Source organism: Candidatus Woesearchaeota archaeon (genome assembly GCA_018675335.1).
In the GTDB taxonomy this organism is placed as follows: domain Archaea; phylum Nanobdellota; class Nanobdellia; order Woesearchaeales; family UBA11576; genus JABJCP01.
Genome location: JABGYH010000003.1, coordinates 1 through 57,671, shown reverse-complemented (window position 1 = coordinate 57,671; position 57,671 = coordinate 1). Strand labels below are relative to the sequence as shown.

Genomic DNA, 57,671 nt, shown 5'->3' with positions numbered 1-57,671 from the left:
CAGTGCTTTTATGCCTGTTTGCAGTGAGCTTGTTAATTGTCGTGTGAGCATAATTAAGCTAAATGTGAGAAGTCCCTTTCGCTTATATTCTGAGGCCATTTTTTTTAATTCTTCTTCCGATAGATTAGCTACTGATTCAATATCATCATCTTGGCCTATTTCTTTTTCAAGTTTTGTTAAATCTTGATATTGTTTTTTAATGAAGTTTATCGCTTCTTGATAAAATTTCATTTCTTGTGAAGAATATTCAAGTAAGTGTGTTTTCACAGATCTTTTAGCAAATTTAATTCCAACGTCTTTTCGTAAGTTTCGAATCATAATTTTACTTAATTTTTGTTGTAGTTCTTGATCGTTAATTATTTTCATTCCATCTTTGTCAGATACAAATTTTTCTGTGAATTTTGCTTTTGTTTCTAAAAATCCAGGATGTAATAAATCTAGCAGAGTCCATAATTCAAAAATATTATTTTGTAATGGTGTTGCAGTAAGCATTAAACATCTTTTTTTTCTTAAGGATTTAATTAGTTTATAATTTAGTGTTGCGCTGTTTTTTAATTTATGCGCTTCATCGATGATGATTAAATCCCAATCGATTGTTTCAAGTACTTTTTTATGTCGAGGAGTTTTGGCAGTATCAATTGATGCAATTACTTTTTTGTTATGGTAATCTTCAGGGGTGTTTGCAATTTCAAATTCTTCTTCAAATTTAGATCTCATTTCTTCTTGCCATTGATACTTTAGTGTTGCAGGAGTTAAAATAAGAATTTTGCTAGCAAGTTTTCGAACAATGTACTCTTTAATTATTATTCCTGCTTCAATTGTTTTTCCAAGTCCAACTTCATCTGCGAGTAATGCTCTGTGAGAAAAATTGTTTAGAACATGCAGTGCAGTTTTTGTTTGATGTTCTAATATGTCTATTTTTGTGTCATATGTGGGTTTAGCAATTAGACTATCTACAATTTCAAAATTAGTTATTTTTTGAGCTAATATATTTAGTTTGAATTGATTAGCACTCACTAATTCTTTTGCGTGTATGAGCCTTTCAGGTATTTGTTCTAGATTTATTTTGACCAATTTGAATACTTAATGAATTTTAATTAATGATTTAGTTTATTTAATTTATTATCTATTTTTAATTTATGTTGAGGTGTGGGATACTTATCTATTTAAATTCAGTATGTGCTATTATTTTTAAAACAGAAAAATAAATATGAATTTAGATAAATAATTATTAACTTAAGCTAGTTCTCTTTTTAGAATTTTATGTGCGCGATTTAGTGATTTAAATCTTTCAGTATCGCCAGTTGGCATATCTGGATGTGCTTCTTTTGCAAGTTGTTTATAATTTTTACTCATGAGATCAAAATCTAGTGAATCTTCTTCTACTCCTAAAATTTTTCTTGCAGATTTTCGTTCTTCTTCTACGTCCGATGATTCTGAGAAATCAAAAATAAATTGTTCTACTGTTTTTTTATCATTTATTATTTCGTTTACTTCAAAATCAATAATTTTTGAAACAATAAATAAATTATCAACAAATCTTTTACAAGTAGTGTAGCTATAGTGTAGTCTGCAGTCTTGAACATACCAAGTAACGCTTGCAGGGGCAGATTTTAGTGCCATTGGTTCAAATTCAATTTCAATATCTTCTTCAGGAATTCCAATGGATTTTAGTTTTCGCATGATGTTATTATAAAATTGCTGGGCACGCCTATTAAATGAGTCTTTAACTGGATTTACATTAAATTCGTGTCCTTTTATTCTAACTTGTGCCATTTTTTAAACTTATAAGTAATTAATTGTTATTTTTTTCTCAGGTCTCATATATAAGGCTATCGGATAGCTTAGTTACTAATCAGGGAGATAACTAAATATTAACCAAAATTAGAAGAAATATCCTTGCAATGCAAGGTACTTTCTAAATGTAATAAAAAGAAGAATTAAAAATTTTATTTAACCAATTTTTCAAGTTCTGCAATCATTTCTTTTATGACATCAAAGCCACCTTGCCAGAATTCTTTTTGGTTAATGTCAAATCCTGCGGTTGCAACAACTTCTTCAGGACTCATTGATCCGCCAAGTTCTAACATTTTTTTAATTTTAGGAACAAATGAGTCTCCTTCTTCTTTGTACTTTTTGTATAGTGCTAAAACGAGTAAGTTTCCAAAGCTATATGCGTAGCAGTAAAATGGCGTGTGAAATATGTGGGGGATATAGAGCCATTCCCATTTGAAATCATCGGTGAGTTCCACTGAGTCTCCAAAATGTTCTTTTAATGTTCCATAATAAATTTCACTCATTTCATCAACCGTTGCACCTTCAGCGTATGCTTTGTGTGCTAGTTCTTCAAATATTACGAAATATATTTGTCTCATGATTGAGCCATACATTCCATCTATTTGTTGAGCTAGAATATCTATTTTAACATCATCTTCAACTTCTGATAATACTTTTTCTGCAAGTAATTGTTCTCCAAATATTGATGCGGTTTCACAAACTGGTAGTTCTGCGTGAACTGTAAAATTATTATTTGTTTTTGCGGCAAGCATGTGATGAATTGCGTGTCCAATTTCGTGTGCGAGCGTTGAGATATCTTTCCATTTATCTACAAAACTAAGTAGTACGTAGGGTTTATAATCAATTGGCCCAGACATACAAAATGCTCCACTTCGTTTTCCTTCGCAAACATCAGAATCAACTAAATTTTCATCAAACATTGATTTTGCAAGTTCTCCCATTTCAGTATCAAATTCAGAATATGTATCAATTACTTTTTGTACGGCGTCACCATATTCAAAATGTTCATCAATTTCTTTTAGTGGTGCGTATATATCGAATCTTTTTAATTTTTCAACGCCAATAAGTTTTGCTTTCAAAAGAAAATATTTTTGAAATAATTTAACATTTTCGCGACAAACATCCATTAGTAACTTAACTGTTTCTTCTCGTAAGTTTTGTGAAAAGCTTCTAATAAATAGTGGGCTTTTGTAGCCTCGTAGATCAACTCCTTCTGTTTTCCAGTCAAGAACAATGTGTTTGTAAATTTCATTTATGACTAGTTTGTTATCAGTATATTTTCCAAGTAATGTTTGGTATGCTTTTTTTCGAACTTCAGGTTTTGATGATCTAACTTTGGATATTAATTCTTCTTGGGTTATTTTTTTTCCTTCCCATTCAAACATAAAACTATTAGTAAATATTGAATAAACTGATTCGAGTGCGCCAACGCCATGTGTTGAAAGTAGGTTGATTATTTTTTCTTCTTTTTCAGATAAAATGTATGGTTTGCTTCGTCTTATGTCTTTTAGATAATATTCATATCCTGGCATTGAGTCGATAAATTTTTGAGCTGAGTCATCACTTAATTCTTTAAACCATAACGCAAAAAATAATATTTTATTTCCTAATCGAGATAATTCTGATTCGAGTTGTGATAGTAGTGCTCCTGCTTCTTGATCTTTAGTATTAGCATGGAATCTTAAACTTAAGTACATGTAAACAATTTCTTTGTCATGTTTTATTTGTTCAAGAACTTTTATTATTTGTGTGAACTCAGTGGGAGTTATAGAATCTAATTTATCTTTATATTTTTCAATTTGTTCAACTTTTTGTTTTATTTCTTCTACTTTTTCTAAAACTTCTTCTTTAGTTCCTTTTTTAAGTAGCTTTGTCAAATCCCATTTGCCTTTTGTGTATGTCATGAAAACTCCAATTTCTTCTTTATTTTTAAAGTTTTACATTTAATATAAACTAGTTTTAAATATTTGCTAGACCAAACTAAAAAAATGAATAATAATCTAAAAATAAACTCTGACCAAAAAATTAACTATAAAGTATTAGAATCAGTTGATGGGACTATTTTAATTAAATTTAAAGAAGGATATTCAACAGTTGTAATTCCAACTATTAATAATAAAACTGCAGTTTGTGTTTCTTCTCAAATTGGTTGTCCTTTAGGTTGTACTTTTTGTCATACTAAACATTTCAAACGAAATCTCTTAGCAGAAGAAATAATTAATCAAGTTAAAATTGCATTAACTGTTGTATTAGATAATCATAATTCAAAAACAAACTTTTCATCAGATATTAATCAAATCAACTTCCCAAATTCAGCGCCTGACCGAAGTCTCACCTCAGTTATATTCATGGGTATGGGAGAGCCCATGTTAAACTTTGAAGAAGTAAACAAAGCAATTAATATTTTTAATAAAGATTTTAATTTAGCGTTTAAAAAAATAACTTTATCGACAATTGGACTTAATCTTGACAAATTAATCTCTGCTAAATTTAATATTGCAATTTCACTTCACAGTCCGCTTGATGAAACCAGAACCAAATTAATTCCTAAATCAAATTTATCAGTTGAACAAATAGTTAATTTTACAAAACAGTTTTCAAATAAAAAATCAGGTGTTATGATTAGTTATGCATTAATTAAAAATATTAATGATTCGAAAAATGATTTATTAAACCTGCTAAGTCTTGACTGGCCAAAAAATATTAATTTTAATTTGCTTGAATTTAATGAAACAAATAAGTTTAAACCTTCTTCAAAACGCGAAATAGAATTTTTTAAAAAAGAAATAATAAAAGCAGGATTTAAATGTTTTATTAGGCAGTCGCGTGGAAAAGATATTGGTGCAGCATGCGGGATGTTAACTCTAATTTAACCAAAATGTTTATATAGTATAATTTTATTTAATTTATATAAGTTGTTGTTAGGGGTAACGATTACGTATTAAAAGGGGATATATTTGAAAAGAGGTTTTAAGATACGTTCAAAAAAAAGAGTAAGTAGTTCTAGCTCTTTTATTAATAGCAATGAATTTATTGTTGCAATTTTTATAATTTCTTTATCAGTTTTAGCATATTATCCGTTAGTTGATAGTGGTGCGGTGACTTACATTTCAAACCACTTATCTGGATTTGCATCAACTGATAATACTGAAGGAGACGGTCAAGTAGCTCTTGGAATTCGTCCACTAGCTTATAATGCAACAGGTTATAAAAATCGTATTTTTTATGAAGATGGTTCTTTAATTAATATAACTCTTGTGGGTGATGGAGTTATAAAAAATGTTTCTGCTGATTTTTCTTGTATTGATTCCAATTTCGAAGCAGGTGATGAAATTGTTTCAATGCTTAGTGATTCATTTGCGCAACAAAATTTTTCTATATCTTATCAAATTAGTGAATCAAATTCTCTTACTAATTGGGTGAATGCAGATGATTCAACATGTCCTGTTGGTGAAGAATGTCATCGAATTTGTAATATTACTTTAACATCTTCTCTTGGGCCTGAATATATTATTCCGTTGCCTTTTTATGAGGGAAATCCTTCAAATCAAGAAGCTTGGTATGCAGGTTATGTAACTAGAGCATCAAATTGTGCTGCGGGAGTTGAAAACTCAAAATACTTTTTAGAATACGATACTTGCTCTAGTGTTTTTTATAATGTTGCTGATCTATCTTATTATTATGGTGCAAAGGATGTTGATTTTGCAATTAAGAAAAAAAACACTCCTGATGTTGTTGAACGTCATTGTACTAATGGGATTGATGATGATGGTGATACAAAAACGGATTGTGAAGATTCTGATTGTGCATCTGTAGTTTATGGTGAGTATTATATTGTTGGTGGATCTAATGCAAATAAAGGTGAAAATCCTGGTTGGGTTTGTAATAAAACTGAGGCAGGATGGAGAGATGATCCGCCTTACGGTGCAGGAGATCTAGCAACAGTTACTTGTGTTGGTGGAGGGGCATGTGATGATGATTGTGCATCTAATATTTGTACGGGTTCAGCAGAAGACACAACAGTAACTTTTACAAGACGTATTGCGCCTGATGCTAATCTAAGTATTCGTCTAGAACAAAACTCAGGTATTTCTACAACTGAAATTTATTTTAAAGTTTGGCAGTTTAATTCTTCTCTTTGGCAAAATGGAGGTTCTGATTTTTCAATTTTAAATGAATCTGGAAGTTCTGGTTTTTCACCTGAGCAGGGTAAAGGTCAAACATCAACATCAGTTATTGCGCAGTCAGGTGATTTTGAAAATGATCCTATTGATTCTACTAACTCTCAATTAGATGTGGTTTTAAAAGCAATAATGGATACGACTAATAGTTATAATGGATTATTTGGTTTAGTTCTTAATAGAATTTTTGATGGTGATTCTTCAAATTTCAAATTTAATATTAATATTACTGATGATGGAATGACTGATGAACATGATATTTCTTGTGCTGATTCTTATGATAATGATTTAGATTACACAACTGATTGTTTGGATGTTGATTGTGATAATTATCCCGGTTCAAATTCTGCAAATCCTGACGGTACTTACCCAATTTGCGAATATGGTTTTGAAAGTACTTATGCTGCAACCAATAATACTTGCATGGATAATTTTGATAATGATGTGAATGGGGATAAAGATTGTCATTATTCTGCAGGCACTTGGGATTCTAATTGTGATGATGTAAATATTATTAATGCATCGTGGGATACGATAACTAACATTGGGGGAATTTCAGGTATTTGTCAATTAGGTACTGAAACTACTTGTGATGATGGGTTCGATAATGATCGTGATCGCGCATATGATTGTGTTACAGAACAAGTAGAAAGTTATGCAAATATTCAATATTCAACTTCTCCTGCATACCCTAAACAATCGTATACTGGTGGGGATGCTTCAAATTCTGCTAATCGTCCAGATGCAGAATATAATTGTAGAGTTTATTGTAATTCAAATGGTTATCCTAATGAAACTGGTAATGAATGTTATGATGGGAAAGATAATGATCTTGATTATAGCATTGGTGGTGGAATGGATTGTAGGATGATTAATTATGATTCTGATTGTAATCAATCAAATAATGGTTCATTCACTTGCGAGTTAGTGCATGAAACTTCTTGCGAGGATGGTTTTGATAATGATCGTGACGGAGAATACGATTGCATAGTTGCGTCAACTGGTGATTCAGAAACAAATCCTGTTTATCAATTTGGAACTAGTGGATCAAATCTTGCACATGGAGAATATGATTGTCAAGCTACTTGTAATATTTCTGATAATTTTGAAAATACGGGCGTTAAATGTTATGATAATAAAGATAATGATCTAGATTATTGGACTATTACTAGCTGGTCGGGAACTGCATATGTTGCAACAAATAATAATTATAGTGGAGGAATGGATTGTCGTTTTAATTATGATGGCACTCATTATCCTGACGCTAATTGTGATGGTGTTGATATGACTGGTGAAGGTCAACTTTGTGAATTAGGGTATGAAAGAAATTGTACTGATGGGTATGATAATGATCGTGATAATTCTTATAATTATGGTGGTAATCGTTTAACTACTAATGGATCTGATTGTGATGATTATGATTGTGCAGCGTATTGTCAAACAACTTTTGGTCAAGAGCAAGGACTTGAATGTCTTGATGGAATTGATAATGAGTTAGATAGATACGACTATAACATTACTGATTATTTAAGAGACACTGCTCGAACAGTAAATGTTTCAGGCGGTGTTGATTGTGTTTATTATTATAATAATAGTGGGACGATAATGCGTCCAAGTGCACTTGCATATGCTGCGAATTATAATACTGTAAATATTGGCAGGTATCAATATGATCCTAGTTGTAATAACACGGTTGTTAGTGGAGAAAATGAATGTCAATTAGTTAATGAAATAAATTGTTCTGATGGTTTTGATAATGATCAAGATTATTATATGCGTCCTGCTGCAAGTCCTGTTGGAGGAAATATTTATACTGCTGGTTGGAATCAAACAGTTTATGAAGCTTATTTTGGTGAGAGTTATTCTGAGTCTGCAGATTGTGATGATTATAGTTGTTCAGGTGACAATGCATGTCCGATAGATGAAGCTAATGATCAATGTCAATTAACAGATTGTCCGAATACAAAGAATTGGTGTCTTGATGGGTTTGATAATGATTTAGATGTTTATTTATCGGATGGTTTCACGGCGAATTCTGCTGATGGTGCAGGTATTGATTGTGCTTGGAATGATTATGATTCAGATTGTAATAATACGTTCATTAATGATTCAAATTATACTGGTATGTGTACTTTAAGGTGGGAGTTTAATTGTAGTGATAATGTTGATAATGATCAAGATTTAGGAACTTATGAAATAGATTCCGGTTTAAACACGGGTGTTGATTGTGATGACTACAATTGTTTTGGCGTTCAAGAAAGCGGAAATTATGTGTGTACTGAAGATGAAACAGGAGATACTATTTTAGAAACTACTTGTAATGATTCTATTGATAATGATTTAGATGCGTATTCTTGGAATGGAACTGCATATGAACTTAATTCATCAACTGGTGTGGATTGTAGTGATCCAGATTGTAATATGTTGCCAGGACCAGATGGTTCATTATGTGCGCTTTCAGAAGAGATGGGTTTTGATCCGTTTACTGATGCAGTTTGTGGTGACTATAATAGTAGTGGTACAACTGCATATTCTAGTGATAATGATGGGGATTTAATGGCTAACTGTTATGATACTGGTTGTTATCATCAAGGTTTATGTAGAGTTTGTCCTGATGAAGAAAATGTAACTCTTGATTCTTGCATGGATGGTTTAAATAATGAGTATGAATACCAAAATGCAGTAATTTCAAATTTATTATATGCTGATGAAAATAAAAATCTTAGTTTATTTGATAACGCACTTGATTGTGGGGATTCAGATTGTGATGGTTTAGTTGGAAAATATGGTTCCAATTATGGGGTTTGTAATTATTCTGCGGCAGGAAAAATAGCAACAGAAAGTATTTGTGATGATGGTTATGATAATGACTTTGACGGTTTAGTTGATTGTGAAGATAGTAATTGTGCAGGTGATTCTTATTGTATATACACTTATACTAATTCAATTACGTCATGTGCTCAAAGATGTAGTGTTGCATCAACTGTAGTTGCAAGATCGAGTCAGCCTCCAAAATCTTCTGTTAATTCTGATTGGGGTGGTGGATCTCGAGATCTAACTTATACTCAGTATCAATTAAGAGGTCAAAATTTAACATTCCATTTTACTGATGCTGCATCAAATGTTAATGGAAAAACTTTAGCAATTTATTTGGGTAGTGCGAGTGCTACATATATTCCGCTCGAGTATAAACTAACTCAAGCAAATAGTGGTATTTATGGGGACAATTCAGAAAGTTTTAATCTTCAATATAGTGCTCAGTCTGGAAGTTATTATCAAGCAATATTAATTGAGTATGATGGTGCATATCCTAACGAAGATTTAGATCTAACTTTTTGGGTGGAACTTCCTGATGAGCAAGGGATTGTTGATAATTCTAGTTATTCATTTTATATCTCAACTGCACTTGCAGGATCAGAAAAATCAAGTGATGTAACTCAGTATATTATTGAAACTGAACTTCCTCAAGCACCAACATTTGTTAAAACTGTTGCAAATGATAATTATACAACTAGTGGTTTAAGAAAAATTAAATCAGATAATACTGTGGCGAGAACTACTCAATCAGATACTATTTTAATTAAAGTTAATGCATCTGATGATTCTGGTACGTGGAATTCAGGTATTGAATATTGTGAATTTAATAATGGTAGTGGATGGGTTACAGATGGTGATTCTGATTGTAGTTATTATATGACTTTATCTGAGGGTGTTTCAACAATTTATGCAAGAGCAGTTGATGAAGTTGGAAATGTAGGTCCTAATTCGAGTGTTGATGTTAATGTGACAACTCTTCCAATCCCAACTTCAGTATTTTATTGCGATACCGAATTTGCACCGGGATGTAGTGTTGCATATCCGACCAAAGATTATTATGCAGATAATGAAACAATGAATGTTGCTATTGATTTTAGCAGTCCTAATGGTTTTACTCAAAGCGGTACTGGTTGTACAGTATATGCTGAAACTCAAAATGCTGCAAGTAGAATTAGTTTAGGGACAATAGCTCTTGATTCAGATGGAACCTGTTCAGGTAATGTAAGTTTATCTGTTCTTTCAGATCAATATTATGCTATTAAAGTGGAGACATCAGATACTCTTGGTTCGACAATTAGATCTGGAGAAAAGCCGTGGGATTCAACTCCTTCAAAAGAAAATATTTGGGTTTGTGATTATATGCAAACGTTTGATGGTTATACTTGTAAAGATCAGTGTGAATCAATTTCAGGTGATACTCCCGATCAAGTGATTCTTAAATCTCCTTCTGATGGAAATACTACTAATAATAGAACTCCAGGTTTTGAATGGTACAATGCGGATGCAGGTCAAACCCCATTATATGAAATTCAAATTGATGATTCAAACATATTCGCATCTATTGATTATGCTGTTAATGGGATTGCTGAACAAACAACAATTACAACTCATAACATAAGTCAAACTTTGGATGTTGACACAACTTATTTTTGGAGAGTTCGTGCGTACTCAGGGTTTGTAACTGGGGTATGGAGTGAACCTTGGAATTTTACTGTTGAGTCTTTAATTAGTATTACTTTTTTGAATAGCAGTGTTGATTTTGGCGCAAATCTTTACGCACCGATGTCTGTAAGTACGCCTATTAATGGTACGCCATTCTTACTTGAAAACACAGGAAATCTTCCAGTAAATCTTTCAGTTAATGCAACTAATTTATGGGATACTCATGCTAATCCGTCTGATTATTATCAATTTAAGATTAGAGTTAATGAATCAGAAGCATTTGATGTTGGTGAATCCGTACTGACTTTTACTAACATGCCACTAACTGGGTTATTTAGTGTTTGGAATTTTGAATGGGTTGATGCAAATGATGCATTGTATATTGATATAAATTTAACAGTTCCTTATGGTGAACATGCAGGTCAAAAAAATTCAACAGTTTTGGTGAGTACTATATGATATCAAACAAAAAAAATAGGACTTTGAAAAATTCAATAAACTTAATTTTAAGTTTATTTTTAATAATTATTTTGTCCGGATTTGTTTGTGCTCTAGGAGTAACTCCTGCAAAAACTAATTTTTATCAAGGACAAAAACCCTATGTTGGCGAGTTTAAAGTAATTCCTAGTTCAGATAAATCAGTTATTGTATCATTCTCTGTTGATGATGAATTAGGTGAATATGTAACTTTATTTGAAACAGAAAAATTAATTGATGGTCCTACTAAATTTAAGTTTGAATTATCAGATCCACAAAACCTAAAAACGCCAGGTAATCATTTGGCAAAAATTAGAATTACTGAAAAATCAGAAGGTGAAGGAATGACCTCAGTTAATCCATCAATTCATCACACTGTTAACTTTTTTGTTCCGTATCCTTCAAAATATTTAGAAACTGATTTGTTAGTTTTTAATGATCATCCTCATTTAGTAAAGTTTACAACAGTTATGGAAAATAAAGGTTCTGAACCAATTACGCACGTTCAAAATTTTGTTGATGTTGTGAGTTACAAACATAAAGTTGCATCGTTGTATAAGGCTAATTTAATTAATGGTAATTTTGATGTTGTTGTTGGTTATTCTATTGTTAGTACGTCTGAACCAAAAATTTTAAGCACAGGTAAAAAAGAATTTGAAATTTTACCGGGTGAAAAATTTGAAAATCAGTTAAGTCTAAAAAAAGTTCTTATGTCTGATGGTGAATACCAAGCAGTATCTTATGTTATTTTTAATGATGAAGAAGTAGAACTTGTTGATGAATTTAGACTTGGTGAAGAGAATATTTTGATTGTTCCTCAAACAAGAACTGTTGGTGCGAATGATACAAGTAAAATTTCTATCTTATTATCTTCTAATTGGAATGTTCCGTTAAATGATGTTTATTTATCTGGTAAAATGTTTAAAGGTGATTCTTTGTTAGATGAACTTGTTGAATCATCTCGTTTTGAAGTATTACCAAACAAAACTGTTGGAAGTAAACTTTATTGGGATACTAAAGGTTATGACTTGGGAGAATACACATTAAATGTTGTTGCACATTATGGTGAAAAAACTTTTGAAAAATCAATTCCAATACTTGTCGTTCCAAAAGATCAGGTAGTTGAGGTAGAAGATCGCGAACCTACATCCTTTTCGGGTTTGATAATGTTTCAAATACTTTTAGTTATTATAATTTTAATAACTACGTTAGTTATTGTTTTAATGAAGCGTAAAGGTTTTTAATTATGAAGTTAAATATTTTTTTCATTATTCTTTTGATTATATTTGCATTTGTAGTAATTAAAGGAAGTAGTTTTAACCCTAGTTCTCTTGATGATATTGGGTATGTGCTTTCTAATAATTTAACTTTTTTTGAAGATCGGGTAGTTAATGTTTCAGGAGTGGTTGAAATTGTTAAATTTGAATCAGGAGAACATAATAAAAATTGGGTTTTATTAAAAAATAATAAATATAAAATATTTGTCAAAAAAGAAATTGTTCTTCAAGCATTTGAATTGGGTGAGTCATATACTGTTGCAGGTAATTTAAGATTTGATGTGGGTGAATATCCGTTTGAACCATACTTGGAAGCAGATGAATTAATTATTAAGAATTCTAATTTAAATTAATTATTATATATGTTATATGCTAAAATTTATAAATTTAATATCATTTTTTTTATAAATGGCACATAAAACATCAAAAAATTATATTAATTTACAAGAAAGGCTTGATATGTCTCCTCAAGGAGCTCCGGCATCTGATTCATTATTTAAAATTCTTGAAATTCTTTTTACAGAAAAAGAAGCAAAGCTTGTATCTGTTTTGCCTATAAATTTATTCCAAGCTAAAAAAGCTGCAAAAATTTGGAAAACAACAGAAGAGGAAGCAGTTAAAGTTTTAAATGGTTTGGCAGATAAAGGAATTTTATTTGATTTAAAGCGAGGTGAAGAAAATCATTATATTCTCGTGCCTACGATGGCAGGTTTTTTTGAGTTTTCGCTAATGCGTACTGATGGCAAGTTTGATAGAAAAATTTTATCTGAATTATTTCATCAATATATTAATGTTGAAGAAGATTTTTTAATAAGAGTTCTTGGAAGTAATCCTAATATTGCGCGTACATTAGTTCATGAGGATAAAATTCAAGAGAAAGATTTTTCTGAAGTTCTAGATTATGAAAAAGCGTCAAATGTTATTGATACTGCCTCATGCATTACTGTTGGTACTTGTTATTGTCGTCATAAAATGGAACACATGGGTAAAGCCTGTGACAAACCTCAAAATGTTTGTTTGACGTTTAATCATGCTGCGACTAGTTTATCAAAGCATGGTGTTGCAAAAGAAATTTCTAAAAAAGAAGCGCATAAAATTTTAGACAAATGTGTTAAATTAGGATTAGTTCAAATTGGGGATAATGTTCAAAATAAAGTTGGGTGGATTTGTAATTGTTGTGGTTGTTGTTGTGAAGCACTTCTAGCTTACAAACATCTCGGGTATAATATGAAGATTCATAGTAATTTTGTATCTGTAGTTAATGCACCTGATTGTATTGGTTGTGGTATTTGTGTAAAAAAATGTCCTGTCGATGCAATGAAAATGGACAAAAAGAAAAAAGTCGTAGTAATTGATGAAAAATCTTGCATTGGTTGTGGCGTTTGCACACGTTTTTGTCCTAAGACTTGTTTGAAAATGGATCGTCGTAAAGAATTAAATTTTACTCCTGTGGATAGTTTTGATCGTTTTGTTAGAACTGCGATGAATCAGGGAAGACTTCAGAATTTAATTTTTGATAATAGATCTTTATGGACTCATAATATGTTAAGAAGATTTTTAAAATTTATTTTTGAGTTAGGACCTGCAAAAAGAGCTATTGCAAATCACCAACTTCAATCTAGATTTATTGGTTTAATAACTAAACTCAAATATAATAAATAGAAAAAAATTTGAAAAGAATTATTTTCTTCCAGGAATTATTCTTCTGGGAGTGTATGGTGTATTTGCTGGTACTCCTTGATTATATTTTGGATCGAATTGTTGGCTTGGACGAGTGTATGTGTCTCGGGGCATTAATGTCGATCTTGAAGGTTGTTGTACTCTTCCAGGTATTCTTGAACTAGCTTGTGTTAAATATTTTGCAAATAGAATTGTTATTAAATCAACTGCGGTTACTTTTGTCATAATATCTTCTCCTAACTATGTTATTTTAAATCTCAAAACAGAATAAAAGCTGATGGTTAATTTAAAAGTTTTTCTATTGAGTAATTTGGATATTTTAGAAGTAGAATAAAATAGAAAAAATAATTTTACATTCGTCTTCCATCATATTGGCGAGGAACGCCTCTAGATTCATATTGATCTTTAGGCGTATATTGTTCTCTTGGTAATGTTCCAATCTGTACTGGTTTTGGAATCACTCCTGGAATTGGTTGTGCTACTTTGTGAAGATATTCTGTCGCTTTTGTAATTACGTAATCTTTTGCTGTTTTTAGCATATCTGTTAATGTCATTTTTATCCCTCCTTGAGATATATTTCTCATTATATGTTGGTAAGATAATTTCACTTAAGAATCTTTTAATGAGAATTTGCGCACTAACCGTAATTTTTTCCGGTTGTTTCTGCTGAAAGTATTTATTTGAGGTGAATTTATTTTGTTTTTAGGTTTTGAGAACAAAACATTTAAATATTTATTATTATATAAGTTCATATAAGATGGCTAATGGATTAATTCTGCATAACCCTCGTTTGGATACTGTAAAAATGGTTGAAGAAACAATTAAACAATATAGTCAAGAGTTTGGAAAATATCAGCTTTGGAAAAAATTACCTAAAAAAATGATGTATCAAACATATCAGGTGATTTTAGGTTATTTAGAAGACTCTGGGAAAATAATTGTAGACTCTGAAGGTATTGTTATTTGGGTATTTAATCCTGCTAGAATAAAAAATATGATTTCTCAAAACTTGAGAATAAGATGAAGGAAGTTTGTGTTAGTTTTATTTCTAAACAAGTTCAGAAAAAATTTCTAAGTTTGAGCTCTGGTAAGTATGAGGAGATAAAACTATTAAATCAGCTTAACAAAGCTTTTGATGTACTTAAAATAAATCATTTATCAGGTGTGAAAATTCCTAAAACTAATTGGCCTGATGCATATGTTATTAAGTATGAAGTAACTAATTTGTATAAAATTAATCTTCCTAATGCATTCAGATTAATATTTACAATTGAAACTGATGAAGATAATTTGTTTGTAATTATTCTTGATTGGTTTAATCATAAAGACTATTGTAAAAAGTTTAAATACTGTGTGAATTGAGAGTTTATATATAAATAAGCAAAAGCTTTTTAAATAGATCAATTTTTCATTACCTCATTAAAACAACCCCGTCTAGCTCAATTGGTAGAGCGCGCGGCTGTAGAAGTTGTCTGACGTGGTCATTAATTTTTATGACTAAGGATGAAAGGCAATCAGCCGTAACCGCGAGGTTCCTGGTTCAAGTCCGGGGACGGGGATACATCTTTATTGGCCTAAGCCCTAACCAGTTTGTTTATAAACAACTATTTCTTACGGTTTTTTTACCTCATTGGTTAATTGCTTTTTTAATTTCTTTTTTTAATGTGTGGATAATATTTTGCGTTTCTTTTTTATTTATTTCTGGTAAGTCTAAGTGTTTTATTAAATAATATAGTAAAAATGAAAAAAAAGCTAGTTCTTTGCATTTAACTTCGTTAATTTCTTTATTGAAAAATAATGTTGTTATGTATTTTGTTATTTCCTCTATGTCTTCTTTTTTAATTTGCAAACCTAGTTTTATAATTGCTAACGGGTTTTTCATTAGTAAATTTTTATTTTTATCTATTACTGAAGGTATATATAATTCTCCCAATTGTTTTTCTTGGCTAAGTAAATGTCCGAAGTTATTTTCTAAAACTTTTTCAAAACGAGTATTTATCTTTCGTTTTTTATCAAATTCCGTAACTGGTTCTGTGGTTAAGCCAAATACGAGCCCTTTTATATAGTCGGTTTGTATTAATTTAGGCATTAATTTTTTTTTATAGAAGCGGTCGGTTAATTTAATGAGTGTTTGAGCGTCTCTTTTTATTCCCCATAGTTTTTCTTGTTTAAAGACTAATTTTTTTTGTTCCAGGTCGTTAAGTAATTTGTGAACTGTTGTTCCTGGTATTTTTAATGAAGATGTTATTATGTTCGCAGGAGTTAAATATGGGTGTGAGAATGTTTTGAATAATTTTTTGAAGTCATTAAGTAGTTTTTTTTCATAATTAGTTTTAGTTTTTTTTTGAAATAAACTTTTTCTTTGTGCATTATTTAATTTTAGTTTTTCTTCACATTTTTGAAAATATTTATGTTTTTCTTCATTCCCGCAAATAAATAGTAGTATTTGTTCACTTTTATCTATTGGGGTATTTACCATAATAAATACTGTAACAAAACTTCTATATAAACTTTTCTTTTTTTTATACCTCTGGTATAAATGGTATAAGTCATAATTTATAGTTCAATAAATTCAATAACTGTATGGTAATTAAGCTAAAAAATAGGAAAATAGTCAATATGAATTATTCACTTCTAATTACGCTACCCAAAGTTTTCATCAATGCAAATGAACTTAAAAAACACGATGAGGTAGAATTACATTTAGAAGAAGTTGGTGAAAAAGTAAAACTCACAATTGAACCTGTTAAAAAAAAGGTGGTGTTTGATGGAGTTTGAAAACCGAATTTTTAAACAGTTGCCGCAAGAATTGCAAATGCTAAACAAATATTTAGAATTTAAACGAAAAAATGAAGAACGAACAAATGTGCAAAAAACTCAAGTATAAAACCTCATCAGCTGAGCCTGCTAAAATTTTATTTGGTTTATTGGTATCAGAAGATAGTTTCTTTTTAAAATTTCGAACTAATAAACACACATACACTATAGCTAAAAGATGTGTTATAAGTTTAGAACCTACAAACAGAATTTTTAAAGAGGACTTACAATGAGTTCTAGTTCTTCAGAAAAAAGTATGTGTGGGTTAAATAACTTAACTACTACTAGTAAAATACGCGAAGTAGTAGTAGTGTTAATAAAATACTTAGATACTAATTTTTCAAAACTAAAAAGTTTAGAATATTTATCTAAACTAGCAGGTCTTTGCAATATATTGGTTAAACCTTTAAATATTAAAGTTTTAGCGTGTTTGCAAGAACTACGCGTGTTAAGTGTCGCGCAGTTATTAGAATTTATTCATTCTGCTAAACATAGGTTTGATGTATCTCATTCGCTCCGCGTACTAAAAGACGCGGGGTTAGTTGAAGAAACAAATAAAAATTCTGAAGAGTTCAAAACTTATGCTAAATTTTCAAAAAAAATTAAGCCCAACCTTTCTATTCGAACTTTAAGTGGGTGGAGTTCAAAAATAAACTTACCTCGCGAAGAAATGTACTCACAATTATCTGAGTCTGAACAAATAAATATTCGAAATTTCAAAAAAAAATTTGAAAAATTCCAACAATTGAAAGAAAATAAATTAATTCAAGAAAAAAAATATAGAGAACAAATTGTTGGAACTTGCTGCATATGCAAGGAACACATTTTAACCCACCAAAATATGCGGGAGGAATATGGTCTTTTATCTCATTCTAGTTGCAAACCAGATACACAATATAATAAAAAATTAGTTGAAAGGTGTTTAACAAAATGAAAACGTCCGATGTTGTAAGTTGTTGGGAAAATTTTATCGAAAACAATTGTTTAGAAGCATTAGAGAACCAGATACGGTTAAAAAATTTTTGGATGAATATTAATTTTAATAAAATTATGAAATTTGAACCAGAATTTGCTAATTATATTTTAGATAATTTTCAAACAAGTTTGGAAATTGGCGAGCTAATAATTTTAAAAAAATATAATTTATTAGAATTTGAGGTTAGGTTAGTTAATTTGCCCAAAAGCTGTGAAATAAATATTTCAGAATTACGAAGTGAGAATTTAGATAAATTAATTGTTTTGGAAGGTATAATTAAACAGAAAAGTAATGTTCGCCCAAAATTAGTTGCGAGCAAAAAGGAATGTAGTCTTTGTAGGAATATTATAGTGTTTGAATATTTTGGTGAAAAATTGAAATTTTTTAAAAAATGTAGTTGCGGGAATAACGGTTTTTTACGTGAAATTAGTTCAAAATTAATAGATGAACAACTATTGTTATTGGAGGAAAGTTTGGAGACTTTCAAAGGTTTTGCTCCAAAACAAATAAAATTAATTTTGGAAAAAGACTTAACAAGTCACTTGCTTGATATGAATAGCCCTCCAGGAAGCAAAATAAAGGTTGTAGGTGAAGTTAGGAAAGTTCCTATTATTTCCAGAGATAGAGAGAAATTAGCGCATTTTGATACTTTAATTAAAGTAAATTCTTTTGAAATTTTAACTGAAAATTTTTTTGATGTCTTGAAACCTGAAGAACGTGAGCTTTTTATAAAAAAAAGTAAAGAATTAAATTTTGAAAAAAAACTTATTGAAAGTTTCGCACCAGGAATTTACGGCCACGAAAATGTGAAAAAAGCTTTAATGTTGTGTTTAGTTGGGGGAAGTAAAGATAAGTTTTCTAGGAATGACTTGAATTTGTTAGTTTCTGGAGAACCAGGCATTGGGAAAAGTTGTTTGGCTAAGTTTTTTAAAAAAATTAGCCCTAAATGTCGTATTGCAAGTGGTGAGTCAAGTTCGGGAGTTGGTTTAACTGCTACTGTATTGCGTGATGAGCTAACAGGTGGTTGGACTATCCAAGCAGGGTTGTTACCGTTATGCAATAATGGCCATGTAGTTTTAGACGAAATAGATAAATTGAGGCCAGAAGAATTGCAGAGTTTGCAAAGTGCACTTGCGTCACAAGAAATTCACATATCGAAGGCAACTGTTTCAGGAACGTTACCGTGTAAAGTGGGTGTTTTTGCTATTTGCAACCCTAAAGAAGGATATTTTGATAAAGATAATTCTTTATTTGAACAGCTCAACATAAATTCAACGCTGTTAGATAGGTTTGACTTAATTTTCTTTTTGAAAGATATTCCAAGTTCTAATGATAAAAAAATTGCTGAAACAATTATTTCTAGAGAAAAAAGTACGCCTTGTTTTGATGAACTTTTTTTAAAAAAATATTTGTTGTTTTGCACTTCACATAAAATTAAATGGACTGATGAACTTAATGAATTTTCAAAAAAATTATATCAAAAAATTAGAAATGCGAGTTATCAAAAAAGTAATTTGAGAGCGAACCCAAGAACGTTTGAGTCTTTACGGCGTTTGAGCACAGCTAATGCAAAGCTCAGGTTAGCAGAATTTGTTTCTAAAGATGATGTTATGACTGCATTTTATTTATTGAACTCTTGTTTTAATTTCATTGACGAAGCAAATTCTAACAACATTGTTGAAGAGGAAGAGGTTCTATGATGGGGGACAAAAGTTTAGCTGAGTGTTACGCTTGCGGAGACTTACCTTGCTATTACGAATTTGATGGTGTGGCTTTCTGTTCAATACGTTGTATGAATAACTATTTGAGGGGTGTAAAGAAATGAATGAGTATGAAGAATTGGAGTTGTTACTTGGACAAGGTTGGGTGCAAAGCGCAATATCTAGGTGTGGCGTTTCAAAACAGAATTTTATTTTAACTGCTGTTAAAAACCACGCGCTAAATGTTTTAGAGAGTGGGAAATAGCAGAAGTAATGCTGGTGAAAACGGGTTTAACCCCCCATCAACGGACATTATAAATTACTTATCTGTGCTGTTTGCGTTTAACGTAACGAAAGAAAGTATTAATGAGTCGGTTAAAATGGGTGAAAACGGGTGGGTTTCGGCGTTATAATTATACTAATGTACGAGTGGAGATATTTTTTATAAAAAGAATGTGAGTTGATGATGAAACGAATTGTTATTATGGATGTGCAAACGGAACAGGAGTTTGAAGTATGGTGAAAGAAAATGAATGTAGCAATATATGCGAGAGTAAGCACTGAAGAACAAACACTTGAACAACAAATAGAACCTTTAGTTAATAGATGTAAGGCTAAGGGTTGGGCGTACTCAGTATATAGTGAAAAAATTTCAGGAACAAAAACTAATAGGCAACAACTAGATGTGTTAATGCAAGCAGTTAGAGCTGGAGAATATAATGCAATTATGGTTTACAAATTGGATAGGCTTGGCAGAAGTTTAAAGCATTTAATACAATTGGTTGAGGAGTTCAATAAGAAAGGAGTGCAGTTCATTTGCTTAAGTCCTGAAGTAGATACTCGCACAGCGCAAGGAATGTTCTTTATTCAAATTATTGGTGCAGTTGCAGAATTGGAACGTGAATTAATTAGTGAACGTATAATTACTAAGCTACAACATTTGAAAGCTAAGGGGAAAATATTGGGTAGGCCTAAAGGTAGTAAGGATAAAAAAGTAAGAAGGAAGTCAGGTTATTGGTTGCGTTGGAATAATGAAAAAAAGAAGAAAAAAGAACTGGTTAAAGAATGATAACAACTGATACCATATTATTAACTGTTACGTTTGCAGGTAGTTCTGTGATGTTTGCGTGGTTCTTTTTTGTTAGGGAGAAAGGTTGGAAGGAATTGTTTAAGCGCCACACGCAAGAACCTATTAAGTATTCTGTACCTTTTAGTAAACCTAAAGTAATGGAGAGTATGTTAAAAGAACTTCCTTGTTTGAGTATTGCAGAAAAGAAAGTTATTATCCAACAATGTTTTGGTAGGCCTGTAAGAATAATAGAAGCATTAGATAAAGATGGCCAAAGCTGGTTAGAAACAATTACATTTTATGATGCGCCATCTGATGGTGAGTTTAATATGTTATTTGATAAAACAAAAAAGAATTACGTAGGTTAATAATTTTATATTTTATATAAATTTTATTTATTTGTTATTTTTTAAATACATATCTTAAAAATTTAATTAAATATTTTTTTTTCAATTCTAGCTTTCCAAACTAAGTGTCCGATAATAGTTATAATTAAACCCACAAAAATTGAATTAAAAATTGGAACATATTTTATTTCTTTTATTATACTTATAATAAAGCTTGAAGGTATTTTTGAAAGTATTGTTGAACCTATCAAAAAAGAAATACTCTGAACAAAAACCCAAAAAGCAAACCGTCTATTAACAATAAAACGTTGGTCAAAAACAAAAATTTGCATTAATTTACTTACGACTTCAATTATTAAACCAGATAATAAAACAATAACTAATATGCTTTTTAGTTTAAAAAATTCCAGCGAGAATATTGCAATATAAATTCCAACTGAAAATGTAGCAAACCAAATAAAAAAGTTTTTTATTGAGTTTTTGTTTATTTTTTTAGCTAACTTATGTTTGTGATGAGAATGTGTTTTATTAGATGAATTATGTTTATTTGATAAGTTATTACTAAGTTTATCAAAAAGACTAGAGTCAAAGTGTTTATTTCCTTTCCAATTAATAATTATTGTAGTGAGAGGTATTCCTATAACTAAAACTAAAAAAACCCACATTACGCCAATATTAGGCGAGTTTAGGCCTTGTATTAAAAAATTTAATTCAGTCATCATAACAAAAATTGACATAATTGCCATCCAAACCCAGTTAATAGCTCCTAATTTGAATGAGTCTTTCCAATTAGTTCCTATTATGTATTTGAATAATATTGCTAAAGGAATAATAGTAATTGGGGCTGCAAGCACTCTTGGAAAAAAAAATGCGAATACGCTAAATAAAAAAAAAGATATGAACACGTAGAATAATAAACTTTTTCTAGCCATTTTATACCCCATTATAACTTTCGTTTTTCATTTTTTAAGAACATTAAGAAGTCTTTCCATAAATTTTCGGTTTAGAGTGTCATATGTTGCTAGGTTATCAGGATAAAGTTCAACTAATTTTATACCTTCTTCCTCATATAATTTCCTTTTATGGTTACAAGCTTTTTTATATTCAAAATTTGAATTAAATAAACCCCAATATTCAACATACACATCATATTCAGGCAAATAAAAGTCTGGTTTTAATTTTTGAGAACCTATTTTTAATGGTTTTTCATAAATGTACTTTATTTTTTTAATTTTAAAAAACCCTGCAATAAACGCTTCTTTCTTTGACTTAAAATTGTAAGTTTTATTTGAAATTTGAATATAATATTTCTGTTTAATATTGTTTATTAACCAACTTAATGAACATATGATGAACACTACACTTAATTGTTTTCTGCTTAAATACATTTCAGGCGAAATTAATATCATAATTCCAAACAAAACAAATAGAACAGGAGCTATAATTTTAAATTCACACCACTGTTTAATATAAATTAAGTCCAATTTATACTTAGTTATGGAGTTGTGTTATTTAAAGTTTTTGAGTAAACAAACAGGTGTTTGTTTAATAGGTAAAAATAGGGGGGGTATTCACCAGTTTATTTATAAAAGCTAGCGAAGCCTAATTATTTACGGGAGGTTTATTTACTTTTTTTGAATAACTCGAACAAGTCTCGTTCTTTACTATCTCCCATTACTTCAACCCATTTCTTCATTAACATTTCAGTAGCTTCTTTGACTTTTTGCTGTTCAGTTAATGCAACTTGCACATCTCTCGGTCTTCCGCAATTGCTACAATATTTAATTTTGGGTTGGATATAATATCCACAACTACATTTTTTTGACTTCTCAACTTCTTCTTCAGATGTCAAACCTTTTTGTAGTCTTATAGCGTCATTAACAGGTTTATTATTTAGGTGGGAGTATGTTGCTATCTGTTTGCTTCCTATTACCCAACCCATTTTTTTACACGTTATTGAGTCAGTATATTTTGAGATGTCTAAGCTAGTTCTGCTATGTCTGAACCAATGAGCATTACACTTTTTATTTATTCCTGCGCGCTTGAAAATTTTTTGTAAAATTTTTCTAACTGCTGGATAGCTCATATGGTCTGGAACTCCATTTGTAGTTTTTTTTAAACTGTACCAGAATAATGCGCGAGGGTCTTCTTTGTTGATGTGAAAGTCTAAATATCTTCTTAAATAAGGTACGCAGTCAACAAATAAGAATGGACCTCGTTCGCCAGTTTTACCATCTGGAATGAAAATGCTTGCAGTCCCATCAGAATTGAAAACAATATTTTTTATTCTTATGCGTAATAGTTCTCCAACCCGCATTCCGCTTTCGTGTAATAAAGAAAATAATGCTCTTTCTCTGTTGTTGCTGCAACCGTTTTCAAGAATTTGAGAAACATCGTCATCATTAATGACTTCTGAAGGGTCTATTTTTGGTTTTTTGTAGGAAGAACTCACATCTTTTTTAAAAAATTTGTAAATTCTTATTACTTCTGTTCTTTGTTGTATGTCACTAGTTATCAGTCTGTTGTCATAGTCTTCATACCAATTAAAGAATTGTTTTAAGTAACGCCTATGTATTGCTTTTGAGGCTTCAGATAGTTCCAAACTATTAATTTGTGCGATGGTTGCTCTCCAGTCAAATATGTTTGCTTCTAAAAATGACTGTTGTAACATTTGGTCAATAAGAATTAAAGTTCTCCAACGCTTAGCTATTGTATACTTTATGTTGCCTATGCTTAACAAATGGTTTCCAAAGTCAAATAATAATTTTTTGTTGGTTTCATTACATTTGTTTTCTATTTCTTTGCGTTTGGCTTCAAATTCTTTTTTCCTTTGTGGATAAAGGTCTATTTCTTGTTCGGTTTTCATTTTGTTTTCTAAACCTATAAAAGAATTAGATGTTTAAATACTTAAACTGGCTTACACCATTTATAAAAAAAGTGTAAAAAATGGTGCGGGCTTAGAACGATAGTTATCGTGTCCGGGGACGGGGATACATCTTCATTTCAAGTCCGGTTTTATTATTGGATTTTTTTCTGTTTTTTTTATGGCTTATTATTAACTACTTGTTTGTAGTGTTTAAACGTAAAATTTATAAATGGTGATTCAACAAATAGTGTATGGCTCAAGAATTAGCTGATTTGGTTGAAGACATTATTGGAACTAATATGCAGTTTTATGGTGGTGGTTCTGTAACTCCACTTACTGCTGAAAAAAAAGCTAGTGCATTTAAAAAACCTCGAGATGCAGATTTTAAAAAAGAAATTTATGATTCTTTACAAGTTGTTTTAGATTGCATAAGAACTGAGGGTGGAATTTCTAGATCTACTTATGAAGCTAATCGTTTTGCTATTAATTCTGTTGTGCGTATTGTTTCGGATCTTTATATTTCTTCTACTGCTGGCGGCAGTCATTCTTGTTATGGTTGGGATCGTGAAAGTAGGAATGCTGCTGAAGCACAAGCAACTAAATTTTCTGACGGTAATTATGGTGAAACTGTAACTGGAAGTCATGTTAATATTTTTGATACTTGGAAAGATAAATCTAAATTTGAGGGAACTCTTTTCCATTTAGATTATCAAGATCATATGTTGCAGTCAATGCGAATTCTACATCAAGGTCATAGAAACTCACTTTATGTGAGAACTGTGAGCGAAGATGATTCAATTAAAGGAATTGTATCTTTTGTTGAAACGTATGATCCTGATCCTGAATTACCTTGGACTTTAACTTTATCCAAAGAAGACTATCTTGCAAAAATTAGTGAGTTTAATTCTAAGGCTAAAGGAAAAGCTGAAATTGTTTTATTGGGTGAAGAAGGATCTAAATTTCCAGTTGTAAAACTTTATGATTCTCCTGAGAATATTAGGGATGCTTTTTTTGCACATGATTTAAGTATTGATTTTAAATCTAATGAATGTCCTTGGGGATTATCAATTGTGCCTGATGATTGGGAACTAAAAACTGGTTGTAGGCTTTATGTTAGTGATGCGATGGAAGATCCGAATTATTATCCTCATCTTGCGATTGAAGGATTTGAATTTGAAGGTAATACTATTATCATGCCTCACGAACGTGTAGGTGCAGAAGTATCTTTTGTTAAGCATTATGTTGCAAACTTGCCTAATTCTGATTAAATTTTTTATAACTAATTTCTTTGCGGGGATCTGTGCTGTGCTTGTTAGTGAGGGATTATATTTATAAATATTCAACGAATTCTATTCTTTTATGATAATATTGTGCTCGCAAGACATAGAAGTGTTTGATACTTTGAAAGATGTTAATAGAGTTGCATTTATAGGTAATGCGAAAGATATGTATGAAGATAAATCTGGTTTAGAGAAATGGCGTGATTTTTTTCGTTCTAGGGGAAAAGAATTAGATGATGTTGATCTTCGTGATTTTAATGCGGAAAGTATTTTGGAAAAATTGACTCAATATGATTTGATGTATTTTGCGGGAGGTAATGCATTTGTATTATTGGAAGCAATAAAAGAGTCTGGGTTGGATGCTGTATTGGGTAAAATATTGGCTGCGGGAGTTATTTATTTGGGTCAAAGTGCGGGATCGGTAGTTATGGGAAAAAGTATTTATTATTTGACTGAAATGGATGATCCTTCATTTGCAAAAAAATTAACTGATTATTCTGGACTTGGGTATGTTGATTGTGTTATTGTTCCTCATGCAGATAATCCTAAGTATGCTGGAGCTGTAGAAGCTATAAGAAGAATGCATTCTGGTAAAGTAAACTTAAAATTCTTAGATGAAAAAGAGTATATTGTGATTGAGTGATATTTTTGATTTCATTACTTTAATCTCTTTTTCTTTATTTTATTATGAAACAATTTCGTTTACAAAGTTTTAAATACTTTTATATGATTACTATTTTTATTAAATTTAAAAATGAATCCGAAAATTTTGAAAAGAAACCTGGATTTTTTAGTTCTAATTAGTGTTACTACAACTACAACAACTGTTGCATAATTGTGCTCAGTTCAACCGAATTTCTATTTGCACAAAAATGTTAACTTTTTTTGTTTGAGCCTGGTAAGCTTATAGGCAGATTAATGTGATGTTTTTGTTGAAATAAAAGTTGAATTCTAAATTGATGACTACGCTCAAAATAAGTTGAGTTAGTGTTAACTTTGCAATGGAGTAGTTTAACGAATATGGAGATTGAATAAAATGAATAAAAAAAATAATCAAAAGAGAAGTCCGCCTGATCTTATTGGTATGGATTTTTCACAACAACAAATGGAAGGTGCAGTAAAAAACAAAAATGCACTTGTTTTAGGATTACAGTATGGACATGGTTGCGAATTAGCTTGTATAATGTGCTATGCTGCAGAAGGAAAAGAAATTTTGCAAATGGTTGGGAGTGATAATCCAAAACCGTTATCGCTTGATGATTATGCGAGAATGTTTGGGCAAGCAAAAGATATTGGAATTGATGCAGTGCATATTTCGGGTGAAGGAGATCCGCTCATAAATCTTGATGAGTTTTTTGATCTTCTTTCGCTTGCAAGAGAACATGATCTTTTACCTGTAGTTTATTCTCATTGTGCAAAAGTTGATAGGGATATTGCAAAAAGACTTGATGAATTTGGAGCATCAGTAATAGGAAAACTTCATAGTTTAAATCCTAAAATTAATGAGTTTCTTGTTGGAAATTCTGATGTTTACAACTACGTACAAGTTGGTGGTGGGTGGATTCCCGAAAATATGCTTTTTTTAATGGAACGAGGTCTTGGCGAACAAAATAGACTTGGTGCGAATTGCATCGTTATGAGTGCAAATTATTCTGAAGCAGAAAATGTTTGGGAATTTATGCGAAGTCAAAGTATTATTCCTATGATGGAATTTATGGTTTTGTCTGGAAATGCTAAAGACTACTATAAAATGGATGTGGGTGCAGCAGATAGAGTAAAATTGCATAGGCGAATATATGAGTTAGATCAAAGTATGGGCTTAGAATATGACTTTTCATTAGGTCCATTTCTAGGTCATAGAAAATGTGATAGTCGACCAATAATTTTATTGGATTTATTTGGGAATGCCCGACTTTGTGTTTCTTCGTATGAAGAATTTGGTAATTTCAGAGATCAGGAATTAGGAGAATTGGTTGAAAGTCATTATCGACTCGAAGAAAGTCTTGGTAGGAATTATGGGAATGAGGGCGTGTTTTGTGAATGTGCCAAATATTGTAAAGACAAAATTAGATGCCAAGAAAAATAATTTTTTTTTCTTTTTTTGTTAAGAAAGTAGTTTTTGTTGTATTTCTTTTACTTGATCAATTTTTTTTGATTTTCCATGAAACCATAAATCCAATCCATCATTTTCAAATCTTGGAATGACGTGGAAATGTAGGTGAAAAATACTCTGTTGAGCATCTTTTCCAGATGCGTTTAAAATATTAACTCCTGTTGCTCCAAGTTTGTCTTTGCACAACATTGCCATTTTTTTACAAACTTGATTGATTCTACCTAACACTTCATCAGGAGTTACAAATACATTTTCAAAATGTTTTTTAGGAATAACTAATAAGTGTCCATTGGCAGTGGGATTAATATCTAAAAAAACTTTAACTAAGTTATCTTCAAATACTTGAAAACATGGCATTTCATTATTTGCTATTTTACAATAAATGCATTCAGTCATATGATTGATTAAATTTTAATTAATATATAAATTTAGCTGAGATTGGGGATTATTTATATGTCTCACGCGGACCTGTCCAATGTCCAATGAGATAATTATTTATAGTTTGTAATTATCTAGTTAGTTAATAGTAGAAGGTGATAATATGGTTAATAAAGAATTAATGTCTGAATTTGAAACTGAGTTTGAAAAAATCAAACAAGAATTAAAGTTTAAGTCTTCACTTGCAGAGCTTGATAATATTTTCTTTTTGAAAGATTTTATTCATTCTTCAAAGTTCGTTAGTGATTCATTATCTCGCCAAGTTTGTGGGAGAATTTGTGAAACTCTTAATGGTTGGTCTGGTTATTTGCATGGGTTAGTAATGCCAGTTCCTCATTCTATGTTTAGTGTTACTGAAAATAAAATGATTAATGAATCTGATAATAAAGCAATCTTGCTTGCTATGAAAAAGATTATGGAGTTTTCATCTAGAAATTCTTTTATTGGACTTTCAAAAGATAAAAAAGCTGAAGCAGAATTCGTTGACGAAACTGTTAAGTTTTGGAACACCGAGCTTAAAGGTTTGCTAATAAAAACTATGGGTGAAGTTAATGCTGGTTGGAAAAAAGAAATTGAAACCCATGATGACCAAAAGAATTAATTTTTTAGTATTTTTAGGGTCATAGAGAATAGTTCTTCTTTATGATCACTAAATTTATGATTTGCACCTTTTATAGTTTGTGCATTTATTTTATCTTTGAAATGTGCGTATGGTCCGGAACCTGCAAGAATTATTTTTTCATCTTTTATTTTTGAAACAATATCTAAAGTTAAAAATTCTTGGTATAGTTCATTTGAGATGGGGTGATTTCTAAGAAAGTATCCTTCAGTTTTCTTTTCAATTTTTGATGCGAGCCATTTAAGATCTAAACTTGGATCCCACATAACTATTTTTTCGGCTCCTTTTGAAAGAAAAACTGCAGGTCCTCCAAGACTTTTTGCTATGATGTAAACCTGTTTGTATTTTTCACAGTATGTTATCACTTCATCAATTTTTTCAGATACTTTGTGTAAACTGTCATATTTTATTGGGAATCTAACAACTGAAAAATCATTTTTTACAAAAAAATCACGAGCATCTTCTGTGGATTGTATCTTTCCACCTATTCCTGGAACAATTATTATTACTTTTTCAGATATGTTATCTTCAACTATGTCCATTCAGTTTAATATTGAGTTTAGTCTTATAATAGTTTTGGTTAATTTTTTAGGCATAGGTTTATAAATTCGCAGTTAATTTGGGGGAGTATGGATAATTTTAAACACAATTCTGGAAAACCTAGGGGAAGAGGTTCAAGTAGATCTTCCGAAAGAGGATCCTATCGCGATAACGATAGACAGTCTGGATCATTTAATAGAAGAGACTCTGGCAGAGATAGATTTGATAGAAGAGATTCTGGTAGAGATAGATTTGATAGAAGAGACAGACCTGAAATGACAACTGTTACTTGTGATGCATGTAGTAAAACATGTGAAGTACCATTTAAACCCTCTTCTGATAAACCAGTTTATTGTAGTGATTGTTTTAGAAAAGACTCTAGAGGCGGCGATTCAGGTTCTAAATCTAAAGATTACAGTGAAGAACTAGCTGAGATCAATAAAAAACTTGATTTCATCATAGAATCTATGGATGTCGAGTAATTTTTTATTTTATTTTCTTTCTATTTTTCTTTTTATAATATCTTTTCTTTAGTAAATGATAATATTCATATTTCCAGATTAGTTGTGGGTAAAACGTACAATCTCAGTCAGAATTACTGTTGCAGCGATTAATAATGAAAATGCGGATAAAATAATTAAGTCGAGTTTAGAATGTGTTCTTGTTTCAATTGGGAATAGTTCAATGAGTCTTTTTGATTTATCAAAATATAAAAACCAAGCTAAATGAATTAATACTAAGGTGATTCCTATTAGAATTAGTTGTGATATGTTAGTTAAAAGGTCTAAAAAAATTAACATCAAAATAATTAATGATAATATACTCCAAAACTTACACAAAAAAATAGAGTTGTTTCTTTTTTTTAAAATAATTGTAAGTATGTAAACACAAAATCCTATATATGATAAAATAAATAAATTGAGAACTATTATAAAAAGATGTAAAGATAAATTTAGTCCTGAAGATTTAAAAATTCCTGGAAACAATGTATATAAATCAAATAAACCTGCAAAAATATTAATAAATAAAATTATGATAAATAAACCAAATGTGCCTCCAAAAACCCTATATTTCGTTGGTTTTATGTTGGCGCCACTCCTATCAAAATTAGTATTGGTTTCGTTTTTCATTTTTTCTTTTTGTGCTTATTTTTTTCCACTTTTTTGTATTGACTTATTGCCCACATTATAAAACCTAAGAAAACCAGTAATGTGGAAATTTGACCTAATGTATAAAAGTCCATTTCATACCTAGTTATAAATTAGTTTTATTTAAATTTTATGAAAAGAAAATTAAAATATTTAAAAACAAAATAACTCCCCTTATTTACATTATGCGCCCATGAAGGATATAACTATCAAAGCAAGATAAAATACTATTATAAGTAATGATAGTGCTCCAAAACATAGTCCAATTATTGCTAATGCTTTTCCTTTTAATTGATTATTGTGTTTGATGTGTTGTAAAGAAATTATTCCTAAGGGCAATCCTAATAATGGAAAAAAGAATACTGATAAGAACGCACCAATTGCAAAGTAATCATAATGTGAAGTTCCTATGACTGCACCTTCACTAGGTGGGGGTTGACCCATTTTTAATTCTTCTTCACTGTGTGAATTAACAAATTTAAATACTTCTGATATGGATTCTTCACTTCTGCCATATTTAATTAAGTATGATTTAATGTTTTCGTCTGAGAATTTTTCTTTTCTTTTTTCTAAAACCCATTGAACTAAATTTTGATCTACCATTTTATTTCTTACTCTCAGGACCTTCAACATAAAGCACATTGCTTTTAGCATTCATTTGTATTTTCTTGCTTGCTTTGAACTTAACTATTGTTGGTTTAAAGGTTATATCTCCTACAACGTGTAGTGTTGATTTTACTTCGTATTTGATGATTCTTTCTTCGTAAGCGTCCATTTGTTCTAGTTTGTATTCAAGTATTGTTCCTTCGCGGGAATGCGGGTATGTTTTTGTTGGGTGCATGGTTCCGGAGTGACTTGGTTTTAGAACTTTTAGCATTTTTGGTACTCGTTCAATTATTCGTACATTTTTTAGAGGTTTTGAGCTTCTATTTTTTACGTGTACAATTATTTTTGCATGACTTAATGCTCCGTGTTCTCGCTTTAAGTGTTTGATGCTTTTTTTAATTATAACTGAGCTTCTAAATGCGTAAAATAGTAATAATGCAAGTATTATCAAAATTACTAGCCAGTATAATATTCGATAGCTTGTAACTATTTTTAATTCAACTGTTTCTTTTGGTTCAAGATTGACTGTCCATGTGAAGTATTGTTTTTCGCCTTCACTTAGTACGTCTGCTTCTGGATTAGTATTTGAAAATAATTTTTCAAGAGAAGTTGTTTCTATTCGAATAATTTGTTCTTTTGCAACATTTCCTTCATTGGTTAGTGTTATGTCTCGAACAGTTTTTGCGTGTGTTTTTGTTAAATCAATTGTTTTTGTTAATGGTGGAACATAGCCAATTACTTCAAAAGTTTTACTATCTGTAAAGACTGTTTTATTTTTGTAAATAACTTGTACGTTTATTGTGTCACTAAATGGTTTTGTGTCTTTGTCAAATGTTAGTGCGAACTTGGATTTTTTTTCTTCGTTTGATCCTAATTCAAGAATTGATTTTTCATTTAAATATCCGGTTAACACAACCTCTATATTTTGTAAAACTAATTTATTATTATTTTTGACAACTACTTCTACTGAGTATTGGTTTCTTGGATCAATTCTTGCAGGCACTTTAAATGTTGCTTGCATGTCTGCGATTGGAACTGATATTTCTTCTATTACTGGGATCCCAACGCCAACTCTTAGTACTGTGCTCATTAGGACTTGTTCTTGGTCACTTTCTACTTCGAGTTTTATTGCGTGTGTTCCGCTGTCAATATTTGGTGATGGTTTTAGATACATCAAAATATTTTCTGTTTCTCCTGCTAAAACTTTTTTTCCTGAGAAATAATCTGTTAGTGGGACTGTTTGAAAACTCCATTTTAAATCTTCAAGGGGCTGAATTTTAAATGTGTCATCAAAGTCTTGTACGTTTTGTATGCTAATATTAAATATTGCAAAGTCGCCTTTGTTAATTGTATTCTTAACTGGTTCTGCAGTCATGTAGAATGCTGGTGTTTTTACTTCTATTGCACTTCCGATAGCCGATAATATTATTATTGCCATTAAAAATGCGAGAATTCCGATTAGTTTTTTGCCCCTTTTCATCTTATCCCTCAATTTTTATAAAATATTGCTCCCAATACTTTTTAATATAGTATATAATGTAAGGTTGTTAATATTTATAAAGGTTTTGTAAATAATTTTATTAATAATTTTACTCAAGTGCTTGTTTTAATGCGTAGTTTGCATGTATTTGAGTTGTATCAAATATTATGATTGAAGAATTCACATCATCTTGTTTAATTAAAGAAGGAATTTCTGTGCACCCTAAAACTATTCCTTGAGCACCTAATTTTACTAAATTGTTAATTATTCTTAAATATTCTTTTTTTGAGTCTTCGCGTATTTCACCTAAACATAATTCATTATATATTACATCATGAATAATTTGTCTGTCTGAGTCAGTTGGTATTACAACATCAATTCCATGTTTTTCTTTTAAGCGATCTTTGTAGAATGCTTGTTCCATAGTAAATTTTGTTCCAAGTAATCCTACTTTGGTAATTTTTTTATTTTTGATTGAATCTGCTGTTGCATCCGCAATGTGTATTAGTGGTATTTTTATTGCAGTTTCTACTTGGTCGGCTAACTTATGCATGGTGTTTGTGCAAATTAAAACAAAGTCTGCTCCTGCGTTTTCTAATTTTTGTGCTGAGTTAATCATTGTTTTTTCAAGTGTTTTCCAGTCTTCTACTGATTGCATTTTAGCAATTTCTTCAAAATTTAATGAGTGTAGAATAATTTTTGCAGAATTTAGTCCGCCTAATTTTTCTTTTACTCCGCAATTTAGTAATTTATAATATTCTTGAGTTGATTCCCAACTCATTCCACCTATTAGTCCTATTGTTTTTATTTGCAACACCTCTTTCCAATAACTATTTTTCTTAATTCAGAATTTAAATCATTTAATGTTGCAAAACTTTTCTCTGTTGGTGCTTCTGAGTCATTTTTTAAGAATTCTTCAATATAGGAGTCCATTTCTTTAATATTTGCAACTTTGTCTTTTTCTTTTCCTTCTTTTTTAAGTTCAATTATTTTTTTTAATTTTTCAATTACGATATCAGGTATTATTTCTTTCATTCCAGCTAATGCATCTAAAAACTTTATTGGTGGAATTGATTCATGAACTACTACCCATTTTGCATTGATCAAACCTCGATATGCATAAAGGTATTTTTTGTGTGTTACAAAAGTTCCTGTTTTTAAATATTTGATATAATTATTTTTACAAAGTGATTTGTAATGAAAATAAAGTGATTTTTTACTAAAGCAATTTTTAGCAAACTCCTTAAACCTCTCATTTTGTGACCCATAATAAACAATATCGCTCATTAACCATTCAATTGTGGTGGGGTTTGACGAACTTAGCATTTTTGTGTATTTGAATATATCAAATCCGCTCATGTCAATTAAAGATCCTTCAACTGGACATTTTTCAAACTTTGAATCAAACGCTGCTTGAATTACATCTCCTGGCTTATTAATTTGTACATATTCATCAACGGGTCGAACAAATACGAATCGAACATCATAATCGCTATCTTTGCTACTCATTCCCCAAACTCGACTTCCGTTTTCTATTGCAAATAATATTTTTACGTTTTGTTCTTTTTCAATGCGCGCGCATAATTTTTTTATTTCTTCTTTCATACTATTCGACTCACATGTTCATTTTTTTCAATTCGAATTACTTTGTTAACAAAACTTTCTATTTTTGATTCGTGTGATACAATTATTACTTGTTCCGTATTTAATTGGTCTAATACGTCTCGAACGCGATCGAGTTGTTCTGTTGAAAATCCATCTGTTGGCTCATCTAAAACTAGTAAGTCTTTTGTTTTTATATTACTTACTACATCATTGATCACTTTGTTTAGTGCAAGTCGATACGCGAGCGCAACGGAAGTTTTTTCTCCTCCGCTTAAATAATCTAGTTCTAGTTCGTGACCATTTTGTAATATGTTTGGACTAAATTCATCATCAAGTGATGCTGTAATTGTTTCATCTTCTATTAGTAGATCAAACCAGGTTGTAAATAATTCTTTAAATTCGTGATATACTTTCATCATAACTTGTTTTTCCATGGTCTCCATAAGTTTGATAAACATTTCATCAAGCCATCTTATTTCATTTTCGCATTTTGTTATTCGTCGTTTTGATTCTTCTTTTGTTATGACTTCGGTTTTGAGTTCTGTTTGTGTTCGCTCCCAACTTTCTTTTTCTTTTTCTATTCCTTGTTTTTTTACTTCGATTTTTTTCTCTTCTTCAAGTAGTCTTTCAAAGTCTATTTTTTTAAGGGAGTATTCTTGTTGTAGTCCATCAAAGCTTTTGTATTTTTGTTGTAATTCTTCTAATTTTTTATTTAACCCTAAAACTTTTTCTTGTGTTTCTTCTAAAAAAGTAATGTGTTCTCCGAGTCTTCGTATTTTTTCGGTTTTTCTTTGACTAACAGTTTCTATTTCTGTGAGTTTGATTTTTGTTTCATTTAATATTTTTATTTTTTCTTTGTGATTAATTATTTCTTTTCGAATCTCTTCAATTTTTGAGGCGTCAAGTTCACTGATTTTTGTTAGTATTTCTTTTCGTTGAGTTTCAGTTTCTTCAAGTAATATTATTAGATTGTTAATTTCGATTTTGAGTTCGGATTCATTTTTTATTTCACCACTAATCTCAGAAATTTTTATTTCAATTGCTCGTACTTCTTCGAGTTTTTTGCGTTGGCAATCAACCAGGTTCATAATCTCTGTTTTTTGAGTTTCAAGTTGTTTTATTTCTCCAATACACTCGGCGATTTTAGAATTTTCTCGTTCATTTATTTTTTGTTTGTGTTCATTACTTACGGTTTGTTCGCAGGTGGGGCAAGAATCAATTTGTGATATTTTTTCTTTTAGTTTTTGACTTTGCATATTCATAATTTCAAATCCATTGATTTTTTTACTTAGTTCTAATATGTCAAAATCTATTTTGTGTATTGTATCGTGGATTAGTTGTTTGTCTTTTACTCGCTCGATGAGTTCTGAGTATTCATTTTTTTTAGAAATCATTATTTGTTCTTTTTCTTGTTTTTTGATTTTTTCTTCTTTTAAATTTAGAATTCTCATGTCTATTTGTTTTTCTCGCTCTTTAATTAATGCATTTTCTCTAAGTAATGTTTTTTCCAGATTTTCATTAGTAAGTATTTTTTGTTCTATTGATGTTATGTCAGAAGATATAGTTTCTATGGTTTCAACACTTAAATTTTCTTCGAGTTCTGCAAGTTTTATTTTTATTGTTGTTATTTCGGTTTTGAGTTGTTCTATTTCTTTTTCTTCTTTTTCTATTTGATTATTTTTTTCATCAACTACACTAGTTAAAATTTCTATTTTTTGTTTGATATCTTGGCTAAGCTTGATTTTATCATCCAAGCCTTTCATTAGATTTCTTTTTTGTATGAGTTCTTCTTTAACTGAAATGAGTATTGGTCGAATTTTATTTTCTTGTTCAATGAGTTCTGAAATAAATCCTGCAGATTCTTCGAGTTTTTTCTTTTTCTCTTCCAAATCATATATTTGGCCTACAAGTTCTTTTTTCTTATCTTTTGTATTTTTAATAATTATTTGTACATTTTCTCTTATTTTTTTGTATTTATCAATTCCAAAAACAAGTCTTAATGTATTAAGCCTTAGTTCTTTATCTTCTAAAACTATTTGTTTCATTTGATCTTGAGGTGTGTATACTGTATATCTAAAGATTAGACCTTTACTTTTTGTTAGAAGTTCATGAGGGTATCCTAATAATTCCAAAACTCTTGCTCGCAGTTCAGTTGTAGTTCCTTCAGTTTTGACTCCATCTATAATTAAGTAGCCTGTATCTTGTACTACGCTGTTATTTTGTTTTTTTAATCTGCGTTTTATTATGATCTCTTTTTTATCTAATAAAAAACATAATTCTACATGTCCTGCATTTGTTCCCTTTCTTAATAGTGCATTTGAACTTAAGAGTCCTCGCATGGCACCAAATAATCCGAACTCAAGCGCACTTAATATTGATGATTTCCCAGAACCTATGTCTCCGCTTAGTAGTGTGCTTCCTTTTTCGAATTCTATTTTTGCTTCAGTAAAACTTCTTATGTTTTGAAGTTGTATCCATTTAAGAATCATTGATTTTTTCAATGAATTGAGTTATTTATAGTTTTTGTTTTGGGAATTTTTAATAATTTTTAATTAATTTTTCTTTAATTTAATTCATTTTTAAACTTTAAAAAGAGTTTTTAAATGATTTTTATTTTCAGTGTCACAAGTTTAAGACGAATAGTTCTCCTCGAGGATAGTCTCTGTTTGATAGGTATATTAGAGCAGTTTTCACTATCATAAAATTTATATAGTATGGTATTATTCTTCAATAGCAAAAACAGTATGAAAATACTTAGAGGTGAGTATTTAATAAATACGAGGTGATAAAATGAGGCGAAATCTCATAGTTGTTTCAGTAATTGCGGTAATTTTGTTGTTTCTAGTTGGATGTACTGGATATCAAGTTCCTTATCAAGCTCCAGAGGCTGGTCAAGAACCTGGTCCAATGCCTGTACCAACAGCGGAACCTACAGCTGAACCTGTAGAACAACCTATGCCAGTGGAAGCTGATGTAGAAGTTGTTGTAGAACCTGCTACTGAAAAGAAAAAATTAATTATGGAGCCTGCACAAGAAGCTCCTGTTGAAGTTGTTATTGAACCTACTCCTGTAGTAGTTGAACCAGTTGAAGTTGAATCAGAACCTGTGGTTGAAGTTAGCCCAGTTTCAGAAACGACGTCAGCACCTGTTTGGGTTCCTGCTAATGTTGGAAGTGATAAAGCAACTTTAACTGTTACTGAAGGAGAATTAGTTAAATTAAATGTTAGAGCTAATGACCCAGATGGTGACGAACTTGAATACACATTCGGTAACCCACTTGACGAAGATGGAGAGTGGCAAACGAAAGAGGGTGATCAAGGAGAATACGAAGTTGATGTTAGTGTTACTGACGGAAAAGCTACAACTACTCAAGAAATTATGGTTGTTGTTTTAAGTAGTAATAAAGCACCGATGATTGATGTTCTTACTGAAATCACACTTAATGAAGGAGAAACAATTACTCTTAAGCCAGTTGTATCTGATCCTGACGGAGATTATGTAACAGTTGCTTATAGTGGTTGGATGACTACAAATACAAAAGACATTGGTTATGATGAAGAGGGTGAATACGAAGTTGTAATTACCGCTAATGATGGAAATCATGTTGTAACTAAAACAGTAATGGTAACAGTAGAAGATATGAATAGAGCTCCCGAATTAGAAGTAGAGTTTTAAATTTTTTTAAAAATTTTTTATAGTTTTTTTTAAATCTTTTAAAAGAAAGGCTTACCTCCTTTTCTTTTATTTTTTTCTTTTTTTTTTTATTTAATAATCATAACTAAAATTAATGATCTATATTCTATTGCTGCAATTATATATTTGCTATAATGATAATTTTTATAACTGATCAAGTTATCAAAGACGTTTATGTCTGTAGAAAAAATAATTGAAAAAACGAGAGACTATTTAGCAGTTCCAGCGGTTGTTGGACATGAACAAAGATTTTTAGATCATCTTCATGCTCAAAGTTTAATTACTCAATATAGACATAGGAATATTTGGCTTGAAGGGGATTTAGGTAATAAGTTGTTAGTGCTAGCGCCCAAAAATCCTTCTGATATAATTTTATCAGTTCATGTTGACAGATTAGGTATTGTTGTTAATGAAAGGGGAGAATTTGAGTATGCTAATTTTCATCAAAATCCTGTAAAGGCACAAAAGACTAGTGAGGCTATTTTTCAAAAATCTGGAGAACGATTTGTAGGTCAGACTGTTGTTGCGTATGATCCTAAAACTGAAGATAATTTTGGAACTGGAATGGTTACAGGATTTGATTTAGATTATTAATCAAGAAAATTAACATTTCAAATTCCTGAATTTGAGGGTCAACTACGTCCTGGAATTGCTATTGGATATTCGAATGGGTTAACTGTTGATGGGGGTTACATTTCAGGTCAAATTGATAATGCTATTTGTGTTGCAGTTGCCATGCAATTAATTGATGAGGGTTTTGATGGTAGAGTTTTGTTTACTGCTGATGAAGAGATTGGTTTAAGTTGGAGATATACTAAATCATATTTAGATTCCGCAGGAATTCAAACTGATAACTTAATTGTTCTAGACACAACTCCTTACCCTAACTTGGATGCTATTGATAGGGGAGTTATTGCATTAAGAAATCGTGATGCATTTGCTGAATTTAATGCTGGGCTAGTTAGTGCATTAAGGGATTCTTGTGATTCCGAACGTATTGGGTACGAAATGAAAGATGAAATAATTGCTGCGGCTAACGCAAGTTCTCATTCAAAAAAACCAAAGTCTTTGGGAAAAACTGAACTAGGACATTTAGTTGCAGAAACTGGTGGCAAGTATAATGGTACGATGGTTCAATTACCTTCAACTAATTATCATACAAATCAAGAAACAACATCTGTGCGGGCTTTGGCTAATTATCACTTTGCATTACAATTATTATTAGAAAAAATTGGTTAATTTTTTTTATTCTTTTTTATTATGTCTTTGTATGAATTTAAGTCTTCGTAAACACACACATAATTTGTATCCTTTGGACTCGCCTTCTTTTATTGTTGGGAAGTATAGTCTGTTTTCTGGTTGAATTTTTGCAACAAAATGACATGTTCCTGAGTGTATTTTATTTGCTTCTTTACTTGCAATAATTTTTTCTTTTGCTTCGAGGGAATATTCATCTTTTTTTGATCTGATTACTTTTTTGGTTACTGGTTTGATTACTTCTGGTTCAGGTTCTTTGATAACTTGTTCAATAGCTTCTGGTTCTTCAGTTACTTGTTCAATAGCTTTTGGTTCTTCAGTTACTTGTTCAATAACTGCAGTTTCAGTTTCTTCAAAATCTTCATCAGTTGTAGTATCTTCAATTTCACTAAACTCAGCATCAATTGGAGCGTCAGGTTTTTGCATTCCGTCTTCTTCTGTGGTTTTGCCAGTTAGTATGTCCATTATTTCATCAGTATCTTCTGTTGAGTCGGGTTGTATTAATTCTTGTGATTCTTCTTGTTCTGATTTATTTGCATCTTCTAAAATTTCTGCAGGGTCGTCTACTATTTTTTCAACAGGTTTCGCTAAAGAATCATCAACTTCGGATTGTGATTCTGCTGGTTTAACTTCAACGGTTTCTTCAACATAATTATCCTCAGAATCAATCTCTGAATTTATTTCTTCAGGATTAATTGGTGTTGGAATTACTTTTCCTAAATCAGAATATTTTGATTTTTTAGTTTCAGTTTTTTCACAATTTTCAGAATCGGCTTCTTCAATTTCTCTTTTTCGAATATCCCAAGGTCTAATATCTTTTCGAGTGAATAGTATGTTGCAAGATTTACAGAAGTAGTTTACAAGATCATTTCCTTTCAAATCTCCTCTGCAAATTGGGCATCCTTTTTTTACTAAATAAACTTGTTTTTTTTGCATTGAAATTGAATTAGGTTTTTGTGTCTCCTCTTTTTTTAGGTTCATTTTCTTGACTTAGTTTTTCATACTCGTTTAATATTGAAGGTATTTCTTTCTTTGTTTTTCTTTTTTGTGATTTTTTTATTGAATTTGAATCTGTTGTACGGGCTTTATTATGTGCTTGTCGAGATTTATTATTAACAGGTTTACCTGATTTCATGAAATCAGGGATAATTGTTTCAGAAATCCTATCTGAAATTTTTGTTACTTTTTTAGCTTGGCGAGTTAACCAAGTAAATGCAGATTCGGTTTCATATGATTGTATGATTTCTTTTATTGTGTCATTTAGTTGTTTGATATCATAATGTTTTTTTACGAGTTTAAAATTATGATTTACTATTTCTTTTCTTTTTTTCTCATCAAATATTAGTTCGCATACGTCACTAACATTTTCTTGACTTATTGCTTGATTGGTTACTATTAATTTAGCACCTTTGTCTAAAAAGTTTTTTAGGTTTTGATAATCATTAACAAATATTGGTTTTTTGTAAGCCATTGCTTCTAAAACGGGATTTCCAAAACTAGGTCCTGTTGAGGGAAATGAGATTATGTCAGAATTTACGTATGCATCACCTATTGAATAATATTTTTTCTGATTTTTAACATGTCGTCGTAAAAATATTTTATCGTGCGCAAATATAACTTTTACTCCCAGTTTATTTATCTTATTAATTATTTCTTCGAAATAGTTTCCTCGGTGATATACGGGAGGTCCAGTGATTATTAGTACGTTATCTTTTTTTGTTGCTTTATTTATTTCTGAAAGAAGTTTTACTGATTTTTCCATTCCTTTTACTCTACTTATTTTTGTTGGTTGTAATATTACTATTTGATCGTCTGTTATTCCAAAGTCTTTTCTAAAATCTTTGTTGTAATCATCTTTTTTTCTTAAAGAATTAAAATTTATTAAGTGAGGTATTACTTTACTTGGAAGTTTTGATTTTTTTGTTAGTCCTTGGCTTATGTGTTCGCTGTTTGTTATGTGTGTAATTTTTTTTGAGTTGGATGGAAGTTGATTAATTATTTTTGGTATGTTTGCATGTTTAGTAAAATAATTTATTTCCCAAAATGGTTTGTAATGTTTTCCTAGTGTTGGAAGTTTTAGTTCAGTTATGATTTTGTTAAGTGCGAGAGTCATAGGTAGGTTTCGACCACAACTTAGTGCATCTTCAACTAAAAGATATGATATTTTGTTTTGTTCTAAATATGATTTTAATGGTTTTCTAATTCGTTTAACCATGTTGTCAAGTAAGATGTAGAATGCTTTTTGGCCTGCTTTATCTAAGGGGGATTCAAATGCCATTCGCTTTATTGCGCGTATTTCACTGTGTTTGTAATCTAGTTCAGGAATTTCTATGTTTGGTAGATTTGATGATTCTTCTAGTTTTCCGCATATTAAGTGGGGGTTATAACCCATTTCTAGAAGTTTATCTATCCATTTTTGAGATTCCATCCCTATGGAATCCGCACCCATGAGTCTAGAAGCTACGATACCTATTTGTTTTCGTTCCATATGGTTTCCCTTTGAGTGTGATATTTAGTCGGAGTATTTAAAATTAATTCATTTGTTTTTTAAACAATTGCTCATTCGTTAAATCCGGGTTATTTTACTCTTTTATGTTGCTAGTTTAGCTAAAGATTTATAAATGAAACCATTTTTTTAACTCTTGAGAAATGTGGGTATTGGCTTATCTGAATCTCAAAATAAAGCGTTTTAACAAGTTTAGAGCGCTTAATTAAGCAAAATTATGGAGGCCGTGTAAAATGGGTTATTTAAAATATATTAGAGCTCTTTGGAAAAAACCACAAGAGAATATGCCAGAGTTATGGCGTGAAAGACTTCTTCAATGGCGTAGAGAGCCAGTTTCAGTTCGTATTGAACGTCCTACTAGGTTAGATAGGGCTCGTTCATTAGGTTATAGGGCAAAACCAGGTATCATTGTTGTAAGACAACGTATTGGCCGTGGTGGACGTATGCGTGAACAGTTTAAAAGTGGACGTAGACCTAAACACATGCGAAGAACAAAAATTGTTGGTAAAAATTATCAACAAATTGCTGAAGAGCGTGTTCAGAAAAAATATCCTAATTGTGAAATTCTTAATAGTTATTGGGTTGCTCAAGATGGTAAGTCATATTGGTACGAAGTACTTTTGGCTGACCGTGATCATCCACAGATTATTAAAGATAAAACTCTTGGTTGGGTTGCAAGTCCTGCAAACAAACGTCGTGTTATGCGTGGATTAACTTCTGCTGGTAAAAAAGCTAGAGGACTTCGAAAGAAGGGACAAGGTGCAGAAAAGATTCGGCCAGGTCAAAGAGCAAACCAAAGAAAAGCAAAATAAATTAAATATTTTTTTTTGTTTTAAATTTTTTTCATCATATTTTTCTTTATCTTTTTATTTCTATTTTGTGTTATTATAAGTTTATTAATTAGTTATTGATTGTTTATTATGTTCATCAATCAAAGTAATCTTCATAACCAAAGCTTTTTCTGAAATCTGAGAATGTGCAATTACCTTTGTCTTCGATTATGCAGCCTTGCATTTGTTGTCGATATCGATGTCGTAGAAGTTTACAGTCGGTACATCGTTTAAAATCAGTTCCAACTTCAATTTCAAACTCTTTTTCGTTTTGTTTAACTAGTTTTGTGGGAACATTTGCAATTTTTCTAAATTCGTTGTGAATATATTCAACAAATCGGTTATCTGAAATTGCATCGGAAATAATTAATCTAAGAACGCATTTTTTTGGACTATCAAAATTAACAATTTCTCGAATAATTTTTATGCATTTAGTATGTTTTAATCTGTGCTCTGCTTCTGCTTTTCTTTTTAGAACTTGACCTGGTAATTTTAAACTTCCGTCTGGATTAAATTCTACCATTTTTTTAGTTTCTCTTTTAAATTTAGTAAATTGTTTGGAATGAGGTTATTTTAAGTTAATATTTAACTCATAGTAATTGCGTTGTGTTTGCAAGCTTCAACACATGCGCCACAATCAATACATTTTTCGGGGTTAAATTCAACAGTTTGTCCTCTGGTTAACGCATCGACGGGACATACTTCAACACAACCATTACATGCACCTTTACAAGTACATTGAGTGCATTTTCCTTCTTTCCAACAACATATTTCGTAATTAATTTTTATTGGCATATTTCTTAAATTTTTTTAACATATATAAAAATGATTCCTTTTTTCTCATAAAGTTTAAATATTATTTAGTTCATAATTTATATTGAGGTGAATAATTTTTTATTAATTAAGATGTGAGGTTAATGGCTAAAAATTATAGATGTATGAAATGTAATTATCGGTTTGTTCCAAAAACGGATGCAGAACCTAGAAGATGTCCTTATTGTAGTACTCAAGGAACATTGCGTACAGAATCAACTGCAACACAGATTCTTAGAGATGTTTAATTATTATATTGTATAATTTAATTATTATTTTTAATATCTCTCAATAATTAGAATGAGCTATAAAATTTTTATTCTAAACTGGTTTTAATCCCTTTGATTTGATTAACAATATCTAGGTATCCGGTAGCACTGCGGTGAGTTTTAACTCGTGTTACTCCATCTTTTACTTTTCGAAGATACGCTTTTATTTTTTCTTCGATTGCTTCTTCGTTTTCTAATACTACATTAACAAAGCTATCTAGAAATGTATCATTTTGATAAGAATTTTTTTGATTAAGTTCTTTTTCGTATTGTCGTACTCGATTAACTATTGCGTGTGCATCTTTTTCTACATCTAAAAGTTTAGTGTCAAATAAAAGTGCTTTATTATTTCCATCATTAAAGAATAGTTTGAGTGTTGCAACACTATCTTTTAAACTGAAATTGTCTATCTCTATTTTTTGAAATCTAACGTTTACAACTAACATCTATTTTTGGCAGAAATTAATATTTATAAACTTTTTGTGAAAACAACCCCTATAATAAAAAAGTAAAGAATAAATTAGTCCATTACTGCAACAAATGGTAAGTTTCTCAAATTCTGCTCGTAATCCATGCCATATCCGATTACAAAATGATCATCAATTACAAAACCAACATATTTGACATCAACATCTACTACTCGTCTGCTGGGTTTACTTAATAAAGAAATCATTTCAAGTGTTTTAGGACCTCTTGGTCGAAGTATTGCATCCATTATGTATTGATTTGTTCTGCCTGTATCAACTATATCTTCTACAACGAGTGCGTGTACTCCTTCTAGGTCTCTGCCTAAGTCTTTTTCGAGTCTAACGTGTCCCGCACTAGTTTTTCCGCCACCATAACTTTCTACTTTTATTGTGTCCATCTCTATTGCGGGAACATTTAGTTTTTTCATTAAATCGGGAAGTAACATTACGGATCCGTTTAATACTCCAATTAATATGAGTGGATTCTCGGTTGTTACGTGAGCATAATCTTGATTTATTTTGGCTGCAAGATGATCAACACAATCAGTTATTTCTTCTTGAGTTAACAAAAGTCCTTTTGCATCGGATCTATATCTTGGTGGGATCCAAAGTCTTTTTGCTTCATCTAAATCTTTAAGTGGTTCTCCTTGAATATTTCTAAATACATATGATTCACTCATTTTTTTACCTCTAAATATGATAATTAAACTAATTACAATTAAATTAATTAAAATTAAAATAAATAAACATAATGAATGTTTATTAAAATAGTTAACCTATATAGAGAATATATTTCTTGCAAAAATACTTTTTTTATAATTGAAGTTTCTAGAATAAAAGAATAATAAAAAAATAAGAGAAGAAAGAAAAAATTTTAAAAAATTTTTAGTAACTAGACCTTCAATTTACTTTTTCAAGTAAACTGCTAAAGCAACAATAATTCCTCCGATGATTAGTATGTTCAACAATACTAGTAATGCTGTATATACTCCATCGCTAAGTCCTTGTACTTGTTTGCTTGTTGTGTCAGTAACTTTTGTTGCAAATGCGCTTGATGCAGGTGATGGAATTTGAGATTCTCCTCCTGCATAGTTTAAGCTTAATCCACTTTGTGTTGATCCTGTGCTAACTCCATTACTTGTTGGAGTATTTGCGTTACTGTTGTCGCTATTTCCATTTGAACTACTACTTGACTGGCTGCTACTTGATGAGTCATCATCTCCGCATACAACTTTTAAGTTTAGTGTTTCTTGAAGTTCAGGCCACCATTTAACTGTGATTGGATATGTTCCTGCTTTTGTGTTTGAAGCAACGGTGAATGTTTTACTGTAAGTAAATTCACTACATCCTTCGTCATCTTCTTCAATTGCATCACAATCATCTGATTGGTAATCTCCAATATCGAATGTGTTTTTGTCACTAATTTCTAAGTCAGAGTTTTGGATTAATAAATAAACATTATCTTTATCATTTTCTCCAACACTTCGTCCATCAACATATACTGTAAAGCTGCTTCCGCATGTTACTGTTTCTTTACTTAATTCGATATCAGTAAATTCGAATGCAAGTCCACTATCGCGTTCAACATCGATTTCAAGTGTCCATTCATCTTCGTGGGTGATTCCGTTTTCATCTTCTCCTGATACTTTTACTGTTACTTCGTGTTTTCCACTTTCGGAATCAAAGTCGATTTCATTGTCTTCATCCCAAGTAATTGTGTCGCTGTCTTTTTCATCTGCTTTTAGTTTACTAATTTCTGCGTCTCCACTTACGTCATCTTCGTCTTCGCCAACACCTTTAACTACTACGTCAATTTCGATGTCTTCAATATTTATGTCTTCATCATCGGTGAATAAGTTTTCTAAATAAACTATGACTTCAAATGTGTCGCCAGGTTCAAATTCTTTACTGAATGTATCTCCATCTGAATCAACTGAACTTCCGCCAAATTTAACTTTGGTGATTTCAAGTTTTCCTTGGATGTTTGTATAGATTCCACTTGTTTTGTTGATTTTATTTGAAGTTAATTTTAAGTCTCCAATTTTAACATCTTTTCCACCAGTAAAGTTTGAGCTAAGTTGTGTTTCTAAATTAACACTAAAACTTTCAGCAGGTGCAAGTGTGCTTGGTAACTGTGCTAAGTTTGTAATTGTAGTTGCTGCAGCAGTTGTTTCGAATACTAAATTACTTAATGTTACGGCTCCAGTATTTGTTACTGTAACACTTCCATTAACTAAGTCATCATCGTCTGATTCTGGATAATTTACATTGCCCATGGTAACTGCTGAAACTGCGTTTTCAAGTACATAACTTACTGGAACTGTATAATTTTCCGCAGAGTGTGCAAGAACTAAATTTCCTGTATATGTTCCGCTGGTTAATAATTTCCAATTTTGTGCACTTAAAGTTGTTGAAATTGTTAAGTTCTTTTCTTCGCCAACACCGATAGTAAAACTTGTCACATCAACTACTAAGTTATCTTTACTAATAACATTATTTGCGTTTAATGTTAAGTCGTTTTTCTGAACTGTAATTGTTAATGGCCAGTTTCCATTGTTTTTTACAACAAATCCTGCGTTGTTTCCTGAATCAGTAATTACTTGAGGAACTGTTCTATCAAGAACTACTTTTCCAGAAGTTGTACTTAATGTACTCATGCTTGTCAAGATTGGTTCTACAACAACACTTAGTTGTGCAGTTTCATTTCCTGATTTTGCAAAAATTGCATTTTCATAACTTACATTAAAGTCTCCAGTGTATGTTGTTTGTGCTTGACTTTCAGGAACACTAAATTCTAGTGCGAATACTTTTTGTGCTTGTGTGGTTGAATCATATTGTAAGCTGAAACTTCCAGTTTTTGCACCGTTTGTAACTGTATAACTTAGGTTATCTCCATTAGCACTTGTTAAAAATTCAGGTAAAACATATGTTCCGCTAACATCGGTGTTTCCATCATTGGTGATTGAAACATTTAGTTGAACTGTTTGTCCTGGTGGTGTGCTAGGTGAACTTCCTACATTTAATAAAACGCTAGGAGTAGATTCTAAAACAGTAAACTTTAGTTGTTTTGTATAGTTATTATCTGCGGCAGTTACATTTAAGTTTGCAGTGTATAATCCTGCAGGTGCATCAGTTGGAACTATTACGTCTACTGAGTAGGTTTTATCTCCTTTGTCTGTGTTATTAATATAATTTAAATCAAATGATCCGCTTGTGCTCATTCCGCTAAAGCTAATTTCATTTGCTCCGCTTTTGAATTTATCATTCATACTATAAGTTCCACTTACATCAATATTTCCTAAGTTTTGTAGAGTAACATTAAATGTTGTTTGATCTCCTTGACTTACTGATACTGTGTTTGGTTCTTGAGTTATGGTGATTGCATCATTTACTTCTTGAATTGTTACATATACGTTTGCAGTTTTTGTTTTGTTTAATTCGTAATTTAATGTCATTACTGAACTGTATGTTCCTACAGGTTGATCATTTGCTGCAACGAATGTTAAATCAAGAGTAACGTTTTTATTATCTGTTTGATTTAAGTAATCAATAAAAATTGGGAACGCTCCATTTTGTGGATAAAATAATAATTGATCGTTTCCTTTCATGAAATCAGTCATTTCATATGTTCCGATGATATCATCATTTCCAATATTTGCAATACTTAATTGCATTTCTTGGGTTGATCCTTGTAAGAAATTGTCAGGAGTTACATAACTTACTGCTACATCGGGGGTGGATGTTACAGTCAAAGTTACTGGTAAATTCACATAAATATTTTCTTTATGTTTGAATAGAATATCTCCAGTATAATCTCCTGCTTTTTGTAGATCAGGAACAATAAGGGTTAAACTAATTTCTTTTTCTTCAAGTCCGTTTAAACTAAATTTGTTGGTGTTAAATGTTGCTTGAGTACTAGCATCAATTACTTCATTTCCCATTGTTAAATTTGTTAATTCAACTGAGAAATCCCCTACATTTAGTGTATTGTTATTTAGAACTTTGAAGTTAGTTGAAACACTTAGTGAATGTGCTTTTTCAAGTGTTAGTTCTTGAGCAGATGCATTATCTGATGGATAAATTTTTAGTGTGTCCAAAAACATATCTGATAGAATAAATGCGTCATCTGTTAAATAACTAGAAAAATTTTGGTATTTTTCAATTAGTTGTTCTCCTAATAAGTAATCGTATTGTGTTGCTCCTAGGATTAATAATACTTGTTGGCCGCCAACATTGTCTAATAAGACCATGGATTCTGGCATTTGTTCTAAAACACTTTGACCGTTTGGACAAGCTCCTGGAATAAACGCAGTGATGAAGTGATTATTACAATCATTTCCTAACCAGATTGCATTTCCTAAAGGAATATCTGCATGATCTGCGCCATATACTCTAACTTCACAGTCAACATTTACATCAGAACAATTATTCTGTGCTTTGATTGTATTTCGTAGAGAATATGCAGCTCCCATATCTAAATAATCTGCATTGTCTGGTGCGATGATATTTACTTCCACATCATTTCCTTGTTTGAAAATGTCTGGATAATCATTTAAGCTTGGTGCTGCTGAAACAGAAACTACGCTAAAAACAAGTAGTATTAACGTAAACAAGCAAATAAACATATTTTTTGTCATATTAAAGACCCCCTAATAATTATTTATTAGTTATATAATTGTGAAAAGGATAATTCTAGCTCTAGCCAGTGTTTACTTCTCAAATGCGTTTTTTAAGGCTGATTTGATCGTTTTTAACCCTAAAAAATGCGCCACCCCTATTTTTTATTATTGTTGAATAGTATCAGTCGTTATTTAAATATTTATCTACTCTAGACTATACATTTAAACTTGCCAATTTTGGCTAATTTTTGATGCTTGCCAACGTTTAACAAAAAAAAGGGAGTGGCAGAGGAAGTTCTAAGCATCATAAAGTTAGGTAGAAATTATTAATAAAGACACTTGTGTAAAGCTTCATAAAGCTTTATGGGTTTAAATTTAGGTAGTTTTTATTATTTTTTTTTAGAAAAAAGTGAGTTGAGATTGCTAATTATTGATTCTAATTGCCTAATATTTCGTCAAGTAATGCAAATGCGTTTTCTTCATAGACTCCAGTTCGTCCATTTTTTTTTACAAAGTATAATCCTTTATCTGCGCACTCAAGCATTCTTTCCGCAACTTCGCGCACGCCTTCATCAGTTTTTAAATCATACATTTTTGCTAATTGGTTGCAGTATATTTCTTCAGTAAGTGTTGCAATTCCTGCACTAAAAGTTATTATTTCGTCAACATGGCCTCCATTTTGTCTTAATCTTTGAGGGTTAGATCTAAAATAATCTGCAAATCGATTATATCCTAAGTTTGCAAATTTGAATGGTGTTCCTGCCATTAATACTCCAAATTCTTCGCCACCACATCTTGACTTAATATCTTTTGCTCTCAGAATTCTTCTTGCTTGAGCTCCAACTTCAATTAAAACTCGATCTCCTTCTACGTGGCCGTATGTATCATTTATTCTTTTAAACCGATCTATATCATAACTAACTACTGATACTGGTTCACTTGGATCTCTGTGAAATCCGCTTATTTCTCTGTGTAATTGATCAAGAAATACTTGTTTATTGGTGAGGCCAGTTAGTAAATCTGTTGTTGAGCCTTTTCTAATGATTGAATCTACAATTGATTTTTTTACTCTTAAGCATAAGTTTTGTGGTCCAAATGGTGCTAAAATATAATCCATTGCCCACTGATCGGTTGCAGTTGTAATTGTGTCAACATCTTCGCTAACAACTAAAAAATTTGTGGGAACATCCCAGTCCATTACAATTTGTTCTATTAATTCAATGCCTGTTACGGGACCTTCAAATCTTCGATCTAAGTCGACAATAGTTATGTCGGGAATTGTTCTTTCAAGAATATCTTGAGCTTCTAAAACGCTGCTGGCAGTATATATTCGTTCATATCCTTCTGGATACAAGTATTGGGTATAATGATCAGTTATGTCGTGTTCTGAGGCTACGACTAATATGCTGTGTCTTGTTTTATCTTCAAGGTCATGCGGTCTAATGATGGGTTTGCCGCCGCCAGGTTGAATTGTTCGTCTTATGTTTCTCATATTATCTTTTTTTAATTTCGCATTAACCATTATAAGTTTTTCTGTTATGGAGTGGTAACGAGTTACAAATTTTTTTTAAATTAATTATTATTGTTTTAAGTGTGATAAAGTTTAAGATGATTAAATCGAAAACGTTACAATTAGTAGTTACCAAACTATTATAAACTTAAGAATTATTAATTTGTTAAAATGAGATTATTATTAATTGTAGCTATTGTTTTGCTTTCAGTTTTTGTTATTGGTTGTACGCTTGATGCAGAAACTGTTGAGTTAGAAACTGTTAATGAGCCAGTAATTATGGTTGAGTCTAACGAGTCTGTTGAAGAAAATTTAACTGTTGAACTTGATTATAATGTTGTTGCAAGAAAAGTTGGTAATACTATTAGTAGTGTTCCGGGTAAACTTTCTGGAAGTCAAGAACTCTGGGTTATCGTAAATTTTGGTGATGATGCAAAAGTTAAGTTAACAACTAATTGTTATTTAAATGAGACTTTGATTGAAGATTTTGATACAGAAACTCATACTTTAAAGAATGAACAAATCTTTGAGTGGTATGCTCTTTGTCATAATGAATCAATCACTAAGCGAAACATTAGTATTGAATATTTAGAAGAATAAAAAAAATATTTTTTCTTTTTTTGTTTTTAATTAAAACAACTGTAACTTGGGTGTAGATTAAATTAGAATTTGTATTCCCATCCAATTTTTGCTTCTACATATGGTCCGTGTAAAGTGTCATCAATTTCTACTTTTTTTGTTTCTTGCGGTTCCCCATTAAAATACATTGTTTGTTCTATTTCGAGTCCGGGGAAAAATTCCCACATGTATCCTGCAATAAAACTAAGTTTGATTTGATCAATTATTTTTAAGTCAAATCCTACTCCTGGTTTTAACCAATATGACCAGCCTTTACTTCTTGTAACGGTAAGTGTATCTTCGTATACTCCCATTGGATTTAGTATGTCTTTCCATCGAAGATCTGGACTATTTGCATTAATTGGTTGTCCGATTAAATCTGCATCTAGTGGTATGTGTGATCTTGTTTCAAAATCTTTGTATGCTGCACCTAAATAAAATGCAACTATTGGACTAAACATAACTGTTTTTTCACTTCCAATTTGGTGTGGCGCATAAGTAAATCCTGCTCCAATCGAAGCATATGTGTGAAGTTGATTTGTAAATGTTGCAGTTGCATCAGGATGATCAAGTGGTAGTGGATCAAAAATTGGGCTAAATGTTCTTGATGTTACTTCTTCTCCAAATAGTGCTGATGATGAATATAAAAATGAAACGAATGCGGTTAATTCATCTCTTGGAAGTAGAAGTGGAAAATTTGGTCCATATCCAACTTCAAGGCCTATTGCAGGTAATTGTTCACTTACGTTTAAAAAATCGGTAAGCCCAAATGAATCGAGTAATTCTACATCTGCTGCCATAAATTCTTTATTTGCAGGACTTTCAGGTGCCCATCGATAATTAAATAGTGGGGAAATTACAAATCTATGTTTTGGTTCATCAGATGCTATTGCATCTTCAGGGGATAAAGAAGTTGGAGTTACATCAGCTTGTGCTTCACTTATTCCAATTCCAAGTGCGGTGAGAAGTGCGATTGTTGTAATTGTTGTTTTCATTTTATTTAAGCGACGACTTTCGCATTTAAAAACTGTTAGTTTGTTGAATGATTGCTTTAGAATGAATATATTTGAGAATCTTCTGCTTATTAATTATATTTTATTATTTATATATAACTAAAACATTATTTAAAACAAAATTTTTAGAAAGAATTATATGTTTGAAATCATTCAGTATTTTTATGACTGAAGTTTCAAGCGAAGATATTGTAATTAAAATTGGTTCTATTAAAGAAGCAAGTTTTGTTAATTCTCAAATTCCTGAGTTTGATGAGCCTTATGTTCTTAAAGATTTCATTACTAGATTGGAAGGCAAAAATCATTTAATTTTAATCGCTTATGTGGGAGATAACTTGGTTGGTTTTAAGATTGGGTATGAAGTTAATAAAAAAACTTTTTATACTTGGATGGGTGGAGTCATTCCTAAATATAGGAGAAAAGGTATTGCAAAATTACTTTCAAAAAAACAAGAAGAATTTGTTAGAAAAAAAGGTTATGAAACTATCACATTAAAAACTCGTAACAAACATAAAAACATGATTTGCTTTGCAATTCTTTCAGGATTTTATTTGGTTGGTGTTGAAAAAAATAATGCGTGGGAAGAATCAAGAATATTTCTTGAGAAAAAATTATGATTAAATTGACCCAAATCATTTTAAACTAGTAATCATTTCTATTGCTTTGAGCCCTGTCCCTTAAGCTCTTCGAGGTTCTACTTATGTAGATTCGGTGAAACAGAGTGAGATGGCAGGGCACAATTTTTTTCTAATGGCTTGAGCATTTATGCGAAACCATTTTTGCATGTCAAGCTGGGCGTAACCAGTTGTGTGAGATTGCAGGGCACAATTTTTTTTATATTTTGTTCTATTGTTTTGACATTATTTTTATAACTCGTTTCATATTTTCTTTATAATCAAGTCCTGATAAAACATGATCTGCGTATGGTGCGTATGCCGAAATTCTTTTGTATTCTTCAGCAATATTTCTTATTCGCTCTTCTGTGTTAACAATATTTGCTTCAACAGATTTCATTAAATTAACTTGTTCTAAAAATCCAGTAACATCTGTTAATGAGTAATTTAATGATTCAAGTCTTTGTTGTAATCCTTGTTCGATTAAATTAGCGAAGGGCAATAATAATATTACTTCTACAAATCCTTTATTTGATTCTCTTAGTTTAAATGCTGCCTCGGGTTCAACAAAGTCAAGAAAGTATGTTTGTTTTGAAAGGTATGCATCTGCTAAGTCAGTCATTCGAACACCGTAGTATTGTCCATAAAATTTGTGTCCTGCATTTATTTTTCCTTCATTTAAATCTGATATAAAATCTGGGACTGATAGAGTTTGTAACTTGTGTTCTGTTTCTTGTTGTGATCTTTTTGGTCGAGTACTAGTTTTTGCTAATTGAGTTATTCCCTCGACGTTTGTTAATTGAGTTATTAATGTTGTTTTTCCAGCACCGCTAGGTCCGCACAAAACATAAACTTTTCCCTGTAATCTTTCTGGGGGGGTGAAGTTTATTTTTATATTGACTTGAACACCTCTTCGTTTTAGTTCTGCAATTGTTTCTTGATTTATTAGTTTTCCATCTTTAACTAACATTAAGTCCAGTTCATCAGGCAAATATAATTTTTTTAAAGCACCGTTTTCTACAAATGGATAATTTATTAATTCGCTTATATCTCTTACATGAGTTCGTGTTAAATCCATTTTTTCAATTTTTTGATAGTTTTTTAGTAATTCAAGTTCTGAAAAAGAAGTTCCAAATAAACTTAGATCTGTTACTGTTTGTTCTAATTTTTTATTTTTTAATGCTGAAAAATCTGTTAAATTAGGGCATTCCGAAACTCTTAATCTCTGTAATTTTGAATATCCGTCGAAAAAATTTAAATCTGTGAGTTTGGGTGCATTGGTAATTATGATTTTTTTGAGATTTCTTTTTAATTTTTCACTTTCTAAAGCTGAAAAGTCATCTGCAGTGGTACAATAGTGTATTACAAGTTGTTCTAAATTTTCTAATTGGGAAATGTATTCAAAATTGGTCGAACCAACAGAACCTAAAACTAATTTTTTCACACTTCTAATTAAATTTGGAGATTTTAAAAATCCAAAATTGCAAGTCCATTGCTCAGGTCCATCTCCTGTTAAACTTAAACTTTTAAGTTTTTCATATTCTGATAAAAACCAAACATCGACGTGTTTTCTTGGTTCAAAAACGAATGTCATATCGTTTATATGAGTTCTAAGAAATGAGTGATTGAGTAAACTAACTTCATGATTATATCCATCAAAAAATATTGAATTTAAGTTTACAAATCGTTCAATTCCAGCTAAACTTTCTAATTCTCCTCGAACAGGTAGTGGGAAATGCAATTCTGTTTGTTCAGTTACTTGTTTTCCTTTTTGAGCTATGTAATCGTGTAGTGATATTGGAAGTTCATCTAACCAATAATCATCATCGTCTAATTTTGGTGGCGCAATTACTTTTGCTCCTGGAGGTAAATCAGTCATTTTTTTAATTGCCAGATATAATTTCTCTTATGATTTTTAGATTTGCAGTATAGCTCGGTTCTGCAACAAAGTGATTAACTCGGGTTTTATATGCTCTTAATTGTTCTGCAGATTCTTGAATTTGCCCTATTCTTCTTAATGTCTCTTGAGCTTTAGCAGGATATTTTGAAAGTCGATTCATCAATCCTCTTTCAACTAAAGGAGGTGGTGTTAAAAGTATAATTAATTCAACAAGTCCTGGAAAGTCTGATTTTAATTCGAGTGCAGATTCAATGTCGCAAGTATCAAAAACAAACTTTTGATCGGTAGTGTGTGCTTCTAAAAGATCAGTTGTGTGTATTCCATATTTTTTTCCACAAAAATCATGTTGTAGTTTTAGCTTTCCCTCTAATTCTAATTGGGTATATTCGTCATCGTTTATAGACGTTATAACTTTTGATGTTCGTTCTTCCTCGCTTCGATAACCTCTAGTTGTAGTTTTCCTTCCTTTTTTAACACTTAATTCTTCTTCTAAATAATTTATTATTGTTGTTTTTCCTGCGCCGCTGGGTCCGCAAATAACATATACTTTACCTTTAGATTTGTAATGTTTGTCGTCAAAAACTAGTTTCCCTCCAATTTTGACTTTTATCCCTTTTGCTTTTAGATTTAGCAATACTTCTTGAGTTACGTATTTGCCATCTTTAACCCTCATTAGATCAATATATTTTGGCAATTCTATTGATTGTAATGTTCCGTTCTTAACACTTTCAAATTCAAGTAGATTAGAAATATCTCTGACTGAACTTAAACCTATGTCCAGTCTTTTTAATTTTTGATAATTTTTGAATAAATTTATGTCTGAGAATCCTGATGAATGAAGTCTAACATCTCGCACTGTATGTTCTAATCCTTCTGATGCAATTGCAGAATGATCTTTTATAGTTGTAATTTGGTATAAATCTAGTCTTTCTAATTTTTTGTAGTTGTTTAGGAAATCTAAATTCTCCAATCCGTCAAAGTCAAATAATGATAAATGTGTTAATGTTTGAGCTACACTTGCACTACAAAGTCCTTCAAAATTTATTGGTGTTTGAGATCTATTGCGTGCGCGAATAACTAATTCGTCTAACATTTCACAATTATGTAAAAAATCAAAATCAGCAATTCCTTGGTCAGTGTCAATGTGAACTCTTCTTAACTTAGTGGCAACTTTTGGTTTTGACAATCCTCTGACATTTAAAGGAGGGGTTATTCTATCGCTAAAGTTGTTATCTAAATCTTTAATCCATATTTCTTCTAATAAAGTATATCCGTCTAAGAAATCTACGTTATCTAAAAATGGTGCGCTATTTATGGTAAGTTTTCGTAATGTATTCGCGTAATTGGGATTGTGTAATCCTGAAAAATCTTTAACTCCCCACAAGTTTCCTAAGCTTAACTCTTCTAATGCTTCGTATTCTTGTATTAACTTGAGATTAAAAATAATTGCTTCTTTTCGGGTGCTTAATAATTCAATCCATGCCCTGTAAGGGTTAAATGTGCGATCATCATCTGCAGTATCTTCTTTAAACGATCTAATTGTTTCATCAGAAACTTGGAGAGGTTGATCTACTAAATCAAACATGACTAATTTTTTAATAGTTTTGCTAAGTTTGGGAGAGCTTAAACCACTGAAGTCTATAATGTTACTTCCTGAAAAAACTAATGTTTGAAGTTGCTGATATTTTTTTAAAAAGTCTAATTCGAATAGTGTTGTCGGATTCTGATTGTTCCAACTTTTAAATTCTTCACATAAATATAATTCAGTCAGGGTTGATTGTAAGTTTGGGCTATTTAGTGCATGTAAATTTGGTTTTGTTGAATAGTTTGGTAAAACTAATTTCCTCAATCTTTGATATCTTCTTAAAAAATCCCATTGTTTTATTTCTGTATTTTTGATTGTTAGTTCTTCAAGACTTTCCAAGATTGATGGAGAATCTAAACCTTCTGTATTTTTTAGTTTGGGCAATCCTGTAAGTTTAATTTTTCTTAATGAGTATCCTTGCAAAAATTGCAAACTATCTATTGTTGAGGCAGTAATTTCTAGTTCTTCTAATGTTTTTCTTAAATTATCCGAATCTAAAAATGAATGATCTGCAGCCCAAATTCTGTGTGTTGGGTTGGGCACATAGTAGTGAAGTCCACATTCTTCAAATCCTAATGAAAGTGTTCTTAATTTTTTTAATTTTGCAATACTTTCCAACTTTAATTTAAAAGGGTCTAATGATTTAAGAAATGTTTCGAAACCTTTTCCTTTAACTTCACCGTGATTAGTTATTCTTAAATCTGTTAATCTTTCAACTAAGTTGGGAGAACTTAATTCCGAATAATCTGTAATATTTGCTTCAATCTCTAGTTTATTTCGAGGTATCATATCTAAACCAGTTAAACTAGTTACGCGTTTAGGAATATATGCAAATCCTTCTCGAGTAATAAATAATCTTTTTTTAACTAAATCTCGGATATTCATTTTTTTATTTTAATTTTTCTCTTCAGATTTTAATTTTTCAAGATCTGGAAGTGTTCTTTCCTGTTTAAAAAATTTTAAATTCAAATCGTAAAATTTAATAAGTTCTGCTACTGGTTTGGGTTTTAAAAAGCCATTAACTGAAATAAATTCTGGTATGCTTATTCCAATATAAAAAAAAGGATGTCTTTCATCTTTCAGAGTTGAATCGTTAAAATTGTACATGAATTGTGAAATTCCTTCTAAAAACCAACAAACATCTTGTAATTGAGTTATTCTATCTATTCCGTATGTTCCAATCATATCTCTGTATCCTGCAAATACTTTGGACATTTCAAGTCTTGTTTCTTCCATTTTTAGTGCGACATCTTGATTGTGGGTTGCAGCAATTGCGTGAAATGTGGCAAACAAATCTAATTCATAAACGAGTGTTGAAATGTGGACTGGCATTAGCTGTCTTTTTATTTTTGCTCTCTGGATTAATTCTGGTGTTCGTCCACCACTTAATGAGTCAAATATTTCTTGGGCTTTTTGAACTGGATATCTTCGGAGGGTTTGTGTGCTCACATGTTTATCTGGATTAGTAAATAATTGGGTGTCTGATGCAAGATACATTAATTGTCTGAAATATAGTTCTGTTAAGTGGGTTAGTGGGACACTAAGTGCGAGCGTTTTAAGATCTGCATTTAAACAATATTCTGCTTGTCTTATTGTTGATGCAAGTCTCATTCTTGAAGATTGTATTTCTAGTATTTCTAGGGGTGGTGCTGCTAAAACTTCATCTTCATTAGCATATTTTTCTGCACCCATTAAAAAATCATCAAAAATTAATTTCAGTAAATCTTTTGTTACTGGAGTTCCTTCGCTGAGTGGTTTTCCTTCAATTAATTCATTAAGAATTGTTCTTACGCTTTGGATGTTATCATCAATTACTTCGGGTAATCCAAGTTCTGCCGCAAGGGCGTTAAGAACGTAAAAACTAGTAAATGATTTTTGATCAAATTTTTTAACAGAGGGGAGTACTTTAATTTCTTCGAGGGGTTTATTCGCAATAATTGTGTTTAAGTAATTTTGAGCATATTCTTCTACATGATAATAATATCCTGGGAAATATATAAGCATAAATTCTCTTTGTTCTGCCCATTCATTCATAAGTTTAAATGAATCAATGGTAGTTAGGGTTGCAAGTTTGCCTCGTGCAGATTCAAACATTTGTTCAAAATATAATTTGTCTTCTTCTAATAATCTATTAGGATAAGTTGTAATAATTTTATCAAACTTTGCGTAATTAACAACATATTGTTTTAAAGTTTCAATCATTAGATCAAGTCTAATTGGAGCTTCATCAGGTGATCTTTCAAGTAATCTTGATTTAATATCATCTAAAAGAATTAAGTGAAGTAAAGTCCATACGTTGCCTTTTGATTTAAATGTATTAACAATTTCTTCTATTGGTTCATATGTTACTATTTGTTCTGAAAGTTTTTCTCCTCGAGAAAGTGCTTCATTTATTTCTTCTATTGGGAATCCATACCATTGTCCTGTTTCTGGATTTGGGTATCTGTGCACTCCAATTAATTCTCCTGCGTCTTTTCGTTTT

At 30.9% G+C, this 57,671-nt stretch carries 54 protein-coding genes and 1 tRNA gene (1 of these 55 running past the window's edge); 26 read left to right on the top strand and 29 right to left on the bottom strand.

Annotation, left to right across the window (positions count from 1 at the left end; genetic code table 11):
- From HN587_01860 to HN587_01850, 3 genes are all read right to left on the bottom strand, one after another.
- Positions 1-1,074, bottom strand: the 5' portion of a protein-coding gene (locus tag HN587_01860; protein MBT7902578.1) for a DEAD/DEAH box helicase family protein. It extends 702 nt beyond the left edge of the window; only the first 1,074 of its 1,776 coding nucleotides appear in the window; its start codon is at positions 1,072-1,074; its stop codon lies beyond the left edge, outside the window.
- A 162-nt stretch (positions 1,075-1,236) separates the two neighbouring features.
- On the bottom strand, positions 1,237-1,776 hold the full coding sequence (locus HN587_01855; protein ID MBT7902577.1) for a J domain-containing protein: 540 nt from the start codon (positions 1,774-1,776) through the stop codon (positions 1,237-1,239).
- A gap of 173 nt (positions 1,777-1,949) precedes the next feature.
- Positions 1,950-3,701, bottom strand: coding sequence for a M3 family oligoendopeptidase (locus HN587_01850; protein ID MBT7902576.1), 1,752 nt, complete (start codon positions 3,699-3,701; stop codon positions 1,950-1,952).
- Positions 3,702-3,785: 84 nt separating this feature from the next.
- Between HN587_01850 and HN587_01845 the strand changes: the two genes are divergently transcribed.
- The 5 genes from HN587_01845 to HN587_01825 all read left to right on the top strand — a co-directional run bounded on the left by HN587_01845 (position 3,786) and on the right by HN587_01825 (position 13,873).
- Positions 3,786-4,670, top strand: a complete 885-nt coding sequence (locus HN587_01845) for a radical SAM protein (GenBank protein MBT7902575.1) — start codon at positions 3,786-3,788, stop codon at positions 4,668-4,670.
- A gap of 84 nt (positions 4,671-4,754) precedes the next feature.
- On the top strand, positions 4,755-10,916 hold the full coding sequence (locus HN587_01840) for a hypothetical protein (GenBank protein ID MBT7902574.1): 6,162 nt from the start codon (positions 4,755-4,757) through the stop codon (positions 10,914-10,916).
- Positions 10,913-12,178 carry a hypothetical protein gene (locus HN587_01835; protein MBT7902573.1) on the top strand — a complete coding sequence of 422 codons (1,266 nt, stop codon included), beginning with the start codon at positions 10,913-10,915 and terminating at the stop codon, positions 12,176-12,178. The genes HN587_01840 and HN587_01835 overlap by 4 nt, the downstream gene beginning before the upstream one ends.
- Positions 12,179-12,180: 2 nt before the next feature.
- Positions 12,181-12,564, top strand: coding sequence for a hypothetical protein (locus HN587_01830; protein MBT7902572.1), 384 nt, complete (start codon positions 12,181-12,183; stop codon positions 12,562-12,564).
- A 55-nt stretch (positions 12,565-12,619) separates the two neighbouring features.
- Positions 12,620-13,873 carry a 4Fe-4S dicluster domain-containing protein gene (locus HN587_01825; GenBank protein MBT7902571.1) on the top strand — a complete coding sequence of 418 codons (1,254 nt, stop codon included), beginning with the start codon at positions 12,620-12,622 and terminating at the stop codon, positions 13,871-13,873.
- 18 nt (positions 13,874-13,891) lie between these two features.
- Here HN587_01825 and HN587_01820 read toward each other — a convergent pair whose 3' ends face one another.
- A complete protein-coding gene (locus tag HN587_01820; protein MBT7902570.1) occupies positions 13,892-14,116 on the bottom strand; it encodes a hypothetical protein in 225 nt (74 codons plus the stop codon).
- A 125-nt stretch (positions 14,117-14,241) separates the two neighbouring features.
- Entirely contained in the window at positions 14,242-14,445 is a 204-nt protein-coding gene (locus HN587_01815) for a hypothetical protein (GenBank protein MBT7902569.1), read from the bottom strand.
- A 203-nt stretch (positions 14,446-14,648) separates the two neighbouring features.
- Between HN587_01815 and HN587_01810 the strand changes: the two genes are divergently transcribed.
- From HN587_01810 to HN587_01800, 3 genes are all read left to right on the top strand, one after another.
- Positions 14,649-14,915 (top strand): hypothetical protein, encoded by a 267-nt coding sequence (locus HN587_01810; protein ID MBT7902568.1) that lies wholly within the window; start codon positions 14,649-14,651, stop codon positions 14,913-14,915.
- Positions 14,912-15,253, top strand: a complete 342-nt coding sequence (locus HN587_01805; GenBank protein ID MBT7902567.1) for a hypothetical protein — start codon at positions 14,912-14,914, stop codon at positions 15,251-15,253. The genes HN587_01810 and HN587_01805 overlap by 4 nt, the downstream gene beginning before the upstream one ends.
- A gap of 66 nt (positions 15,254-15,319) precedes the next feature.
- Positions 15,320-15,450, top strand: a tRNA-Tyr gene (locus HN587_01800).
- A gap of 68 nt (positions 15,451-15,518) precedes the next feature.
- Here HN587_01800 and HN587_01795 read toward each other — a convergent pair.
- Positions 15,519-16,370 carry a hypothetical protein gene (locus HN587_01795; GenBank protein ID MBT7902566.1) on the bottom strand — a complete coding sequence of 284 codons (852 nt, stop codon included), beginning with the start codon at positions 16,368-16,370 and terminating at the stop codon, positions 15,519-15,521.
- Between the two features lie 140 nt (positions 16,371-16,510).
- On the opposite strand from HN587_01795, the gene HN587_01790 reads away from it, so the two are divergent.
- The 6 genes from HN587_01790 to HN587_01765 all read left to right on the top strand — a co-directional run bounded on the left by HN587_01790 (position 16,511) and on the right by HN587_01765 (position 20,821).
- Positions 16,511-16,669 (top strand): AbrB/MazE/SpoVT family DNA-binding domain-containing protein, encoded by a 159-nt coding sequence (locus HN587_01790; GenBank protein ID MBT7902565.1) that lies wholly within the window; start codon positions 16,511-16,513, stop codon positions 16,667-16,669.
- A gap of 268 nt (positions 16,670-16,937) precedes the next feature.
- The gene (locus tag HN587_01785; GenBank protein ID MBT7902564.1) at positions 16,938-17,642 is read left to right on the top strand and encodes a hypothetical protein; all 705 of its coding nucleotides are present in this window, start codon (positions 16,938-16,940) and stop codon (positions 17,640-17,642) included.
- Positions 17,639-19,384 (top strand): minichromosome maintenance protein MCM, encoded by a 1,746-nt coding sequence (locus HN587_01780; protein MBT7902563.1) that lies wholly within the window; start codon positions 17,639-17,641, stop codon positions 19,382-19,384. The genes HN587_01785 and HN587_01780 overlap by 4 nt, the downstream gene beginning before the upstream one ends.
- 121 nt (positions 19,385-19,505) lie before the next feature.
- The gene (locus tag HN587_01775; protein MBT7902562.1) at positions 19,506-19,649 is read left to right on the top strand and encodes a hypothetical protein; all 144 of its coding nucleotides are present in this window, start codon (positions 19,506-19,508) and stop codon (positions 19,647-19,649) included.
- A 264-nt stretch (positions 19,650-19,913) separates the two neighbouring features.
- Positions 19,914-20,453: a recombinase family protein gene (locus HN587_01770; GenBank protein ID MBT7902561.1), complete on the top strand. Its 540-nt coding sequence runs from the start codon at positions 19,914-19,916 to the stop codon at positions 20,451-20,453.
- Positions 20,450-20,821 (top strand): hypothetical protein, encoded by a 372-nt coding sequence (locus HN587_01765; GenBank protein ID MBT7902560.1) that lies wholly within the window; start codon positions 20,450-20,452, stop codon positions 20,819-20,821. Before HN587_01770 ends, HN587_01765 begins: the two co-directional genes overlap by 4 nt.
- Before the next feature lie 62 nt (positions 20,822-20,883).
- On the opposite strand, the gene HN587_01760 is transcribed toward HN587_01765, so the two are convergent.
- The 3 genes from HN587_01760 to HN587_01750 all read right to left on the bottom strand — a co-directional run bounded on the left by HN587_01760 (position 20,884) and on the right by HN587_01750 (position 23,666).
- On the bottom strand, positions 20,884-21,732 hold the full coding sequence (locus tag HN587_01760) for a hypothetical protein (protein MBT7902559.1): 849 nt from the start codon (positions 21,730-21,732) through the stop codon (positions 20,884-20,886).
- Between the two features lie 27 nt (positions 21,733-21,759).
- Positions 21,760-22,284: a hypothetical protein gene (locus HN587_01755; protein ID MBT7902558.1), complete on the bottom strand. Its 525-nt coding sequence runs from the start codon at positions 22,282-22,284 to the stop codon at positions 21,760-21,762.
- A 137-nt stretch (positions 22,285-22,421) separates the two neighbouring features.
- Positions 22,422-23,666: a tyrosine-type recombinase/integrase gene (locus HN587_01750; protein ID MBT7902557.1), complete on the bottom strand. Its 1,245-nt coding sequence runs from the start codon at positions 23,664-23,666 to the stop codon at positions 22,422-22,424.
- 251 nt (positions 23,667-23,917) lie between these two features.
- Between HN587_01750 and HN587_01745 the strand changes: the two genes are divergently transcribed.
- The 3 genes from HN587_01745 (at position 23,918) to HN587_01735 (ending at position 27,032) form a co-directional block, all read left to right on the top strand.
- Entirely contained in the window at positions 23,918-24,934 is a 1,017-nt protein-coding gene (locus HN587_01745) for a hypothetical protein (GenBank protein MBT7902556.1), read from the top strand.
- A 91-nt stretch (positions 24,935-25,025) separates the two neighbouring features.
- Entirely contained in the window at positions 25,026-25,589 is a 564-nt protein-coding gene (locus HN587_01740) for a type 1 glutamine amidotransferase-like domain-containing protein (protein MBT7902555.1), read from the top strand.
- Positions 25,590-25,982: 393 nt separating this feature from the next.
- Positions 25,983-27,032 (top strand): radical SAM protein, encoded by a 1,050-nt coding sequence (locus tag HN587_01735; protein ID MBT7902554.1) that lies wholly within the window; start codon positions 25,983-25,985, stop codon positions 27,030-27,032.
- An 18-nt stretch (positions 27,033-27,050) separates the two neighbouring features.
- Here the strand turns inward: HN587_01735 and HN587_01730 are convergent, their stop codons facing one another.
- Positions 27,051-27,455 carry an HIT family protein gene (locus HN587_01730; protein MBT7902553.1) on the bottom strand — a complete coding sequence of 135 codons (405 nt, stop codon included), beginning with the start codon at positions 27,453-27,455 and terminating at the stop codon, positions 27,051-27,053.
- 145 nt (positions 27,456-27,600) lie between these two features.
- Here HN587_01730 and HN587_01725 point away from each other — a divergent pair, with 145 nt between their 5' ends.
- Positions 27,601-28,098 carry a hypothetical protein gene (locus HN587_01725; protein ID MBT7902552.1) on the top strand — a complete coding sequence of 166 codons (498 nt, stop codon included), beginning with the start codon at positions 27,601-27,603 and terminating at the stop codon, positions 28,096-28,098.
- Here HN587_01725 and HN587_01720 read toward each other — a convergent pair.
- A complete protein-coding gene (locus HN587_01720; protein MBT7902551.1) occupies positions 28,095-28,658 on the bottom strand; it encodes a hypothetical protein in 564 nt (187 codons plus the stop codon). The genes HN587_01725 and HN587_01720 overlap by 4 nt on opposite strands.
- Before the next feature lie 87 nt (positions 28,659-28,745).
- Between HN587_01720 and HN587_01715 the strand changes: the two genes are divergently transcribed.
- Positions 28,746-29,138 carry a hypothetical protein gene (locus HN587_01715; GenBank protein MBT7902550.1) on the top strand — a complete coding sequence of 131 codons (393 nt, stop codon included), beginning with the start codon at positions 28,746-28,748 and terminating at the stop codon, positions 29,136-29,138.
- 78 nt (positions 29,139-29,216) lie between these two features.
- Here the strand turns inward: HN587_01715 and HN587_01710 are convergent, their stop codons facing one another.
- The 6 genes from HN587_01710 to HN587_01685 form a co-directional block, all read right to left on the bottom strand.
- Positions 29,217-29,456: a hypothetical protein gene (locus tag HN587_01710; protein ID MBT7902549.1), complete on the bottom strand. Its 240-nt coding sequence runs from the start codon at positions 29,454-29,456 to the stop codon at positions 29,217-29,219.
- Positions 29,457-29,987: 531 nt separating this feature from the next.
- On the bottom strand, positions 29,988-30,407 hold the full coding sequence (locus HN587_01705; protein MBT7902548.1) for a DUF4190 domain-containing protein: 420 nt from the start codon (positions 30,405-30,407) through the stop codon (positions 29,988-29,990).
- A 1-nt stretch (position 30,408) separates the two neighbouring features.
- Positions 30,409-31,890: a hypothetical protein gene (locus tag HN587_01700; GenBank protein ID MBT7902547.1), complete on the bottom strand. Its 1,482-nt coding sequence runs from the start codon at positions 31,888-31,890 to the stop codon at positions 30,409-30,411.
- A 109-nt stretch (positions 31,891-31,999) separates the two neighbouring features.
- Positions 32,000-32,698 (bottom strand): aspartate/glutamate racemase family protein, encoded by a 699-nt coding sequence (locus HN587_01695; protein ID MBT7902546.1) that lies wholly within the window; start codon positions 32,696-32,698, stop codon positions 32,000-32,002.
- Positions 32,695-33,495 carry a hypothetical protein gene (locus HN587_01690; GenBank protein ID MBT7902545.1) on the bottom strand — a complete coding sequence of 267 codons (801 nt, stop codon included), beginning with the start codon at positions 33,493-33,495 and terminating at the stop codon, positions 32,695-32,697. Before HN587_01690 ends, HN587_01695 begins: the two co-directional genes overlap by 4 nt.
- Positions 33,492-35,984 (bottom strand): SMC family ATPase, encoded by a 2,493-nt coding sequence (locus HN587_01685; protein ID MBT7902544.1) that lies wholly within the window; start codon positions 35,982-35,984, stop codon positions 33,492-33,494. The genes HN587_01690 and HN587_01685 overlap by 4 nt, the downstream gene beginning before the upstream one ends.
- 301 nt (positions 35,985-36,285) lie before the next feature.
- Between HN587_01685 and HN587_01680 the strand changes: the two genes are divergently transcribed.
- The 3 genes from HN587_01680 to HN587_01670 all read left to right on the top strand — a co-directional run bounded on the left by HN587_01680 (position 36,286) and on the right by HN587_01670 (position 38,427).
- Complete coding sequence (locus HN587_01680) at positions 36,286-37,170, top strand: hypothetical protein (protein MBT7902543.1); 885 nt, start codon at positions 36,286-36,288, stop codon at positions 37,168-37,170.
- A gap of 192 nt (positions 37,171-37,362) precedes the next feature.
- Positions 37,363-37,782 (top strand): hypothetical protein, encoded by a 420-nt coding sequence (locus HN587_01675; protein MBT7902542.1) that lies wholly within the window; start codon positions 37,363-37,365, stop codon positions 37,780-37,782.
- A 21-nt stretch (positions 37,783-37,803) separates the two neighbouring features.
- On the top strand, positions 37,804-38,427 hold the full coding sequence (locus tag HN587_01670) for a hypothetical protein (GenBank protein ID MBT7902541.1): 624 nt from the start codon (positions 37,804-37,806) through the stop codon (positions 38,425-38,427).
- A gap of 6 nt (positions 38,428-38,433) precedes the next feature.
- Here HN587_01670 and HN587_01665 read toward each other — a convergent pair whose 3' ends face one another.
- Both HN587_01665 and HN587_01660 read right to left on the bottom strand, forming a co-directional pair.
- The gene (locus HN587_01665) at positions 38,434-39,426 is read right to left on the bottom strand and encodes a hypothetical protein (GenBank protein MBT7902540.1); all 993 of its coding nucleotides are present in this window, start codon (positions 39,424-39,426) and stop codon (positions 38,434-38,436) included.
- Positions 39,392-40,933 carry a glycosyltransferase family 4 protein gene (locus tag HN587_01660; protein ID MBT7902539.1) on the bottom strand — a complete coding sequence of 514 codons (1,542 nt, stop codon included), beginning with the start codon at positions 40,931-40,933 and terminating at the stop codon, positions 39,392-39,394. Before HN587_01660 ends, HN587_01665 begins: the two co-directional genes overlap by 35 nt.
- Before the next feature lie 251 nt (positions 40,934-41,184).
- Here HN587_01660 and HN587_01655 point away from each other — a divergent pair, with 251 nt between their 5' ends.
- Positions 41,185-41,763, top strand: coding sequence for a 50S ribosomal protein L15e (locus HN587_01655; GenBank protein MBT7902538.1), 579 nt, complete (start codon positions 41,185-41,187; stop codon positions 41,761-41,763).
- A gap of 115 nt (positions 41,764-41,878) precedes the next feature.
- On the opposite strand, the gene HN587_01650 is transcribed toward HN587_01655, so the two are convergent.
- On the bottom strand, positions 41,879-42,304 hold the full coding sequence (locus tag HN587_01650; protein ID MBT7902537.1) for a hypothetical protein: 426 nt from the start codon (positions 42,302-42,304) through the stop codon (positions 41,879-41,881).
- A 62-nt stretch (positions 42,305-42,366) separates the two neighbouring features.
- The gene (locus HN587_01645; GenBank protein MBT7902536.1) at positions 42,367-42,576 is read right to left on the bottom strand and encodes a 4Fe-4S binding protein; all 210 of its coding nucleotides are present in this window, start codon (positions 42,574-42,576) and stop codon (positions 42,367-42,369) included.
- A 122-nt stretch (positions 42,577-42,698) separates the two neighbouring features.
- Between HN587_01645 and HN587_01640 the strand changes: the two genes are divergently transcribed.
- On the top strand, positions 42,699-42,842 hold the full coding sequence (locus HN587_01640; protein ID MBT7902535.1) for a hypothetical protein: 144 nt from the start codon (positions 42,699-42,701) through the stop codon (positions 42,840-42,842).
- Between the two features lie 68 nt (positions 42,843-42,910).
- Here the strand turns inward: HN587_01640 and HN587_01635 are convergent, their stop codons facing one another.
- The 4 genes from HN587_01635 to HN587_01620 all read right to left on the bottom strand — a co-directional run bounded on the left by HN587_01635 (position 42,911) and on the right by HN587_01620 (position 49,441).
- Positions 42,911-43,309, bottom strand: coding sequence for a hypothetical protein (locus HN587_01635; GenBank protein ID MBT7902534.1), 399 nt, complete (start codon positions 43,307-43,309; stop codon positions 42,911-42,913).
- Positions 43,310-43,383: 74 nt separating this feature from the next.
- A complete protein-coding gene (gene hpt / locus HN587_01630) occupies positions 43,384-44,010 on the bottom strand; it encodes a hypoxanthine phosphoribosyltransferase (GenBank protein MBT7902533.1) in 627 nt (208 codons plus the stop codon).
- 225 nt (positions 44,011-44,235) lie between these two features.
- Positions 44,236-47,967 (bottom strand): hypothetical protein, encoded by a 3,732-nt coding sequence (locus tag HN587_01625; protein ID MBT7902532.1) that lies wholly within the window; start codon positions 47,965-47,967, stop codon positions 44,236-44,238.
- A 418-nt stretch (positions 47,968-48,385) separates the two neighbouring features.
- Positions 48,386-49,441, bottom strand: a complete 1,056-nt coding sequence (locus tag HN587_01620; protein MBT7902531.1) for a diguanylate cyclase — start codon at positions 49,439-49,441, stop codon at positions 48,386-48,388.
- 189 nt (positions 49,442-49,630) lie between these two features.
- On the opposite strand from HN587_01620, the gene HN587_01615 reads away from it, so the two are divergent.
- Entirely contained in the window at positions 49,631-50,059 is a 429-nt protein-coding gene (locus HN587_01615) for a hypothetical protein (GenBank protein MBT7902530.1), read from the top strand.
- A gap of 62 nt (positions 50,060-50,121) precedes the next feature.
- Here the strand turns inward: HN587_01615 and HN587_01610 are convergent, their stop codons facing one another.
- Positions 50,122-51,072: a hypothetical protein gene (locus tag HN587_01610; protein MBT7902529.1), complete on the bottom strand. Its 951-nt coding sequence runs from the start codon at positions 51,070-51,072 to the stop codon at positions 50,122-50,124.
- A 182-nt stretch (positions 51,073-51,254) separates the two neighbouring features.
- On the opposite strand from HN587_01610, the gene HN587_01605 reads away from it, so the two are divergent.
- Complete coding sequence (locus tag HN587_01605) at positions 51,255-51,707, top strand: GNAT family N-acetyltransferase (GenBank protein MBT7902528.1); 453 nt, start codon at positions 51,255-51,257, stop codon at positions 51,705-51,707.
- A 229-nt stretch (positions 51,708-51,936) separates the two neighbouring features.
- Here HN587_01605 and HN587_01600 read toward each other — a convergent pair whose 3' ends face one another.
- The 3 genes from HN587_01600 to HN587_01590 form a co-directional block, all read right to left on the bottom strand.
- Complete coding sequence (locus tag HN587_01600; GenBank protein MBT7902527.1) at positions 51,937-53,583, bottom strand: hypothetical protein; 1,647 nt, start codon at positions 53,581-53,583, stop codon at positions 51,937-51,939.
- Between the two features lie 4 nt (positions 53,584-53,587).
- Complete coding sequence (locus HN587_01595) at positions 53,588-56,074, bottom strand: ATP-binding cassette domain-containing protein (protein ID MBT7902526.1); 2,487 nt, start codon at positions 56,072-56,074, stop codon at positions 53,588-53,590.
- Positions 56,075-56,083: 9 nt separating this feature from the next.
- The coding region (locus HN587_01590) for a hypothetical protein (GenBank protein ID MBT7902525.1) at positions 56,084-57,671 on the bottom strand (1,588 nt) is incomplete at its 5' end.

Coding starts and splice junctions, on each gene's coding strand:
- HN587_01855 (MBT7902577.1), bottom strand. CDS start 1,776: ATGGCACAAGTTAGAATAAAAGGACACGAATTTAATGTAAATCCAGTT.
- HN587_01850 (MBT7902576.1), bottom strand. CDS start 3,701: ATGACATACACAAAAGGCAAATGGGATTTGACAAAGCTACTTAAAAAA.
- HN587_01845 (MBT7902575.1), top strand. CDS start 3,786: ATGAATAATAATCTAAAAATAAACTCTGACCAAAAAATTAACTATAAA.
- HN587_01835 (MBT7902573.1), top strand. CDS start 10,913: ATGATATCAAACAAAAAAAATAGGACTTTGAAAAATTCAATAAACTTA.
- HN587_01830 (MBT7902572.1), top strand. CDS start 12,181: ATGAAGTTAAATATTTTTTTCATTATTCTTTTGATTATATTTGCATTT.
- HN587_01825 (MBT7902571.1), top strand. CDS start 12,620: ATGGCACATAAAACATCAAAAAATTATATTAATTTACAAGAAAGGCTT.
- HN587_01820 (MBT7902570.1), bottom strand. CDS start 14,116: ATGACAAAAGTAACCGCAGTTGATTTAATAACAATTCTATTTGCAAAA.
- HN587_01815 (MBT7902569.1), bottom strand. CDS start 14,445: ATGACATTAACAGATATGCTAAAAACAGCAAAAGATTACGTAATTACA.
- HN587_01810 (MBT7902568.1), top strand. CDS start 14,649: ATGGCTAATGGATTAATTCTGCATAACCCTCGTTTGGATACTGTAAAA.
- HN587_01805 (MBT7902567.1), top strand. CDS start 14,912: ATGAAGGAAGTTTGTGTTAGTTTTATTTCTAAACAAGTTCAGAAAAAA.
- HN587_01795 (MBT7902566.1), bottom strand. CDS start 16,370: ATGGTAAATACCCCAATAGATAAAAGTGAACAAATACTACTATTTATT.
- HN587_01790 (MBT7902565.1), top strand. CDS start 16,511: ATGAATTATTCACTTCTAATTACGCTACCCAAAGTTTTCATCAATGCA.
- HN587_01785 (MBT7902564.1), top strand. CDS start 16,938: ATGAGTTCTAGTTCTTCAGAAAAAAGTATGTGTGGGTTAAATAACTTA.
- HN587_01780 (MBT7902563.1), top strand. CDS start 17,639: ATGAAAACGTCCGATGTTGTAAGTTGTTGGGAAAATTTTATCGAAAAC.
- HN587_01775 (MBT7902562.1), top strand. CDS start 19,506: ATGAATGAGTATGAAGAATTGGAGTTGTTACTTGGACAAGGTTGGGTG.
- HN587_01770 (MBT7902561.1), top strand. CDS start 19,914: ATGAATGTAGCAATATATGCGAGAGTAAGCACTGAAGAACAAACACTT.
- HN587_01765 (MBT7902560.1), top strand. CDS start 20,450: ATGATAACAACTGATACCATATTATTAACTGTTACGTTTGCAGGTAGT.
- HN587_01760 (MBT7902559.1), bottom strand. CDS start 21,732: ATGGCTAGAAAAAGTTTATTATTCTACGTGTTCATATCTTTTTTTTTA.
- HN587_01750 (MBT7902557.1), bottom strand. CDS start 23,666: ATGAAAACCGAACAAGAAATAGACCTTTATCCACAAAGGAAAAAAGAA.
- HN587_01745 (MBT7902556.1), top strand. CDS start 23,918: ATGGCTCAAGAATTAGCTGATTTGGTTGAAGACATTATTGGAACTAAT.
- HN587_01740 (MBT7902555.1), top strand. CDS start 25,026: ATGATAATATTGTGCTCGCAAGACATAGAAGTGTTTGATACTTTGAAA.
- HN587_01735 (MBT7902554.1), top strand. CDS start 25,983: ATGAATAAAAAAAATAATCAAAAGAGAAGTCCGCCTGATCTTATTGGT.
- HN587_01730 (MBT7902553.1), bottom strand. CDS start 27,455: ATGACTGAATGCATTTATTGTAAAATAGCAAATAATGAAATGCCATGT.
- HN587_01725 (MBT7902552.1), top strand. CDS start 27,601: ATGGTTAATAAAGAATTAATGTCTGAATTTGAAACTGAGTTTGAAAAA.
- HN587_01720 (MBT7902551.1), bottom strand. CDS start 28,658: ATGGACATAGTTGAAGATAACATATCTGAAAAAGTAATAATAATTGTT.
- HN587_01715 (MBT7902550.1), top strand. CDS start 28,746: ATGGATAATTTTAAACACAATTCTGGAAAACCTAGGGGAAGAGGTTCA.
- HN587_01710 (MBT7902549.1), bottom strand. CDS start 29,456: ATGTTAATTTTTTTAGACCTTTTAACTAACATATCACAACTAATTCTA.
- HN587_01705 (MBT7902548.1), bottom strand. CDS start 30,407: ATGGTAGATCAAAATTTAGTTCAATGGGTTTTAGAAAAAAGAAAAGAA.
- HN587_01700 (MBT7902547.1), bottom strand. CDS start 31,890: ATGAAAAGGGGCAAAAAACTAATCGGAATTCTCGCATTTTTAATGGCA.
- HN587_01690 (MBT7902545.1), bottom strand. CDS start 33,495: ATGAAAGAAGAAATAAAAAAATTATGCGCGCGCATTGAAAAAGAACAA.
- HN587_01685 (MBT7902544.1), bottom strand. CDS start 35,984: ATGATTCTTAAATGGATACAACTTCAAAACATAAGAAGTTTTACTGAA.
- HN587_01680 (MBT7902543.1), top strand. CDS start 36,286: ATGAGGCGAAATCTCATAGTTGTTTCAGTAATTGCGGTAATTTTGTTG.
- HN587_01675 (MBT7902542.1), top strand. CDS start 37,363: ATGTCTGTAGAAAAAATAATTGAAAAAACGAGAGACTATTTAGCAGTT.
- HN587_01665 (MBT7902540.1), bottom strand. CDS start 39,426: ATGAACCTAAAAAAAGAGGAGACACAAAAACCTAATTCAATTTCAATG.
- HN587_01660 (MBT7902539.1), bottom strand. CDS start 40,933: ATGGAACGAAAACAAATAGGTATCGTAGCTTCTAGACTCATGGGTGCG.
- HN587_01655 (MBT7902538.1), top strand. CDS start 41,185: ATGGGTTATTTAAAATATATTAGAGCTCTTTGGAAAAAACCACAAGAG.
- HN587_01650 (MBT7902537.1), bottom strand. CDS start 42,304: ATGGTAGAATTTAATCCAGACGGAAGTTTAAAATTACCAGGTCAAGTT.
- HN587_01645 (MBT7902536.1), bottom strand. CDS start 42,576: ATGCCAATAAAAATTAATTACGAAATATGTTGTTGGAAAGAAGGAAAA.
- HN587_01640 (MBT7902535.1), top strand. CDS start 42,699: ATGGCTAAAAATTATAGATGTATGAAATGTAATTATCGGTTTGTTCCA.
- HN587_01635 (MBT7902534.1), bottom strand. CDS start 43,309: ATGTTAGTTGTAAACGTTAGATTTCAAAAAATAGAGATAGACAATTTC.
- hpt (MBT7902533.1), bottom strand. CDS start 44,010: ATGAGTGAATCATATGTATTTAGAAATATTCAAGGAGAACCACTTAAA.
- HN587_01625 (MBT7902532.1), bottom strand. CDS start 47,967: ATGACAAAAAATATGTTTATTTGCTTGTTTACGTTAATACTACTTGTT.
- HN587_01620 (MBT7902531.1), bottom strand. CDS start 49,441: ATGAGAAACATAAGACGAACAATTCAACCTGGCGGCGGCAAACCCATC.
- HN587_01615 (MBT7902530.1), top strand. CDS start 49,631: ATGAGATTATTATTAATTGTAGCTATTGTTTTGCTTTCAGTTTTTGTT.
- HN587_01610 (MBT7902529.1), bottom strand. CDS start 51,072: ATGAAAACAACAATTACAACAATCGCACTTCTCACCGCACTTGGAATT.
- HN587_01605 (MBT7902528.1), top strand. CDS start 51,255: ATGACTGAAGTTTCAAGCGAAGATATTGTAATTAAAATTGGTTCTATT.
- HN587_01600 (MBT7902527.1), bottom strand. CDS start 53,583: ATGACTGATTTACCTCCAGGAGCAAAAGTAATTGCGCCACCAAAATTA.
- HN587_01595 (MBT7902526.1), bottom strand. CDS start 56,074: ATGAATATCCGAGATTTAGTTAAAAAAAGATTATTTATTACTCGAGAA.